General features: G+C 60.5%; 43 protein-coding genes and 1 riboswitch (1 of these 44 running past the window's edge). Of the genes, 19 read left to right on the top strand and 24 right to left on the bottom strand.

Annotated features, from left to right (window positions below; all coding sequences use genetic code 11):
• Positions 1-128: 128 nt before the first annotated feature.
• The 12 genes from LVD08_RS10795 to LVD08_RS10740 form a co-directional block, all read right to left on the bottom strand.
• Positions 129-434, bottom strand: coding sequence for a YkgJ family cysteine cluster protein (locus tag LVD08_RS10795; RefSeq protein WP_041072462.1), 306 nt, complete (start codon positions 432-434; stop codon positions 129-131).
• A 53-nt stretch (positions 435-487) separates the two neighbouring features.
• Positions 488-979 (bottom strand): DUF2878 domain-containing protein, encoded by a 492-nt coding sequence (locus LVD08_RS10790; protein WP_247268109.1) that lies wholly within the window; start codon positions 977-979, stop codon positions 488-490.
• Entirely contained in the window at positions 972-2,237 is a 1,266-nt protein-coding gene (locus tag LVD08_RS10785; protein WP_096797281.1) for an SAM-dependent methyltransferase, read from the bottom strand. The genes LVD08_RS10790 and LVD08_RS10785 overlap by 8 nt, the downstream gene beginning before the upstream one ends.
• Entirely contained in the window at positions 2,224-3,039 is an 816-nt protein-coding gene (locus LVD08_RS10780; protein ID WP_027612227.1) for a DUF1365 domain-containing protein, read from the bottom strand. The genes LVD08_RS10785 and LVD08_RS10780 overlap by 14 nt, the downstream gene beginning before the upstream one ends.
• Complete coding sequence (locus LVD08_RS10775; RefSeq protein ID WP_027612226.1) at positions 3,036-4,283, bottom strand: NAD(P)/FAD-dependent oxidoreductase; 1,248 nt, start codon at positions 4,281-4,283, stop codon at positions 3,036-3,038. Before LVD08_RS10775 ends, LVD08_RS10780 begins: the two co-directional genes overlap by 4 nt.
• Positions 4,280-5,062, bottom strand: a complete 783-nt coding sequence (locus LVD08_RS10770) for an SDR family NAD(P)-dependent oxidoreductase (RefSeq protein ID WP_027612225.1) — start codon at positions 5,060-5,062, stop codon at positions 4,280-4,282. The genes LVD08_RS10775 and LVD08_RS10770 overlap by 4 nt, the downstream gene beginning before the upstream one ends.
• On the bottom strand, positions 5,059-5,481 hold the full coding sequence (locus tag LVD08_RS10765) for a nuclear transport factor 2 family protein (protein WP_027612224.1): 423 nt from the start codon (positions 5,479-5,481) through the stop codon (positions 5,059-5,061). The genes LVD08_RS10770 and LVD08_RS10765 overlap by 4 nt, the downstream gene beginning before the upstream one ends.
• Entirely contained in the window at positions 5,474-6,919 is a 1,446-nt protein-coding gene (phrB, locus tag LVD08_RS10760; RefSeq protein ID WP_247268108.1) for a deoxyribodipyrimidine photo-lyase, read from the bottom strand. Before phrB ends, LVD08_RS10765 begins: the two co-directional genes overlap by 8 nt.
• Positions 6,920-6,930: 11 nt before the next feature.
• Positions 6,931-7,872 (bottom strand): MerR family transcriptional regulator, encoded by a 942-nt coding sequence (locus tag LVD08_RS10755; RefSeq protein ID WP_096797277.1) that lies wholly within the window; start codon positions 7,870-7,872, stop codon positions 6,931-6,933.
• Positions 7,872-8,834, bottom strand: coding sequence for a YbgA family protein (locus LVD08_RS10750; protein ID WP_247268107.1), 963 nt, complete (start codon positions 8,832-8,834; stop codon positions 7,872-7,874). The genes LVD08_RS10755 and LVD08_RS10750 overlap by 1 nt, the downstream gene beginning before the upstream one ends.
• Positions 8,835-9,022: 188 nt before the next feature.
• Positions 9,023-9,238 carry a TIGR02450 family Trp-rich protein gene (locus tag LVD08_RS10745; protein WP_027612220.1) on the bottom strand — a complete coding sequence of 72 codons (216 nt, stop codon included), beginning with the start codon at positions 9,236-9,238 and terminating at the stop codon, positions 9,023-9,025.
• Positions 9,235-10,221: an NAD(P)/FAD-dependent oxidoreductase gene (locus LVD08_RS10740; RefSeq protein WP_007967686.1), complete on the bottom strand. Its 987-nt coding sequence runs from the start codon at positions 10,219-10,221 to the stop codon at positions 9,235-9,237. Before LVD08_RS10740 ends, LVD08_RS10745 begins: the two co-directional genes overlap by 4 nt.
• A 197-nt stretch (positions 10,222-10,418) precedes the next feature.
• On the opposite strand from LVD08_RS10740, the gene LVD08_RS10735 reads away from it, so the two are divergent.
• Together LVD08_RS10735 and hemH are read left to right on the top strand one after the other, a co-directional pair.
• Entirely contained in the window at positions 10,419-11,321 is a 903-nt protein-coding gene (locus tag LVD08_RS10735) for a TIGR01777 family oxidoreductase (RefSeq protein ID WP_247268106.1), read from the top strand.
• Between the two features lie 13 nt (positions 11,322-11,334).
• Positions 11,335-12,360 (top strand): ferrochelatase, encoded by a 1,026-nt coding sequence (hemH, locus tag LVD08_RS10730; protein WP_096797274.1) that lies wholly within the window; start codon positions 11,335-11,337, stop codon positions 12,358-12,360.
• 118 nt (positions 12,361-12,478) lie between these two features.
• Here hemH and LVD08_RS10725 read toward each other — a convergent pair whose 3' ends face one another.
• Both LVD08_RS10725 and upp read right to left on the bottom strand, forming a co-directional pair.
• Positions 12,479-13,753: a uracil-xanthine permease family protein gene (locus tag LVD08_RS10725; RefSeq protein WP_003228120.1), complete on the bottom strand. Its 1,275-nt coding sequence runs from the start codon at positions 13,751-13,753 to the stop codon at positions 12,479-12,481.
• A gap of 2 nt (positions 13,754-13,755) precedes the next feature.
• On the bottom strand, positions 13,756-14,394 hold the full coding sequence (gene upp / locus LVD08_RS10720; RefSeq protein WP_003228118.1) for a uracil phosphoribosyltransferase: 639 nt from the start codon (positions 14,392-14,394) through the stop codon (positions 13,756-13,758).
• 161 nt (positions 14,395-14,555) lie between these two features.
• On the opposite strand from upp, the gene LVD08_RS10715 reads away from it, so the two are divergent.
• From LVD08_RS10715 to LVD08_RS10705, 3 genes are all read left to right on the top strand, one after another.
• Positions 14,556-15,113 carry a hypoxanthine-guanine phosphoribosyltransferase gene (locus LVD08_RS10715; protein WP_016987197.1) on the top strand — a complete coding sequence of 186 codons (558 nt, stop codon included), beginning with the start codon at positions 14,556-14,558 and terminating at the stop codon, positions 15,111-15,113.
• A 177-nt stretch (positions 15,114-15,290) separates the two neighbouring features.
• Positions 15,291-15,770, top strand: a complete 480-nt coding sequence (locus LVD08_RS10710; protein ID WP_247268105.1) for a hypothetical protein — start codon at positions 15,291-15,293, stop codon at positions 15,768-15,770.
• Positions 15,771-15,833: 63 nt separating this feature from the next.
• Positions 15,834-16,121, top strand: a complete 288-nt coding sequence (locus LVD08_RS10705; RefSeq protein ID WP_247268104.1) for a PA4642 family protein — start codon at positions 15,834-15,836, stop codon at positions 16,119-16,121.
• Between the two features lie 183 nt (positions 16,122-16,304).
• Here the strand turns inward: LVD08_RS10705 and mqo are convergent, their stop codons facing one another.
• Both mqo and LVD08_RS10695 read right to left on the bottom strand, forming a co-directional pair.
• Positions 16,305-17,813: a malate dehydrogenase (quinone) gene (gene mqo, locus LVD08_RS10700; protein ID WP_247268103.1), complete on the bottom strand. Its 1,509-nt coding sequence runs from the start codon at positions 17,811-17,813 to the stop codon at positions 16,305-16,307.
• Positions 17,814-18,522: 709 nt separating this feature from the next.
• Positions 18,523-18,756, bottom strand: coding sequence for a hypothetical protein (locus LVD08_RS10695; protein ID WP_007912834.1), 234 nt, complete (start codon positions 18,754-18,756; stop codon positions 18,523-18,525).
• Positions 18,757-18,961: 205 nt separating this feature from the next.
• On the opposite strand from LVD08_RS10695, the gene LVD08_RS10690 reads away from it, so the two are divergent.
• Entirely contained in the window at positions 18,962-19,546 is a 585-nt protein-coding gene (locus tag LVD08_RS10690) for a YajG family lipoprotein (protein ID WP_003228101.1), read from the top strand.
• A 192-nt stretch (positions 19,547-19,738) separates the two neighbouring features.
• On the opposite strand, the gene LVD08_RS10685 is transcribed toward LVD08_RS10690, so the two are convergent.
• Positions 19,739-19,945 carry a hypothetical protein gene (locus LVD08_RS10685; protein ID WP_027612213.1) on the bottom strand — a complete coding sequence of 69 codons (207 nt, stop codon included), beginning with the start codon at positions 19,943-19,945 and terminating at the stop codon, positions 19,739-19,741.
• A 194-nt stretch (positions 19,946-20,139) separates the two neighbouring features.
• Here LVD08_RS10685 and LVD08_RS10680 point away from each other — a divergent pair, with 194 nt between their 5' ends.
• Complete coding sequence (locus LVD08_RS10680) at positions 20,140-20,418, top strand: hypothetical protein (protein ID WP_247268102.1); 279 nt, start codon at positions 20,140-20,142, stop codon at positions 20,416-20,418.
• A gap of 143 nt (positions 20,419-20,561) precedes the next feature.
• On the opposite strand, the gene LVD08_RS10675 is transcribed toward LVD08_RS10680, so the two are convergent.
• Positions 20,562-21,725 (bottom strand): 1-acyl-sn-glycerol-3-phosphate acyltransferase, encoded by a 1,164-nt coding sequence (locus LVD08_RS10675; protein WP_247268101.1) that lies wholly within the window; start codon positions 21,723-21,725, stop codon positions 20,562-20,564.
• Positions 21,726-21,867: 142 nt separating this feature from the next.
• Between LVD08_RS10675 and LVD08_RS10670 the strand changes: the two genes are divergently transcribed.
• From LVD08_RS10670 to LVD08_RS10660, 3 genes are read left to right on the top strand one after another with little or no spacing between them, the layout of a single operon-like run.
• Positions 21,868-22,050 (top strand): CPXCG motif-containing cysteine-rich protein, encoded by a 183-nt coding sequence (locus LVD08_RS10670; RefSeq protein WP_096797159.1) that lies wholly within the window; start codon positions 21,868-21,870, stop codon positions 22,048-22,050.
• A gap of 9 nt (positions 22,051-22,059) precedes the next feature.
• Positions 22,060-22,320 (top strand): putative signal transducing protein, encoded by a 261-nt coding sequence (locus LVD08_RS10665; protein ID WP_003228093.1) that lies wholly within the window; start codon positions 22,060-22,062, stop codon positions 22,318-22,320.
• Between the two features lie 36 nt (positions 22,321-22,356).
• Positions 22,357-22,980, top strand: coding sequence for an SOS response-associated peptidase (locus LVD08_RS10660; protein ID WP_007967716.1), 624 nt, complete (start codon positions 22,357-22,359; stop codon positions 22,978-22,980).
• Positions 22,981-23,085: 105 nt separating this feature from the next.
• On the opposite strand, the gene LVD08_RS10655 is transcribed toward LVD08_RS10660, so the two are convergent.
• Entirely contained in the window at positions 23,086-25,227 is a 2,142-nt protein-coding gene (locus tag LVD08_RS10655) for a methyl-accepting chemotaxis protein (protein ID WP_247268100.1), read from the bottom strand.
• Positions 25,228-25,490: 263 nt separating this feature from the next.
• Here LVD08_RS10655 and LVD08_RS10650 point away from each other — a divergent pair, with 263 nt between their 5' ends.
• Positions 25,491-26,309 (top strand): M48 family metallopeptidase, encoded by an 819-nt coding sequence (locus LVD08_RS10650; protein WP_025109318.1) that lies wholly within the window; start codon positions 25,491-25,493, stop codon positions 26,307-26,309.
• A 123-nt stretch (positions 26,310-26,432) separates the two neighbouring features.
• On the opposite strand, the gene LVD08_RS10645 is transcribed toward LVD08_RS10650, so the two are convergent.
• From LVD08_RS10645 to LVD08_RS10635, 3 genes are all read right to left on the bottom strand, one after another.
• A complete protein-coding gene (locus tag LVD08_RS10645) occupies positions 26,433-27,017 on the bottom strand; it encodes a TMEM165/GDT1 family protein (protein ID WP_247268099.1) in 585 nt (194 codons plus the stop codon).
• A gap of 87 nt (positions 27,018-27,104) precedes the next feature.
• A riboswitch (yybP-ykoY riboswitch) is annotated at positions 27,105-27,229 on the bottom strand.
• Between the two features lie 39 nt (positions 27,230-27,268).
• Positions 27,269-28,267: a class I SAM-dependent methyltransferase gene (locus tag LVD08_RS10640; protein ID WP_027612205.1), complete on the bottom strand. Its 999-nt coding sequence runs from the start codon at positions 28,265-28,267 to the stop codon at positions 27,269-27,271.
• Between the two features lie 33 nt (positions 28,268-28,300).
• On the bottom strand, positions 28,301-29,266 hold the full coding sequence (locus LVD08_RS10635) for a 2-hydroxyacid dehydrogenase (RefSeq protein WP_247268098.1): 966 nt from the start codon (positions 29,264-29,266) through the stop codon (positions 28,301-28,303).
• A gap of 243 nt (positions 29,267-29,509) precedes the next feature.
• Between LVD08_RS10635 and LVD08_RS10630 the strand changes: the two genes are divergently transcribed.
• Positions 29,510-30,139, top strand: coding sequence for a LysE family translocator (locus tag LVD08_RS10630; protein ID WP_027612203.1), 630 nt, complete (start codon positions 29,510-29,512; stop codon positions 30,137-30,139).
• A 117-nt stretch (positions 30,140-30,256) separates the two neighbouring features.
• On the opposite strand, the gene LVD08_RS10625 is transcribed toward LVD08_RS10630, so the two are convergent.
• Positions 30,257-31,021 (bottom strand): AraC family transcriptional regulator, encoded by a 765-nt coding sequence (locus LVD08_RS10625; RefSeq protein ID WP_247268097.1) that lies wholly within the window; start codon positions 31,019-31,021, stop codon positions 30,257-30,259.
• A gap of 100 nt (positions 31,022-31,121) precedes the next feature.
• On the opposite strand from LVD08_RS10625, the gene LVD08_RS10620 reads away from it, so the two are divergent.
• The 5 genes from LVD08_RS10620 (at position 31,122) to LVD08_RS10600 (ending at position 40,690) form a co-directional block, all read left to right on the top strand.
• The gene (locus tag LVD08_RS10620; RefSeq protein WP_247268096.1) at positions 31,122-32,306 is read left to right on the top strand and encodes an MFS transporter; all 1,185 of its coding nucleotides are present in this window, start codon (positions 31,122-31,124) and stop codon (positions 32,304-32,306) included.
• A gap of 147 nt (positions 32,307-32,453) precedes the next feature.
• Complete coding sequence (locus LVD08_RS10615; RefSeq protein WP_097086226.1) at positions 32,454-34,136, top strand: fatty acid--CoA ligase; 1,683 nt, start codon at positions 32,454-32,456, stop codon at positions 34,134-34,136.
• A 337-nt stretch (positions 34,137-34,473) separates the two neighbouring features.
• Positions 34,474-36,363 carry a DUF1302 domain-containing protein gene (locus tag LVD08_RS10610; protein ID WP_247268095.1) on the top strand — a complete coding sequence of 630 codons (1,890 nt, stop codon included), beginning with the start codon at positions 34,474-34,476 and terminating at the stop codon, positions 36,361-36,363.
• Between the two features lie 28 nt (positions 36,364-36,391).
• The gene (locus LVD08_RS10605) at positions 36,392-37,756 is read left to right on the top strand and encodes a DUF1329 domain-containing protein (protein ID WP_027612198.1); all 1,365 of its coding nucleotides are present in this window, start codon (positions 36,392-36,394) and stop codon (positions 37,754-37,756) included.
• 201 nt (positions 37,757-37,957) lie between these two features.
• Entirely contained in the window at positions 37,958-40,690 is a 2,733-nt protein-coding gene (locus LVD08_RS10600; protein WP_247268094.1) for a LuxR C-terminal-related transcriptional regulator, read from the top strand.
• Positions 40,691-40,792: 102 nt separating this feature from the next.
• Here the strand turns inward: LVD08_RS10600 and LVD08_RS10595 are convergent, their stop codons facing one another.
• Positions 40,793-45,721 carry a matrixin family metalloprotease gene (locus LVD08_RS10595; RefSeq protein WP_247268093.1) on the bottom strand — a complete coding sequence of 1,643 codons (4,929 nt, stop codon included), beginning with the start codon at positions 45,719-45,721 and terminating at the stop codon, positions 40,793-40,795.
• A 203-nt stretch (positions 45,722-45,924) separates the two neighbouring features.
• Between LVD08_RS10595 and LVD08_RS10590 the strand changes: the two genes are divergently transcribed.
• Both LVD08_RS10590 and LVD08_RS10585 read left to right on the top strand, forming a co-directional pair.
• On the top strand, positions 45,925-46,569 hold the full coding sequence (locus LVD08_RS10590; RefSeq protein ID WP_247268092.1) for an MBL fold metallo-hydrolase: 645 nt from the start codon (positions 45,925-45,927) through the stop codon (positions 46,567-46,569).
• A gap of 117 nt (positions 46,570-46,686) precedes the next feature.
• Positions 46,687-47,222, top strand: the 5' portion of a protein-coding gene (locus LVD08_RS10585) for an OmpA family protein (protein ID WP_007961595.1). It continues 199 nt past the right edge of the window; 536 of the gene's 735 nt are visible here — the first part of the coding sequence; the start codon lies at positions 46,687-46,689; the stop codon falls past the right edge of the window.

The raw sequence follows: 47,222 nt of genomic DNA, 5'->3' as shown, positions 1-47,222 counted from the left end.
CACCCCAAACCCTGGGGGGGGGTGACCTGGCTCGCGATTGGGGGGGCCCACCCACTATTTGTTTGCCGGTCCCCCCCCAACCGCAAGCAGTCTCACTCCTACATTTGTTTCAGTAGTGTTTTTCGGAATCAACGGTAGGCAGTGGCAATCCCTTTGCGTTCTTCAATGCACTCCGGTGCACCCATCTCGAATTCGCGACAGATCAGCGGACGTCTTTCGTAGATCGTGCACATCATGCTGTCGCGATCCAGCGCCGCGCACCAGCCGTCGTCCAGACGCAGCATCACTTCACCACCCCACTCATCGGTATCGATAAAGCGTTCGGGCACGCCGGTGTCGGTGATCAGCATCACCTCGAGCTGGCAACAGCACGCTGCGCAGGTCGAACAGGTGACCGCTGGCTCGGTGATTTGCTGGTGGGGAATGGTTTTCATGCTGCGCAGTGTAAGGCAGCCACCGGTTGCTGTGTGAAAGGCCTGACAGACGCTCAGTGGGCCAGCCGCCGTGCCATGGCATGCAGCAGCGGAAACAGCAGCGCCCACAGCAGGCCGATGCCGATCAGGGTCGGCACTTCACCGTAGGGAAATTGCACGCCGGCCAGCTGTCCGCCGCCGTAATAGGACACGGCGCCGCCCACTGCACCGAGTCCGCTGGCCAGCCACCACGGGCGGTCGCTCCATTGCAGGCAGTGCCGCAACGTGGTCGCGAGCAAGGCCCAGAGCAGCATCAGCCACAGCGGAATCAGTGGCGACAAATCCTGGAATTCGAACACGCCGGCAACGCGCAACAGACTGTCTACGGCTGTACCGACAAGCACCACGCTGAGGATCAAACGGCCTTCCGCCGCCCAACTGCTGATCCAGCCCAGATGAATCACCAACACCGCCAGCGCCAGCAGCAGCCACAGACTGTCGCCGCCGAGCACGCAGGCCAGCCAGCCGACCTGGAACAGCACGGCATTGGTCAGCCGCTCAAGCATCGAAGCGTCCGAGCAACGGCGCCGGCATCGCGGCCGGTTTGGCCAGCAGCAGTTGCGCGGTGCCGATGGTGCGCTCCAGAAACCCGCCTTCGCAGTAGCACAGGTAAAACTCCCACAGCCGCAGGAAGTAATCGTCGTAACCCAATTCGCTCAAACGGCCATGGGCGCGGCGAAAGTTTTCGTGCCACAGGCGCAGGGTGCGGGCGTAGTGCAGGCCGAAGTCTTCCATGTGCAGCAGGTTCATGTCGGTCTCGCGGCTGACCACTTCGAGCATCTTCTGCACGCAGGGCAGGGCGCCGCCGGGGAAGATGTAGCGCTGGATGAAGTCGACGCCGCGCTTGGCCTGCTCGTAGCGCTGCTCGCGGATGGTGATTGCCTGCAACAGCATCAGGCCGTTGCTCTTGAGCAGGTGCGCGCATTGCTTGAAATAGGTGGGCAGGAAGCGGTGACCGACCGCTTCGATCATCTCGATCGACACCAGTTTGTCGTATTCGCCGGTGAGGTCGCGGTAGTCGGTGAGCAGCAGCGTTACCCGATCCTGCAACCCCAGTGCTTCAATGCGCCTGGCGGTAAACGCGTACTGCTCTTTCGACAGCGTCGTGGTGGTGACACGGCAGCCGTAGTGCTGCGCGGCGTAGAGCGCCATGCTGCCCCAACCGGTGCCGATCTCCAGCAGATGATCTTCGGGCTTGAGTGCGAGCTTCTGGCAGATCCGTTCCAGCTTGTTCAACTGAGCCTGTTCCAGGCTGTCGTCGGGGCTGAGGAACTGCGCCGCCGAATACATCATGGTCGGGTCGAGAAATTGTTCGAACAGATCGTTGCCGAGGTCATAGTGCGCCGCGATGTTTTTCTGCGACCCCTTGCGCGTGTTGCGGTTGAGCCAGTGCAGGCCTTGCACCAGGGGCCGGCTGAGGCGGGCCAGACCGCGCTCCATGGCGTCGAGTACGTCGAGGTTGCTGACGAACACGCGCACGACCGCCGTCAGGTCCGGCGAACTCCAGTAACCGTGGATAAACGCTTCGCCGGCACCAATCGATCCGTTGCCGGCGACCATGCCCCACACCGCTGCATCCTGCACATGGATTTCGCCGAGCAGGTGGCTGCCCGGCGTGCCGAACATCAGGCGTTCGCCATCCTCGACCACCAGCAATTGCCCGTGTTTGAGCTGACTGAGTTGCCGCAAAACGCCGCGACGCAGCAGCGAACCGGTCAAACCGTTGGTGCTGAAGCGACTGACCGACAGGCTAGAGGATTTCATGGCGGTGCTCCTTGGGAGGCACAGTGGCGATCTGAAAGCTGCCGTCGGCAGCCTGATGAGCAAAAATCGGGGCACGCTTGAGCAACAGGCGCACGGCTTGCCAATAAATCGCCAGGCAGGTTTTCGCGGTCATCCACGGAAAACGTCGCAAGTAGCGGTGCAGGCTGTGGCGGTCGAGGGGTTCGCGCTGCAGATTGAGCGTGGCGTCGAACAGCTTGTGCTCACCCTGCCAGTCGGCCATGTGCACGCCGAGCTTTTGCGCAGCCGGGCTGAAGCTCATGCGGTACTCGAGGTCACGCGGCAAAAACGGCGAGACATGAAAGGCCTTGGCCACGGCGAAGTGCTGGTGAAAGTCTTGCAGGTTGGTCGGTGTGCGGGCCGGCAGCACGTAGTGATAACGTTCGCGCCACGGCGTGTTGGTGACTTCGCAGAGAATCGCCGCCAGTTGCCCGTCGGCCTCGTGGCAATAAAAGAAGCTCACCGGATTGAACGCCAGACCCCAACTGCGCGGTTGGGTCAGCAGGCAGATCGAACCCTGCGGTTGATGGCCGATGGCGACGCCGACTTGCTGGCGCACCGCATCGATCAGGCGCATGCCGCTGCCGGTGAAGGTTTTCAGGTAGTCGGTTTCGCGAAACGAAAACGGTGCAAAGCGGCTGCGACTGGCAAACGGTGACAGGCCGAACACGGCGTCCTGTTCCGCCAGATCGAGGTACAACAGACCGATCCGGTAACGGAATTCGTGGCGTCTGGGCGAAAAGCGCCGATGACCAATCCAGCCGCTGTACAGGGCGCTGTTCATAAGCTTTCCCCGAACGCGGCGGCCACGCGCAACGCGCTGACCACGCCGTCCTCATGAAAGCCGTTGGCCCAGTAGGCGCCGCAATAATGGGTGTGCTGCTGACCGTCGAGTTCGGCCCAGCGGTTTTGCGCCGCCACAGCCGCGAGGCTGAATTGCGGGTGGGCGTAGGTGTATTTGGCGAGCACCTTGAACGGGCTGATCCCGGCGCTCTGATTGAGGCTGACGCAGAACGTGGTGTCGCTCTGAATGCCCTGCAGGATGTTCATGTCGTAAGTGACGGCCGCGTGGGTATGGCCGGCGCCGCTCAAGCGATAGTTCCAGCTGGCCCACGCCAGTTTGCGGGTCGGCAGCAGACGGGTATCGGTATGCAGCACGACTTCGTTATCGGCATAGGGCAGGGCGCCGAGGATCGAGCGTTCCGCCTGGCTTGGCGTGCCGAGCAATTGCAGGGCCTGGTCGCTGTGGCAGGCAAGCACGACTTTGTCGAAACGCTCGATGCCGGCCGGGCTGTGGATAACCACGCCGTGTTCATCGCGATCGATGCGCGTCACCGGGCAACTGAGGCGGATCTTGTCGTGGAACGCCGCAGTCAACGGCGCAATGTAGGCACTGGAGCCGCCCTCGATCACCTGCCATTGCGGGCGATCACTGACTGACAGCAGGCCATGATTCTTGAAGAAGCGCACAAAGAATTGCAGCGGGAAATTGAGCATCTCGGCCATCGGCATCGACCAGATCGCCGAGCCCATCGGCACGATGTAATGCAGGATGAAACGTTCGCCATAACCGCCAGCCTTGAGGTAATCGTCGAGCGTGGTATCGGCGGCAATGCGCTGTTCGGCGAGGTCGCGCTGAGCTTCTTTATTGAAGCGCAGAATGTCGCGCAACATGCCCCAGAACCCCGGGGACAGCAGGTTGCTGCGCTGGGCGAAGAGGCTGTTGAGGTTGTTGCCGTTGTATTCCAGACCGGTGTCCGGGTCGGTGACCGAGAAGCTCATTTCCGTCGGTTTGAACGACACACCGAGCTGGCCGAGCAATCGAATGAAGTTCGGATAGGTCCAGTCGTTGAACACGATGAACCCAGTGTCCACTGCATATTCGCGGCCATCGACGGTCACTTGCACGGTGTGCGTGTGACCGCCGACCCAGTCGCTGGCCTCGAACACCGTGATGTCGTGTCGGCGATTGAGCAGGTGGGCGCAGGTCAGGCCGGCGATTCCGCTGCCGACAATGGCAATCTTCATATCGGGTCTCGCAGCGGTGGGTTGCTGCGCACCATGCGCTTGCCGATCGCCAGTTGCAGGCGCGCCGGCAGCTTCGACAGTGGCCACAGCGCCGCCATGAACAGTGCGGGAAAGGCGATCTCCAGCGGACGATCCTTGAGTTTGGCGAAAATATGCCGCGCCGCTTTATCCACAGGCCAGCTCAACGGCATCGGGAAGTCATTCTTGGCGGTCAGCGGGGTTTCGACAAAACCCGGGCTGATGATGGTGACATCGATGCCCTCGACGGCCAGATCGATCCGCAGCGATTCGAACAGATAGCGCAGCCCGGCCTTCGACGCGCCATAGGCTTCGGCCCGAGGCAGCGGCAGGTAGGTGACTGAGCTGGCCATGCCGATCAGATGCGGCGCGGTGCCTTTGCGCAGCAACGGCAGGGCCGCTTCGATGCAGTAACTGCTGGCGAGCAGGTTGGTGCGCACCACATGTTCGATGATCGAGGCATCGAACTGTCGCGCATCGACGTACTCGCAGGTGCCGGCATTGAGAATCACGCTGTCGAGCGAGCCCCAGGCCTGTTCGATCTGCTGGCCGATTTCGCGCACGGTCTGACTGTTGGTCAGATCGCCGGCCACCACCAGCACTTGCCCCGGATAACGTTGCGACAGCACTTTGAGCGGTGCCACCTGACGCGAACTGACAGCCAGATGCGCGCCGCTTTTCAGAATCTCTTCAGCCAGTGCTGCGCCGATGCCACTGCTGGCACCGGTCAGCCAATAACGCCGTGGAGGTGTACGACTCATCCCATTCTCCTTTTCAACCAGGCGATCACCCGGCCCAATACGGGTAAATGTTCATACAGCATGGCCCCGGCATCGAAATAATCCCGGTGGCGATAAACCTTGTCGCGCCACAGCAGGTGCGAACACCCGGCGACGCGAATCAATTGACCACCGGCCAGACGCGGGTGGCGGTAACTCATGACCCAGCGCAGGTAACCTTCACCGTCAGCGATCTGGTCGAAGCCGTGGAAATCGAAGCGCAGTTCGCTGACGTTGGCGTACAGCTCGCTGAAGTAATGTCGCAGTTGCACCAGCCCCTGCACTTCATGCAGCGGGTCGGTGAAGTGAATGTCATCGCTGTACAGCTCGCCCAGACGTTGCAAGTTGTCTTTGTTCAACTCGGCGAACTGGCGGGCGAAGCGGCGCAGGAATTCACTCATGAACTTCTTCCATAGACGAGCGCGACGGCAGGTTCTTGAACGCCGCCAGCGCGCGTTCGCGCGAAGCCCCGAGATTGACGATCGGCGCCGGATAATCCGCCACGCCGAACAGTCCACCGGCGCTGGCCGGGTTGTGTACTTCCTTCTTGTTCAGGCCGGCCAGTTCAGGCAGCCAGTGCTTGATGAACAGGCCTTCGCTGTCGAATTTTTCCGATTGGCTCAGCGGATTGAAGATGCGGAAGTACGGCGCCGAATCGGTGCCGGTCGAAGAACTCCATTGCCAGCCACCGTTGTTCGCCGCCAGATCGCCGTCGATCAGGTGGCGCATGAAAAAGCGCTCGCCTTCACGCCAGTCGATCAGCAGATTCTTGGTCAGGAACATCGCCACAATCATCCGCAAGCGGTTATGCATCCAGCCGGTTTCCAGCAGTTGGCGCATGGCTGCATCGATGATCGGCAAACCGGTCCGCGCCTCTTGCCAGGCCGCCAGATCGTCCGGCGCATCACGCCAGGCCAGGGCTTCGGTTTCCGGGCGAAATGCGCGGTGGCGCGAAACCCGTGGGTAGCCCACCAGAATGTGCTTGTAGAACTCACGCCACAGCAGCTCGTTGATCCACGTCACCGCGCCGACCTTGCCGCTGTCGAACTCGCCCTGATTGCTTTGCAAGGCCGCATGCAGGCATTGGCGCGGCGAAATCACCCCGGCGGCGAGGTACGCGGAAAGTTGACTGGTGCCGGGTTTGGCCGGGAAGTCGCGTTCGCTCTGGTAGTAGTCAATCTGCGCGTCGGCGAAGGTGTCGAGACGGCGCCGGGCTTCCTGTTCGCCGGCCGGCCACAGTGTGCGCAAAGACTCGCTCGGCGTTGCAAAACCGGCGACGGATGCCGGCACCGGATCGCTGTCGATGTTCAGCTTTGCCTGTTTGCCGGGCGTCTTGACCAGCGCCGGCATCGAGCGGTGCAGGCGTTCATAGCAGACCTTGCGGAACTGGCTGAACACCTGAAAGTAGGTTTCGGTTTTGGTCAGTACCGTGCCGGGCTTGAACAGCAGTTGGTCAAGGTAGCTGTGGAAAGCGATGCCTTTGGTTTTCAGGGCCACCGCCACCGCGGCGTCGCGCTGGCTTTCGTGGACGCCATATTCTTCGTTGACGTGCACAGCTTGAATATTCAATTGCACACAAAGTTCGAGCAGCACCGCCGGGGCCTGATCCCAATGATTGGCGGAACGCAGCAGCAACGGGATGTTCAGCTCGCCGAGGCGACTGCTCAGCTCACGCAGGTTGCGCAGCCAGAAGTCGACCTTGCACGCGGCGTCGTCATGTTCCAGCCATTGCTGCGGGCTCAGCAGATACACGGCAACCGTCGGACCGCGCGCTGCGGCGGCCGCGAGGGCGGTGTTGTCATGTAGGCGCAGGTCGCTGCGCAGCCAGATCAATTGCATCGCGGTTTCCATTAAATCAGCCCACGCTGAACCAGTTCCTGATGTGCCGAGAGCGGGTCTTCGGCCAGGATCAGATCAGCGATCTCAGGGGTTCTTACGGACAACTCGGTCTGGTGGATGCATACCGTTGGTCCGACGAGCATTTTTGCAGTGCCGATGCCATTCAGCAGTTTTGGCAGCTGCGCCAGATTCATCGCCTTGCTGGAATACAGCAGCACTCCCCGCGCTTGCAGATGATCGACCGCGAGCGCCAGTTCTCCGGCCGGTAGCGGCCAGTCGAACACTTGCACCGGGCAGTCGGCGCTGCTGATCAGCCACGCGCATAGCCACAGGTGCGGTTCCAGTGCCAGGTCCGAGTGATTGATCAGCAGCAACGGCGCAGCGTGTAATTGCCGATTGTTATGGTAGATGCGCGCGCCGAATTTGCTGCGTAACCAGGAATAAAAGAACACCCGTTCCATCTGTGCGCCGAACTGGCCTTGCCAGCGCTGCTCGAGTTCGGCCAGCAGCGGCAGGAGCAATTGCTCGCACAGGGTGCGTGGCGGGTACAGGGCCATGGCCTGGTTGATGCTATCGTCGAGGTTGCGCTCATTGAGCTGGATGACGGCGCCGAGCAAGGACTGGCGCTGCCGTTGCCAGTCGTTTTCCACCGTCTCGGTAAAGGCTTGCGGAGCATCGAGCAACGGTTTGACCTGACTGACAGCCACGCCTCGATTAAGCCAGGTCAGGATGGTCAGGATTCGTTGCACATGTTCGCTGGAATACAGGCGATGGCCCTTGGGCGTGCGCTGCGGCACGATCAACCCGTAACGGCGCTCCCAGGCGCGCAGGGTGATGGCGTTGACCCCGGTCTGCCGCGCCACTTCGCGGATCGGCAGCCAGCCCTCGTCGAGGGCTTTCTTGAAGTCGGCACCCAGGTCTTCCTGGGCGCTGGTGTCGAGTTTGTCGTTCATCAAATGGCGTTTCGCAGGCTGAGGTTTTCCGGATGCGGCTGCAAGTAAACCTGCCGCGCAATGTACGGATCCGGGTGTTGGCGAAAGTGGTGTTTGAGCAGAGTCAATGGCACCACCAGCGGCACGATGCCGTGGCGGTACTGGCCGATGACATGCTGCATTTCCTGTTTGTCTTCCGGGCTGATCGCCTGTTTCAGGTAGCCGCTGATGTGTTGCAGCACGTTGCTGTGGGTGCGGCGGGTAGCGCATTTCTTCAACGCGCTCATCAACTCGCTGAAATAGCGCGGGCCGAGTTCGACCGGATCGGTCTTGGCCATGTTGCCCAGCAGTTTGCCCAAGGCTTTGTATTGCTCAGGGTTGTGTGCCATCAGCAGGTATTTGTAGCGTGAGTGGAATTCGGTCAGTGCGCGGCGGCTCAAGCCTTGTTCGAGCACCTGCTGCCAGGCGCTGTAGGCGAGCACGCGGGTGATGAAGTTTTCCCGCAACACCGGATCGTTCAGGCGTCCGGCTTCTTCCACCGGCAGGTCAGGGTGCTGCGCACAGAACGCCTGAGCGTAGATGCCACGGCCGCCGCCGTTCACCGGCGCGCCGTTGGCGTGATAGACCTTGACCCGCTCCAGACCGCACGAAGGCGACTGCTGCATGAAGATATAGCCGCAGATGTCATTGAGCTCGCCGGCCATTTTCTGCCCGTAGGCTGCCAGTGGTTCGGTGACATTGATTTGCGGATTGACCGTACCGATAGCTTCAGGAGTATCGGGATCGCCAACCAGGCGGATCGGTTCGCGCGGGATGCCCAGGCCAATCGCGACTTCCGGACATACCGGCACGAATTCGAAATACTCGGCAAGGGTGCGGCTGCACAACCGCGATTCCTTGTGCCCGCCGTTGTAGCGCACTTCGGCGCCCATCAGGCAGGCGCTGATGGCGATTTTGGGCCGGGAAGCAGAAAGATCGGACATGCACACCTCGAATCTATTCCTGTACAGATATTTATCTCTGTACAACTTTTCCTCAGCATAGATTCATGCGTGTACAAGTCAACTCATTTGTATAAGTTTTTCCAGGTTAACCACGATCGACTGTGGGAGGCAGCATTGATGTTGAATGATGCGACGCCATCGCGAGCAGGCTCACTCCTACAGGATCTTTATTGCCAGCCCAGTAACCAGTGATCGTTGTTCTTCAACGTCTGCCAATCGAGGCGTTCGGCGCGCTTGGTCAGCACCGCCTGCAACTCGATCTCCAGCACCGTGCCTTCCTCATCCCGGAACAGCTCGGTGACCAGAAAGTGTTTTTCGCGGTTTTGCGGGTGGGCTGCTGTCCACTTCGACAGCAGCAATTTTTGTGGATTGATGCGATTCATTGCAGGTGTTCGTGCAAGCGGCGTGCAGCTTCTTGGCCACTGAGCCAGGCCCCTTCGACACGCCCCGACAGGCACCAGTCGCCGCAGGCGTACAAGCCCAGATCGGCGTCGGCCAGCGTGCCCCATTCGTGGCCGGTCGCAGGGCGTGCGTAGAGCCAGCGGTGGGCGAGGCTGAAAGTCGGAGCGGGCATCGCGCTGTGCAGCAGTTCGGCGAATGCACCGTGCAGTTGCTCGATGACCGCTTCCTTGGACAGGTCGATGTGTTGCCGACTCCAGGCGCTGCTGGCGTGCAGCACCCAGGTGTCGCAGGTGGTATCGCGCCCCGGTTTACTGCGGTTGCGTGCCAGCCAGTCGATGGGGCTGTCCTGCACGAAGCAACCTTCGATCGGCGTATCCAGTGGCGTATCGAAGGCGAGGGCGACGGCCCAGGTCGGGTCCATTTTCACCCCGGCGGCGGCGCCAGCGAGTTTTGGTGCGGCAGCCAGCAACGCCGTGGCTTGCGGCGCTGGCGTTGCAATCACCACGTGACTGAAGGGACCGTGGGTGAAGCCTTCGGCGTCCTGCAGGTGCCAGTGTTCTTCACCGCGAAACACCTCGGTGATACGGCAGGCGAAGTGCACTTCCAGACCGTCGAGCAAACCCCGGGTGATCGCACTCATGCGTGGCGTGCCGACCCATCGGGTCTGCTCGTCCGGCGACAGGTTCAGTTGCCCGCCCTGAAAGGTGTAGAGCTGCGGCGTCCACTCGGCGACCCAGCCCAGACTTTGCCAGCGTTGCACTTCGGTGACGAAACGCCGGTCGCGGGCGGTGAAGTATTGCGCGCCCATGTCCAGCGAACCGGCGTCGCTGCGTTTGCTCGACATGCGTCCGCCACTGCCGCGGCTTTTGTCGAAGAGCTGGACGGTGTGTCCGGCCTCTGTCAGCGCCTGCGCGGCGGAGAGTCCGGCGATGCCGGTGCCGATGATTGCGATAGGTACAGTCATAGGGGCCTCGTTTACCTTTCTGTACAGACTACGCCGTCAATGAAACCTGTACAATTTTGTTTTTTGGTATAACTTCTAGCGTTCTCGTTCTGACAGCTTGGCCTATGGTTAAACAATAGAGCCTGCCCGATAGAAAAGATCCCTGCTTATAAAAATAGACTAGTGATCCGGGTAAAACGCCACGCGAGGAAGAAGTCATGCACATATTGCTGACCGGCGGTACTGGTTTGATAGGCCGTCAGCTCTGCCGACACTGGTCGGGGCAGGGCCATCAATTGACGGTGTGGAGTCGACGCCCGGAAAAGGTCGCGAAAATCTGTGGCGCGCAGGTGCGTGCAATTTCGCGTCTCGAAGACTTCGGCAACGAGCCGCTGGACGCGGTGGTCAACCTGGCCGGTGCACCGATCGCTGATCGGCCATGGACCCATCGGCGCAAGGCGTTGCTGTGGAGCAGCCGCATCACCCTCACCGAAACCCTGCTGGCCTGGCTGGAAACACGGCAGCAGAAACCGGCGTTGTTGATCTCCGGTTCTGCTGTCGGCTGGTATGGCGACGGCGGTGAGCGCGAGCTGACCGAAGAGTCGCCGCCAGTGATCGACGATTTTGCCAGTCAGTTGTGCATTGCCTGGGAGGAAACCGCCCAGCGTGCCGAAGGTCAGGGCATCCGCGTGGTGCTGGTGCGAACCGGGCTGGTGCTGTCGGCCGAGGGCGGCTTTTTGTCGCGGCTGTTGCTGCCGTTCAAACTCGGGTTGGGTGGGCCGCTGGGCAATGGTCGGCAGTGGATGCCGTGGATTCACATCGATGATCAAATCGCCCTGATTGATTTTCTTCTGCACCGCGATCAGGCGAGCGGTCCTTATAATGCCTGCGCACCGAAACCGGTGCGCAATCGCGAGTTTGCCAAGACGCTGGGCAGCGTGCTGCACCGTCCGGCGTTCATGCCGATGCCGGCCCTGGCGCTGAAGGTCGGGCTTGGCGAAATGTCATTGCTGTTGCTGGGTGGCCAACGGGCCGTGCCGGCACGCTTGCTGGAAGCGGGTTTCACTTTCCAGTTCACGGATTTGCGCGCGGCTTTGGATGATCTCTCCGGCCGCCTTTGAAATAGGACGATGCATGACCGATCACGCCTTGCTTCTGGTCAACCTGGGTTCCCCGGCCTCCACCTCGGTGGCCGATGTACGCAGCTACCTCAATCAATTTCTGATGGACCCGTATGTGATCGACCTGCCGTGGCCGGTGCGGCGGCTGCTGGTGTCGCTGATCCTGATCAAGCGCCCTGAGCAATCGGCCCATGCCTACGCTTCGATCTGGTGGGAGGAGGGCTCGCCGCTGGTGGTGCTCAGCCGTCGTCTGCAGCAGCAGATGACCACCCAGTGGACCCACGGCCCGGTGGAACTGGCCATGCGTTATGGCGAGCCGTCGATTGAAACCAAATTGCTGCAACTGGTGGCGGCGGGGCACAAGCGCATCACGCTGGCACCGCTGTATCCACAGTTCGCCGACAGCACCACGACCACGGTGATCGAAGAAGCCAAGCGAGTGATTCGCGAGAACAAACTCGATGTGCAGCTTTCAGTGTTGCAACCGTTTTACGATCAGCCTGAGTACATCGACGCGCTGGTCGCCAGCGCTACCCCGCATTTGCAGCAGGACTACGATCACTTGCTGCTGAGCTTCCATGGCTTGCCGGAGCGGCACCTGACGAAGCTCGATCCGACTGGCAATCACTGCTTGAAAAACGCGGATTGCTGCAAGAACGCTTCGCCGGCCGTGCTGGCCACCTGTTACCGCGCCCAGTGCATACGCACCGCCGCCGAGTTCGCCAGGCGCGCGGGCATTGCCGATGGCAAATGGTCGGTGTCGTTTCAGTCGCGTCTGGGGCGGGCGAAGTGGATCGAACCCTACACTGAAGCGCGGCTGGACGAGCTGGCGCAAAGCGGGGTGAAGAAGATTCTGGTGATGTGCCCGGCGTTTGTCGCCGATTGCATCGAGACGCTGGAAGAGATCGGTGATCGCGGCAAGGAACAGTTCCGCGAAGCGGGGGGCGAGGAGTTGGTGCTGGTGCCGTGCCTGAATGACGACCCGCAATGGGCGAAGGCGTTGGCAACCCTGTGCGAGAGAGCGCCGCTAGCGCTTTAAAGCCAAAAGCTTCGCGAGCAAGCCCGCTCCCACATTTGATCTTCGGTACGCTGAAGATCACCTGTGGGAGCGGGCTTGCTCGCGAAAGCTATCTGTCAGACAACAAGCATCCAGATCCTTAGATCAGCGGCTCATCCGCCTTCTTGTTCTTCCAGCCATCATTGCCCGGCAGAATCAGGTTCAGCGCAATCGCCACCACCGCGCACAGCGCGATGCCTTTGAGGCCGAAGTCGTCCGGGCCAGTGCCGGTGCCGACCAGCACACCGCCGATACCGAACACCAGGGTCACCGAAACGATCACCAGATTGCGTGCCTCACCGAGGTCGATCTTGTGACGGATCAAAGTGTTCATCCCCACTGCCGCGATCGAGCCGAACAGCAGGCAAAGAATCCCGCCCATCACCGGCACCGGAATGCTTTGCAGCAGCGCGCCGAACTTGCCGATGAACGCCAGGGTGATGGCGAAGATCGCCGCCCAGGTCATGATTTTCGGATTGTAGTTCTTGGTCAGCATCACCGCGCCGGTCACTTCGGCGTAGGTGGTATTCGGCGGGCCGCCAAACAGACCGGCCGCCGTGGTGGCGATGCCGTCACCGAGCAGGGTGCGATGCAGGCCCGGTTTCTTCAGGTAGTCACGACCGGTCACGCTACCCACCGCGATCACGCCGCCGATGTGCTCGATGGCCGGAGCCAGCGCCACCGGAACGATGAACAGGATCGCCTGCCAGTTGAACTCCGGCGCGGTGAAATGCGGCAGGGCGAACCATGGCGCCGCCGCAATCTTCGCGGTATCGACCACACCGAAATAGAACGACATGGCAAAGCCGACCAGTACCCCGGAAATGATCGGCACCAGGCGGAAGATGCCCTTACCGAACACCGCCACGATCAACGTGGTCAGCAGCGCCGGCATCGAGATCATCATCGCGGTCTGGTAGTGGATCAGCTCGGAACCGTCACCCGCCTTGCCCATCGCCATGTTCGCGGCAATCGGCGCCATGGCCAGACCGATGGAGATGATCACCGGGCCAATCACCACTGGCGGCAGCAGACGGTCAATGAAACCGGTGCCTTTGATTTTCACGGCGAGGCCGAGGAAGGTGTAGACGAAACCGGCTGCCATCACGCCGCCCATGGTCGCGGCGAGGCCGAACTGGCCCTTGGCGAGAATGATCGGGGTGATGAAGGCAAAGCTCGACGCCAGAAACACCGGCACCTGACGCCCGGTGACAATCTGGAACAGGATCGTCCCCAGACCCGCGGTAAACAGTGCCACGTTCGGGTCAAGCCCGGTGATCAGCGGCATCAGCACCAGGGCGCCGAAAGCCACGAACAGCATCTGGGCGCCGGACAGCACCGTGCGCCAGAGCGGATCGTTGAACTCTTGCTGCATGCTCACGCGTCCTTCTGCTTGGTACCGAAGATCTTGTCACCGGCATCGCCAAGCCCTGGGATGATGTAACCGTGTTCGTTCAGACGCTCATCGATGGAAGCGGTGTAGATGGTCACGTCCGGGTGAGCCTGTTCCACAGCAGCAATGCCTTCCGGCGCGGCCACCAGCACCATTGCGCGGATGTCCTTGCAACCGGCTTTCTTCAGCAGATCGATGGTCGCGACCATGGAGCTGCCGGTGGCGAGCATCGGGTCGATGATCATCGCCAGCCGTTCGTCGATTTCCGGAACCAGTTTTTCCAGATAAGTGTGCGCTTGCAGGGTTTCTTCATTGCGGGCAACGCCCACAGCGGAAACCTTGGCACCCGGGATCAGGCTCAGCACGCCTTCGAGCATGCCGATGCCGGCGCGCAGGATCGGCACGACGGTGATCTTCTTGCCGGCGATTTTCTCCACCGACACAGTGCCGCACCAACCGGCGATATCGTAGGATTCGAGCGGCAGATCTTTTGTAGCTTCATAGGTCAACAGGGCGCCGACTTCCTGAGCAAGCTCACGGAAATTCTTGGTGCTGATATCGGCGCGGCGCATCAGGCCGAGTTTATGGCGGATCAGCGGGTGGCGGATCTCGAGGATGGGCATGGAAAAACTCCGGCGGCGGGCAAAAAAACCGGCCTAGATTAATCTATCCGAGGGTGATGTCCTATAGGACATTGAGTACGTTAGTCCATTAAGGCTTGATTCGACCTCACGGGATGCGTACCTTTGCCCGCTTTTCCGAAAACATCCCCCTGGAGAGCGCCATGTCCGCTGATCTCGAGCATATCCGTCAAATCATGCGAGAGGCTGACTGCCTGTACACCGAATCTGAAGTCGAGGCCGCCATCGCCCGCGTCGGTGCACAAATCAACGAACAACTGGCCGATAGCAACCCGGTGGTGTTCTGCGTGATGAACGGCGGCCTGATCTTCTCCGGCAAACTGCTGACTCACCTGCAATTCCCGCTGGAAGCGTCCTACCTGCACGCGACCCGTTATCGCAACGAAACCAGCGGCGGCGACCTGTTCTGGAAAGCCAAGCCGGAAGTCTCGTTCATCGACCGCGACGTGCTGATCATCGACGACATCCTCGACGAAGGTCACACCCTGGGCGCGATCATCGACTTCTGCAAACACGCCGGCGCACGCAAAGTGCACACCGCCGTGCTGATCGACAAGGATCACGACCGCAAGGCGCGTCCTGATCTGAAGGCAGACTTCGTCGGCCTGCCGTGCATTGACCGCTACATCTTCGGTTACGGCATGGACTACAAAGGCTACTGGCGCAACGCCAACGGGATCTTTGCCGTTAAAGGCATGTAAGACCCCGCGCTATCCCTTGTGGGAGCGAGCCTGCTCGCGATAGCGGTCTGTCAGCAATGTTGATGTTGACTGATACGACGCTACCGCGAGCAGGCTCGCTCCCACAGTTGTTTTGTGTGTGCTGATCCATCCGCGTTCCCCATGCTAGAGTGCTCGGCCCCGCCCCCGGAGCCTGCCATGAGCCTCTTGATCCGCAGCCTTGCCGCCCTGTTGCTGATCCTCAGCCTGCCGCTGTCTGCGGCACCGATGCACAGTCAATTCCTGCCGCCGGACGACCTGACCCTGCGCGATGCTGAACCCGAGCAGCAACAACTGCTGCAGGTCACCGATTATTCGGTGGTGGTCGGTGCGCAACGCCAGTCCAATCAGCAGCCGATTCCGGTCACGTCGCCGCTGATGATTCGCCTCAAGGGTAAGTCGCTGAACAAGGGCGCAACCATCGCCCAGGTGCTGGTCAATTTCGATGGCGAAAGCAAAAGCCTGAAAAAACCGGCTTATGACGACAAGAGCAAAACCCTGACCCTGTTTTACCCGTTGGCCCAGTACCGGGTGGTGATCGATTTGCTGCGCAACGACACCGTGTATGTACAGTTCCTCAGTTACGCCAACGGCCACATCTGGGCCGATCTGCACACCGGGGCCGTTCGTTCGCGTTGAGCCGGGTGGCTGGGCAGGGGTAAACTGCCCGCCCCGTGTAATGTCTGCGAGCTGGAGTCGGCAATGCGTAAAGATAAGAAACAGGTGATTGGTGACGAGATCGGCGATGAGCAGATCAAGCTGTTCCTCGATTTTGAACCGGTCGACGCCACTTCGCCGTCGCTGCACAAACTGATCAAGGCCTACCGTGGCCTGCGCATCGACGATTTCGAGCGCTTCCTGACGTTCTTCGTGGCGGCCGGTTATGACGTGGATGGCGAGGATGAGCACGGCAAGACCTTCGTTGACCTGATCGCCGATCAGCGCAATGCCCCGGACTATATCGAACTGATCGAAAAATCCCGCGCCTAATACCATCCCTGTGGCGAGGGAGCTTGCTCCCGCCGGGCTGCGCAGCGGCCCCAAACTCTTGTGAGCGCTGCGCACTCAAGCGGGAGCAAGCTCCCTCGCCACAGAGGTCAGTGTTTCAAATACTGGCCATAAAAAAAACGCCCCGCACTCACCGAGTACGGGGCGTTTTTTTATGGCGCAAGATCAAGCGAAGCTTGGGGTCTCGCTGCTTTCTTCAACCAGTTCCAGGGCGATGTTGTTCTGCGTGTTGATCTTGCGATACAGCGCAGCATCGGTTTCCAGAACCTTCTCGCGGGCCGGGAAGATCTCCGCCAGTTTGGCCGCCCACTCACCCTTGGCCTTGGCCGGGAAGCATTTCTCGATCAGCTCGAGCATGATCGAAACGGTCACCGAAGCACCTGGCGAAGCGCCGAGCAGGGCGGCGAGGGAGCCGTCTTTCGCCGCAACCAGTTCGGTACCGAATTGCAGGATGCCGCCTTTTTTCGGGTCTTTCTTGATGATCTGTACCCGTTGGCCGGCCACTTCCAGGCGCCAGTCCTCGGCTTTCGCCTCCGGGTAGAAGCGGCGCAGGGATTCCAGACGCTGCTCCATCGATTGCATCACTTCGCTGACCAGATATTTGGTCAGGTCCATGTTGTTCTTCGCCACTGCCAGCATCGGGCCGATGTTGCCGGCGCGAACCGACAGCGGCAGGTCCATGAAGGAACCGTGCTTGAGGAACTTGGTGGTGAAACCGGCGTATGGCCCGAACAGCAGGGATTTCTTGCCATCGACCACACGGGTGTCCAGGTGCGGCACCGACATTGGTGGCGAACCGACTGCAGCCTGGCTGTAGACCTTGGCCTGGTGGTGCTTGACCACTTCCGGGTTGTCGCAACGCAGCCATTGCCCGCTGATCGGGAATCCGCCGAAGCCTTTGCTTTCTTCGATGCCCGAAGCCTGCAGCAATGGCAGAGCCGCGCCGCCAGCGCCGAGGAAGACGAACTTGGCGTCGACTTCACGGCTGGCGCCGCTGTTGACGTCCTTGATGCTGACGGTCCAGCCGGCGCCGTTACGCTTGAGGCCGGTGACGCGCTTGCAGTATTTGACCTGGGTGTCCGGTGCGCTGGTCAGGTGCTTGAGCAACTGATTGGTCAGGGCGCCGAAGTTGACGTCGGTGCCATTCATCACGCGGGTAGCGGCCAGGACTTCGTCCGGCGAGCGGCCCGGCATCATCAGCGGCATCCACTCGGCCATCCTGGCCTTGTCTTCGGTGTATTCCATGTCGGAGAAGGCGTGGTGCTTGTGCAGCACGTTGAAGCGTTCCTTGAGGAACGACACGCCTTTGTCACCCTGAACGAAGCTCAGGTGCGGCACCGGGCTGATGAAGGATTTGCACGAGCCGAAGGTGCCTTTCTTGGTCAGGTACGACCAGAACTGTTTGGACACTTCGAACTGGGTGTTGATGTGCACGGCTTTCTTGATGTCGACGCTGCCGTCGGCTGCCTGCGGCGTGTAGTTCAGCTCGCACAGGCCGGCGTGGCCGGTACCGGCGTTGTTCCACGGGTTGGAACTCTCCGCAGCACCGGAATCCATCAACTCGACGACTTCCAGCTTGATCGCCGGGTCGAGCTCTTTGAGCAGTACTGCCAGGGTGGCACTCATGATGCCGGCCCCTACCAGAACTACGTCGACTGCTTCGTTATGCGCCATTTAACGCGTCTCCAAAATCTGCAGCACCAAATTGTCGGCATGGCTGCCAGGGAGTGACGGGGCAGGTCAGTTGCGCCCCGGATACCCATGGTCAGGTTCGTCATGTCCGAATCTTCGCAATTTTTCGCAACTTCGACGGATGCATGCGGCCTGGCTTCAAGAGCTCCATGAACTCATTTCAGCACGCGGCTGGCAATTCGACTTATGGTCGAGACATCCGTTTTTGTGCAACCAAATCCGTAGCGGACAGGCTTCAGGCTCCGATGTTCGAGGTATACCCGGTCCTGTGTCGTTGGGCTGTTTCAGACGCTAATGGTGCATGTTCAGACGCAAAACTTTTCATTTGCTCGCCACACTCTTGTGAAGTTGTGAAAACCCGTTTTTTTCACGCTCTTTTGAAGACGTGAACCTCAAAAAAGGGCTGTCCAGGCCTGGCACCCTGCCCGCAAGGGCAAAACAACGCGGTGGCCGAGCGTCATGACAGCTCTGCAGATTCGCGAAAAGCGGGGTTTTTGCCGGAAGAACAGGCAAGCGCGCCAACTTCACTCGATCTGTGTGGGCGGCTCTCTGTGGGCGATTTGGGTGTCGATGCATGCGCATTGACGGTGTTGCGGGGCCCGATCAGGAGACGTCCTTATAATCGGGGGGAGATTGTATCGAAGAAATGCGGGCAGTTGCTCGTGTTTAATGACTTTTATTAGGCATCCGGTCAGATGCTCAACATCGCTTGCACGCGTGCGCGGGGCTGCGACGCTATGACGCGGGCGCTGGCGGGCAGTGGCTGGTGCAACCAGTTGAGGCGGATTTCTTCGATTTCCACCCAGCCATCGCCCATCGGTTGCAGGCTGCACTGCTTGAATGCCTGGCAATGACCGTTGCGATCGAGCAGGGCAAAACTGCGGTGCAGTGGGCGTGGGGCGAACAACGAGATCAGATAACGCATGGCCGAGTACCTTGTTGGAGGACTGGTTTGAAGCTTGCCTGGCGGCCGTGACGCCGAGGTGTATGGGCGGTGAACAATCTGTGACAGGAACCGCATTCCCACGGCTGGGTCAGACATTTGAGTATTCACTGTCGGGTGCTGGTGACCCGCAGTGGCCCACCGCTATACTGCCGGCCTGTTTGTGCCTGATTCTGGAGAAAAGAGCATGTTGCAACGCCTGTTGTTCGGTTTGATCACTGTGACCAGTTTGACCCTGGTTGGCTGCGCCCACAGCCCGCAACAACTGAGCCCGGAACCGAAGCTGACCACGCAGTTGGCCCCGGTCGGCCATGGCCAGCAAGTGGTGGTGCGTGTGGTTGACGGTCGTCCGTCGCCAACCCTCGGCACCCGCGGCGGCCTGTACCCGGAAACCAGCGCGATCACCGTGCAGCGCGAGCAGATCCTGCCCAAGTTGCAGGCGCAGGCTGAAGCCGCCGTACGTCTGCTCGGCTTCACCCCGACCAGCAACGGGATGAACGCGCCGCAACTGACCGTGACCCTGACCGAGCTGAAGTACCAGTCGCCGAAAGAAGGCATGTACGTGACCGAAGCCACCATCGGCGCGACCTTCCGCTCCGACGTGCAGAGCGGCAACCGTCGTTACAGCGGCCGCTACGGCGCTTCGCTGGACCAGCGTTTCGGCATGGCGCCGAACCAGGAAACCAACACCAAGCTGGTCAGCGACGTGTTGAGCGATGCGTTGACTCGCCTGTTCAAGGACCCGACCGTGGGTCAGATCCTCGCCGAGTAAGCTGTGCGGTTGATGTGAAAAAGCCCGGCGCCAGTGATGGCTCCGGGCTTTTTTGTGGCCACACAATTTATCTGAATACTCATGCAACTGTGGGAGGGGGCTTGCTCCCGAAAGCGGTGGATCAGTCAACTCAGAAGTCGACTGATACTCAGTCTTCGGGAGCAAGCCCCCTCCCACAGGGACAGGCGTGTGTCAGGCAGCCTGGGAGTAGAAGTCGAGGACACTCACACCGGTCAGCAGGTCAGTCTCCGGCAAATCCGCATGCTGATGCCCGCCGAGGGCGCAATACACCAGCCAGTGGCGATCCTGAACATTGAAGGCGAGGCTGCCGACGAGGCTTTGTTGTTCGTCGGTCGGGGTGATGAGGTACAGGCGATCCTGGTTTTCGGCGTGCAGCATGTCGCGTTCCATGTGTGTTTCGAGGCGCGCATGGTGGCCGATGTAAATTACGATGCCGTGACACAGGACAGCCATCGGTCGATTGTCAGGTTATTTGTCGCAAAGGCTAGGGCGGTGGCGGAGGGTTTCGGTAGAATCCGCGCCGCAGTCGTCGATCGGGCGCCTGCCACACCGATTCAGTTCCGAGGTCTGTGATGTCGCTGCACTTGATGACGCTGTTTACCGCCCATCCCGCCAAATTGATCAACCTGCTGGCGTTGGCTCTGGCCTTCCCGGGCAGTTGGCTGCTGCACGCGACCCGCCGTCGTGAACAACGCGCCATGGCCAGCATCGCCGCGCAACGCCTGGCCCAACCGAACGCCGAACCGATTCTGGATTGGGCGACATTGCGCATGAACCGCTTTTTCTACCGCTTCGGCTTCGCCTGCCTTGGCCTGGCCCTGATCGTTTCCTGGATCAGCACCCGCTTCTGAAGTGAATGCAAAACCTTGTGGCGAGGGGATTTATCCCCGATGGCCTGCGCAGCAGGCCCATGATTATTCAGGCAGAATCCTGGGGCCGCTTCGCGACCCATCGGGGATAAATCCCCTCGCCACAGGGGCTCCGCTATGCCTGTTTACAACGGTAACCCAGCCTTCACTCGGTACTGATTGCGCACCGGCGTTGCATATTGCAGCACCAGATAAGGACGGTGCTCCTCAGGGCAGGCGTCCAGGCGGCGCTGCCATTCTTCCTGCGCCTTGGCCAGTTCATCCGCCGGAAACACTTCGGCAGCCTTCGGCACGTTCAGTTGCGGATCGGCATCGGCCCACTGCGCGTACGCCAGGTAATGCACCGGGAACAGGCGATAACCGCCGAGAATCTGCTTGTCCATCTCGACCGCCAATTGCTTGGTGTCTTCGAACCGCTCGGTGATCGGCGCAGCGAAGTTCACGTGCACCCGGCCCTTGTAGCCGGTGATGCCCTTGGCAATGCTCACGTCATCCTCGCCCGGCGCCTTGGCGTAGGTGCCGGTGGTGGCGCGGATGTACAACTCGCGGGCCTTGGCCTGGTCGCACGGGTCGTATTCGTAGCTGATCGACACCGGGGTCAGGTTCAGCGACTGAATCACTTCGCCGAACGGCTCGTCCTTGCGGCTCATGTGGAACATCTTGAGGATCGCCGACTCGGTACGGTCGTCGCCATCCTTCGCCCGGCCTTCAGCCTGGGCGATCCAGATCGAGGCGCAATCGTTGCGGATCGAGTGGTTGATGTACGCCGACAGCAATTGATACGCGGCCATCTTCTCGCGACGCCCGGTGATCGAGCGATGCACGATGAAGCTCTTGTTCAGACGCATCAGATCGCTGACGAAGGGTTTCTGCAGCAAGTTGTCGCCGATCGCGATGCGCGGGGTCGGCAGGCCGGCGTGGTACACCGCGTAGTTGACGAAGGCCGGGTCCATCACGATGTCGCGGTGGTTGGCGATGAACAGGTAGGCGCTGCCGGACTTGAATTGCTCGACACCGGTGTAGGTCACGCCATCAGTGGCGCGCTCGATGGTGTGGTCGACGTAGAACTCGACTTTGTCCTGCAAAGTGGCCACGGAGGTCACGTCGGCAAACTCACGACGCAGCCGATGGGCTATAAGTGGTTTGAGCATCCAGCCGAAGGCACCGGCAAAACGCGGGAAGCGGAAGTGGGTGAGGATATCTAGAAACGCCTTGTCGCCGAGCAGTCTTGCCAGTACCGCAGGTACTTCGCTGTCGTCGTAAGGTCGGATGGCATCGAATTCGCCCATCATGCTCTCTTGTTGGAAACGGCTAGGGTAAGTAAAGGTTTTGATCGAAAACCAACGGGGCACGGTCTGAAAAGGTAGCCAGACAAAAATAGCCCTGCAAATAGACCGGCGATTATACGCACAAGTCACCTGGGAGACCGCGATGCTGGAAAGTGCACTGTATGAATGTCCGTATTGTGGTGAAGAGGTCGAGACGACGGTGGACCTGTCCGCAGGCGATCAGACCTACATCGAGGACTGTCAGGTGTGTTGTCGACCGATCACGTTTGTCTTGCAGGTGCATGGCGAGGATTGGTTTCTGGAAGTCTTCAGCGAAAACGAGTGAGGGGCGCGCATGCAGCGAATCTACGAGCCGGAAAACCTGATGGAGGGCGAGATGCTCAAGGGCATGCTCGCCAGCGAGGGCATCGAGGCGCATCTGGTGGGTCGCGATCTGCTCGGTGGCACCGGTGAATTGCCGATCTTCGGCCTGCTGGGACTGTCGGTCGAAAACGATCAGGCCGAATACGCCCGCGAACTGATCACCGCGTACAATGCCGCGCTGCCGCTGCCCGGCGATGAACCGGAGAGCTTCCCCGGGACGCTGGTCTGTTAGGCTGGTGTTCGTTTTATTTCTGAGTCGTGTTGCCCCATGTGTGGACGTTATGCCCTGTTTCGCTGGAACCGCGATTTCGCGGCCCTGCCCGGATTTCCCGCCGATCAGCAGGCACAGTGGAACATCTCTCCCAATGATTCGGTTTTGATGCTGCGTGCCGAGGCCGACGGCCAACGCACCCTGGCCCGCGCCCGTTGGGGGCTGACGCCACCGTGGCTGACCGATCTGTCGCGTACCCCGGCGCATGCCCGGGCCGAAACCGTCGCCGAGCAACCGATGTTCCGCGAGGCACTGCGCCTGCGCCGCTGTCTGCTGCCGGCCAACGGTTTCTACGAATGGCGCGGCAATCTGCGCAAGCGCCCGTACTGGCTGACGCCAGGGGAGGGTTCTTCGCTGTTTTTCGCGGCGATCTGGGAGGCCTATCCGGTGCAGGAGCAGGTGTGGCTGAGCACCGCCGTCATCACGCAGCCGGCGGCCAGTCAGCGCCGACCGTTGATTCTCGATGAGGCGGGGCAGGCGGCCTGGCTCGATCCCGCGACGCCGTTGCATGTGCTGCAGGGCTTGCTCGCCAGTGAGCCGGCGGCATTGCGCGAGCGGGTGTTGGCGAATCTGGTGAATGATCCGAAGCTCAATGGGCCGGAATGCCTGACCCCGGGTTGAGTTGATGCTGTGCCGCCCTCTTCGCGAGCAAGCCCGCTCCCACAGGTTTTGTGAACGCCGCAAAATTACTGTGGGAGCGGGCTTGCTCGCGAAGGGGCCTATGGATCAGACCTTGAACTGATTGATCAGCCGCCGCTGCTGCTCCGCCAATTTAGTCAGACCCGCACTGGCCGAACTCGACTCATCCGCACCGCCCGCCACTTCATTCGCCACCTGACCGATATTGATCACGTTACGGTTGATGTCATCGGCCACTGCGCTCTGTTCTTCCGCCGCACTGGCAATCTGCGTATTCATGTCGTTGATCACCGACACCGCCTGAGTAATCGTCTCCAGCGCTTCAGCCGCTTTCGCCGCGTGCTGCACGCTTTCGTCGGTGCGGTTCTGGCTGTCCTCCATGACCCGCACCACATCGCGGGTGCCCTGTTGCAGTTGCTGGATCATGCTCTGGATTTCTTCGGTGGCCTTCTGGGTCTTCTGCGCCAGATTGCGCACCTCGTCCGCCACCACCGCAAAGCCGCGCCCTTGTTCGCCGGCCCGCGCCGCTTCGATTGCTGCGTTCAGCGCCAGCAGGTTGGTCTGCTCGGCGATCCCGCGAATCGCGATGAGGATTGCGTTGATGTTTTCGCTGTCCTTGGCCAGCGTCTGCACCACCTCAACGGCCTTGCCGATCTCCACCGCCAGTACGCCAATCGAGCTCGAGGTATCACGAACGATCTGCAGGCCTTGGCCAGCGGCCTGATCCGCATGGCTGGCGGCTTGCGCCGCCTGAGTGGCGTTGCGGGCCACGTCTTGCGCGGTGGCGGTCATCTCCTGTACCGCGGTGGCGACCTGATCGATCTCGGCCATCTGTTTCTGAATGCCGATGTTGGTGCGAATCGCGATGTCGGCAGTGTGTTCCGAGGAATCGCTGACGCTCTGCACTGACGTCACCACCTGCGTGATCATCGCCTGCAACTTGGCGAGGAAGGTGTTGAAGCCCTTGGCAATCGAGCCGAGCTCATCGCTGCGATCACTGCTCAAGCGGCGGGTCAGGTCGCCTTCACCTTTGGCGATGTCATCGAGCATGGCGACCATTTGCTTCAGGGGCCGGGCGATGCCATGACCCACCAGCCAGATCACCAACAAACCGATGGCGGCGATGATCAGGCCGACCATGGCCATGCCGAAGGTGTCGGACTTGCGTTGTGCATCAAGGTCGGCCTGGAGTTTTTGCAGATCCGCCATCACCGCGTTCAACGGCAGTTGCAGCATCAAGGTCCAGCGCGCGTCGGTCTGGCCGATGCCGAACGGCAGGTACAGCTCGATGCGGCCCTTGTCCTTGTTGACCGAGTAGGTGACTTCGCCGCGTTTGAGATTGGCCATGTTGGCGATCTGCTCGGCGTCGAGAATGTCGCTGACCTTTTCACCGAATTTGCTGGTGTCCTTGGTGTAGGCAACGATCCGGCCGTTGCCGCCGATTAGAGCCATTTGCCCGGCGCCGCTGTACAACTTCTGGTTGGCGCCGAGGAGCATGTCCTGGATGAAGTTCACCGACAGGTCGGCGCCGACGATGCCCTGGAATGCGCCGTTGAGCATGATCGGTTCAATGAACGAGGCGAGCATCACGACCTTGTCGCCGACTTTGTACGGCGCCGGATCGATCACGCAGGGCTTTTTCGTTTCCTTGGAGCAGAGGTAGTACTCGCTGGCGCGTACCCCGGTGGACAGGGTTTTCTGATCGTCGACATCGGCCAGTTTGTCCACGCCCAGACTGCCGTCGGTATTGCGGAACCACCACGGCAGGAAGCGTCCGTTGGCGGGATCGATACCGGTCACGGCGCTGCCGACGTAGGCCGCGTCATTGTGGTCCAGGGCGTTTTTTTCCCAGCCGATGTAGGTGCCGAGAATCTTCGGGTTCTGCTCGACGTTCTCCTTGATCAGGCTGATCAGTTGCTCGCGGCTGACGCTCAGGCGCGGCTGGCCGTCGGCGCCCGGTGTGCCGAGCAGCGCGTTGACCCGCACCAGTCCGCCGGCAATCAGCAGCGGCGCTTCGAGTTCGCGCTGGATCTGGCTGACCTGGGTCTGCGCCAACGAGGTCAGGCGTTGTTCGATGACTTGTTCGAACTGCGCCTGAGTGCGCTGCTGCACCATGTCTTGAGTGCGGGCACCGGAAAACAGCGCGTACAGCACCAGCGCGGCAACCACGCTGAGGACGATGGCGCCGGCCAGGGCGGCGACGGAAAACTGGATCGACTTGAACTTCATGGGAGCTCCGCACGCAAGAGGACGTCTGCGCTGTTGTATCGGCAGCAGGCATGGCGCCATGAGCGTTGAGCGGAACAAAGGGCGGAGGATGTCGCAAATGGATCGGTGCGCGACGCAGCGGCAGCAGGCTTGCCGGTTGCTGTGAATTTTTTACGACAACAGCGGTGGGAAATTTCCGAAAGACGCTGCAACACGTCTGTTGTATCTGGCGCCGATACAATTCACCCCCTACGATACGCGGCAGGTTTTCAGGGAGCTTTTGAATGAACAAGACATTGGTTGTAAGTGCACTGAGCGCAGCGCTGTTGCTGGCCGGTTGTCAGTCGGTCAACACCACCAGCGGCGGAGCCGTTGGGGTGGAGCGCAAGCAGTACATGTTCAGCATGCTGTCCTCGCAAGAGGTCGACCAGATGTATGCCCAGTCCTATCAGAAGACCGTCGGCGAGGCGTCGAGCAAAGGCGTACTGGACAAGACCAGCCCGGAGGCCAAGCGGGTTCAGGCGATTGCCAACCGGCTGATCGCCCAGGCACCGAACTTCCGTCCGGACGCGGCGCAATGGCAGTGGGAAGTCAATCTGATCAAGAGCGACGAGCTCAACGCCAACTGCGGCCCTGGCGGCAAGATCATTTTTTACACCGGGCTGATCGACAGCCTGAAGCTGACCGACGATGAAATCGCGGCGGTCATGGGCCATGAAATCGCCCACGCCCTGCGCGAGCACGGTCGTGAGGCGATGTCCAAAGCCTATGGCATTGAAATGGCCAAGCAGGGTGCCGGTGCGTTGTTCGGTCTGGGTCAGGACAGTCTGGCGCTGGCCGACACCGTGGCCAACTACGGCATGACCTTGCCCAACAGCCGCGCCAACGAAAACGAAGCCGACCTGATCGGCCTCGAACTGGCCGCCCGCGCCGGGTACAACCCGAATGCGGCGATCACCTTGTGGAACAAGATGAGCAAGGCTTCGGAGGGCGCACCACCGGAGTTCATGAGCACTCACCCGGCTTCGTCCAGCCGGATCGCCTCGCTGCAGGCAGCGATTCCGAAGGTGATGCCGTTGTACGAGAAAGCCCCTAAATCCTGATGGTTTTGCCGCAAGGCTGATGGCCCCTTCGCGAGCAGGCTCGCTCCCACCTTTGGAATGCATTCCACTGTGGGAGCGAGCCTGCTCGCGAAGAACGATAACTCGGTCTACCGACTTACGGGGTTAAATCCAGCCACTGCTCTGCATTGCCTTGTACACCGCAACGATCGCAAGAATCAGGAACGCCGAAGCCGCCAGGCGACGGATCAAGGTCAGTGGCAATTTCTCTGCGGCAAAGTTACCCGCCAATACCACCGGCACGTTGGCAATCAGCATGCCGGCCGTGGTGCCGATGATCACCAGCCACAGCTCCGGATATTGCGCCGCCAGCATCACCGTGGCGATCTGCGTCTTGTCGCCGATTTCCGCGAGGAAAAACGCGATCAGCGTGGTCAGGAAGGGGCCGAACTTGCGTGCGGTGCTCGCTTCATCGTCGTCCATCTTGTCCGGGACCAGCGTCCAGAGCGCCGTGGCAGCGAAGCTTGCGGCAAGAATCCAGTGCAACACCGAATCGGAGAAAAAGCTGCCGAACCAGGCGCCTACCGCACCGGCTGCTGCGTGGTTGGCCAGGGTCGCAACGACGATACCGGCAATGATCGGCCAGGGTTTGCGAAAGCGAGCGGCGAGAATCAGCGCGAGCAGTTGCGTCTTGTCGCCGATTTCGGCCAAGGCAACGATTGCGGTGGGAACGAGTAACGAGTCCAGCATCAGGATTTCCTAAGGGGCGGGTCGACACGGCTATGACACGTACAGCCTTCCCGCCCCGGGTAAGGTGTGCGTGTCATAGGTCTTGTCAAACCCTGCGATCCGTCTGGTGCGGACGCTTGGGTCGCATACGCCATGATCTGAGGATCAAGTATGTTGACGTATGCCGGACGAGCTTGGCGCTCGTGGGAGACTACTCCCCTAGGACGGAGCGGATTCTGCCTTCGCAAAACCGATAGAGCAAGAACAAATTTTCAGCCACGCTTGGCCCGGTAAATCCGGAAACCATTGCCTTCAGCCTTGATTGCACACACGCCCAGATGCTCTTCGATCAGCGGCTGATACTTCAGGAAGCTGTTCGCAACCAGGCGCAGTTCGCCGCCGTTTTTCAGATGTTTGGCCGCTTTTCGCAGCAAGTTCTCGGTGGCGAAATAATCGGTGTGCACGCCGACATGGAACGGCGGGTTGCTCAGAATCGCGTTCAAACCCATCGGTGCAGCGTCGATACCGTCGCCGGTCAGCACTTCGGCGTCCAGACCGTTGGCCGCTAACGTCAGGCGACTGCTGGCGGCGGCGAAGGCATCGACGTCGAGCAAAGTCACCTGATTGTGCGGATAACGCCGTTTGACCGCCGCGCCCAACACCCCGGCGCCACAACCGAAATCCAGCAGATGACCGCTCGGCAGTTTGTCCAGATGCTCAAGCAGCAGGGCGCTGCCGCGGTCCAGTCGACCATGGCTGAACACGCCCGGCAGGCTGATGACTTTAAGCGGGCCTTCGGCCAGCGGCAGCTCATAAGTCTGCGCCAGGCTTTCCAGCGATTTTGCTTCAGGCGCGTTGGCCACGGTGACCTGCCACAGTTGGCAGTGACGGGCGCTGTCGAGTTTGCGCGGCTTGCCGAACGGGTTGAGTTGCTTGGACGCACCCTCGATGCCGCTGCGTTTTTCCCCGACCAGAAACACCTCGCGCCCGGGCAGACGTGCGGCCACCGCGTTGAGGATGTAATCGGTCAGGTCCTTGGACTTGGGCAAAAACACCACGGCGCTGTCGAACTCGCGCTCCGGCACGTTTACGCCGAAATGGCTGCGACCTTCGAAGCGCGCATCCAGTGCGGCCTGATCGCCGGCATGCCAGCACCAGCCGAACGCATTGGGCAGGCGCCCGAGCAGATCGTCGGCAGGCAAACCGGCCAACAACAGCGAACCCTGGAATAACTCGGCCTGACGAAGCAGTACTTCACTGCGCGGATCCATAACTGCTCCCTGGAAAAAAAGTGCCGCAGTTTATCAACTGACGACCCGCAGCGCTTTACCGCTGAAGAATGCCTGGGCGTTTTCGGTCAATTGGCCGACGATGCGTTGCCGCGCTTCGCGACTGCCCCAGGCGTTGTGCGGAGTGACGATCAGCCGTGGAATGTCGGCGGCCAGCAGCGGATTACCGTTGACTGGCGGTTCGACGCTGAGCACATCGGTGGCCGCGCCGCCGAGGTGACCATTGCGCAGGGCGTCGGCTAGGGCTTGCTCGTCGATCAAACCACCGCGAGCGGTGTTGACCACAAAGGCGCCGGGTTTCATCGCCGCCAGTTCGCGGGCACCGATGAAGTGTCGGGTGTGTTCGTTGAGTGGGCAGTGCAGGGTCAGGGCGTCGATCTGTGGCAGCAGTTCGTCCAGTGGCAGACGATCCGGGCGTGCCGGGCGGCCGGGAATCTGCCCGAGCAACACACGCATGCCAAACGCTTCGGCCAGTCGCGCGACCGCACCGCCGAGTTCGCCATGACCGAGCAGGCCGAGGGTTTTGCCCTCCAGTTCGACGATCGGATAGTCGAGCAGGCAGAACTGTCTGGCCTGCTGCCAGCGACCTTCGCCGACCGCTTTTTGATAATCCGCGAGGCGGGTGGCGAGGTTGAGCAGCAGCATGATCGTGTGCTGCGCCACCGACGGCGTGCCGTAACCCTGACAGTTGCACACGGTGATGCCGTGGGCGCGAGCCGCGTCCAGATCGACGTTGTTGGTGCCGGTGGCGGTGATCAGTATCAGTTGCAGATCCGGGTTGGCGGCCATCGCGGCGGCGTCGATGCGGATCTTGTTGGTGATCGCCACGCTGGCCCCGTGCAGGCGTTCGGCGACTTGATCAGGCGCAGTCTGGGCGAACAGTTGCAGGTCGCTGAAGCAGGCGCGCAACGGGCTGAGGTCGAGATCGCCGAGATCCAGTGACGGGTGATCGAGGAATACGGCGCGGCGCGGGTTCGTCATCAACTGTACCTTTTGTGCTTGGAACGGAAGGCGTAATCTGCCGAGCCTACCAGATGAAACAAAACGTTACGCAGTGCCCGAGGTGCTCACAAAACCTGTGGGAGCGGGCTTGCTCGCGAAGAGGGCGTGTCAGACCCATAAAGGTTGCCTGACACAACGCCATTCGCGAGCAAGCCCGCTCCCACAGGGGAAAAGCATTCAGGCGATGTGTTCAAGCTGATGATCACCCCCAGAGGAGCCCCCATGTACTGGACCGAGTTCTTGACCGTTGCACTGATCCACCTGTTGGCCGTGGCCAGCCCCGGCCCGGACTTTGCCGTGGTGGTGCGCGAGAGTGTGACCCATGGTCGTCGCGCCGGCACCTGGACCGCGCTGGGTGTGGGCACGGCGATTTTCCTGCATGTGGGTTATTCGCTGCTCGGCATCGGCCTGATCGTTTCGCAGTCGATCGTGCTGTTCAACGCCTTGAAATGGGCCGCCGCCGCGTACCTGCTGTACATCGGCTTCAAGGCCTTGCGCGCGCAGCCGGCGAAAACCGTTACCGATGATCTGCACAAAGAGGCCGGCGTGCGCACCGCGCGCGGCGCGTTCACCTCGGGCTTCGTGACCAATGGTCTGAATCCGAAAGCCACGCTGTTCTTCCTGTCGCTGTTCACCGTGGTGATCAACCCGCACACGCCACTGGCGGTGCAGGCCGGTTACGGGGTTTACCTGGCCGTTGCGACCGCTTTCTGGTTCTGCCTGGTGGCGATGCTGTTCAGTCAGCAACGTGTACGTGCCGGTTTTGCCCGCATGGGCCACTGGTTCGACCGCACCATGGGCGCGGTGCTGATCGCTCTCGGCGTGAAAATCGCGTTTACCGAGATGCATTGATCTCAGAACCGCGACTTAAAACTGTGGGAGCGAGCCTGCTCGCGAATGCGTTGGATCAGTCGACATTACTGGTGGCTGAAAGACCGCTTTCGCGAGCAGGCTCGCTCCCAAAGGGCCTTACACAAGCTCGCTGAGTTTGCTCAGATTATTCAGGTACTCCCGGGGATTGTCCCCGAGCAACCGGCGAAACATCGCGCTGAACGCCCGCGCGCTGCCGTACCCCAGATCCCGCGCCACGCGCTGCACGCTGTCCCCGGCGAGCAGGCGCGGTAGCGCTTCCATCAGGCGCAGTTGCTGGCGCCAGGCGTTGAAGCTCATCTTCAGTTGTCGCTGGAACAGCCGCGCCAGAGTGCGTGAGCTGGCGCCGACCTGCTGCGCCCAGTCTTCCAGGGTGTTGGGGTGATCCGGTGTGTGCAGCAACGCCAGACAGATGTTCTGCAGGCGTCGGTCGGTGGGCATTGGAATGTGCAGCGGCAGGTTGTCCAGGCTGGCGAGCTCTTCCAGCATCAACTGCTGGATCAGCGGATTATCCGCATGCGGCGGGCCTTGAACGGCGCGCAGGATCAGCTCGCGCAACAGCGGCGTCACCGCCAGCACGCAGCACTGTTGCAGGCTGGTCGGTGACAGCTCGGGGGCAATGAACAGCGAGCGCATCTGCACATCGCCGGACATGAATATCTCGTGCGCGACTTGCGGCGGAATCCACACTGCGCGGCTTGGCGGAATCACCCAGGCACCGAGGTCGGTGACCACCCGCATGATCCCTCGGACGGCATACAGCAACTGCGCCTCGCGATGCAGGTGCAGCGACTGGTGCGCGCCGTCCAGATAATCCCGGGGATAGGCACTCACCGGGCCGTGTTCGAAGTGGCTGATCAACATGTCGGATTCGATGACCTGGTTGGCAGGTATGCGCTTTTTCGCCAACTTAGCATAAAGCCGCTGACAACAATCCGCCCATAACAAACACAAGCGTGCCGCCATGAATCAATCTCGAAACGTCATTCGCTACGTCAACGCCGCCCATGTGATCGACCACATGTTCATGCTGATTTTTCCCGCCGCCGTGCTCGGCATGACCCAGGCCTTCGGCCTCGACTACGCCGCGCTGATCGGCCTTTCGCTGGGTGGGTTCATTGCCTTTGGCGCCTGTTCGTTACCGGCCGGCTGGCTGGGCGATCACTGGAATCGGCGGCAGATGATGCTGGTGTTTTTCTTCGGCATCGGCGCCTCGGCGATCTTCACCGGGCTGAGCACCAGCCCGACGATGCTGGTGATCGGGTTGACCCTGATCGGCATTTTCGCCGCGATCTACCACCCGGTGGGCACCGCGATGCTGGTGGCCTACGCGCAGAATCGCGGCCGGGAGATCGGCATCAATGGCATGTGGGGCAACCTCGGCGTGGCGTTCTCGGCGCTGATCACCGGGTTGCTGGTGGCGCAGTTCGGCTGGCGGTCGGCCTTTGTGTTACCGGGGGTAGTGGCGATCATGCTGGGAATCGGCTTTGCCGTGCAGGTGCGTGAAGAGCCGATCCCGCAGCGTCCACACACCGCACTGAAGGGCGCTGCCGGGCAGCGGATTTCGATGCTCATGGTATTCGGTGTGCTGGCACTGGCGACGGCCACCGGTGGCGTGGTGTTCAACGCCACGACCATGACCTACCCGAAGCTGTTTCAGGAACGTCTGCATGACTTGTTCGCCTCGCCGCAAACCCTCGGCGTGGTGGTCAGCCTGGCGTATGCCTTTGGTGCAGTGGCGCAGTTGAGCATTGGCCAGGTGCTGCACCGAGTCAGCTTGAAATGGCCGTTTATTGTGTTGACGCTGTTTCAGGCGCCGCTGTTGTACGCCATGGCGTATGTCGATGGCTGGGCAGTGATCGTGCTCGGTGCGGCGTTCATGTTCGTGGTGTTTGGTCAGGTGACGGTGAACGACTCGATGGTCGCCAATTTCGTCGCGCCGCAGTGGCAATCGCGGGTCTTCGCCTTGCGTTACTGCCTGTCGTTCGGCGCCAGTGCGACGGCGATTCCGCTGATTGCCTACATCGAACCGCGCCATGGTTTTGTCGGGCTTTACGTGATTCTGGCGGGTTTCGGCGCATTGACCTTCCTTGCTGCGCTGGTTTTCCCACGGACGCCTTCAGAAGCGGCTGTAGGGCAAACGGCCTGAACGGCGCTGAAATACCGACAAATGCTGGCGCAAAGCTAGCATTTGTACGGCTGTGCAAATCATTCCTTCGGCTGATTTGACTGGGGTATAACGGCTCTAGAGTAACGCTCTCTACGCCAACACCGTGCAGCCAGAAAAGGGATTCATATGTTGCAGACTCGCGTCATTCCCCCGGCCGATGGGGCCTACCAGTATCCATTGCTGATCAAACGGCTGCTGATGTCCGGCGCCCGTTACGAGAAAACCCGCGAGATCATCTACCGAGACCAGTTGCGCTACAGCTATCCGACCCTGATCGAGCGGGTGGCGCGGCTGGCCAACGTGTTGACGGCGGCCGGAGTGAAGGCGGGTGACACCGTGGCGGTGATGGACTGGGACAGCCATCGCTACCTCGAATGCATGTTTGCCATTCCGATGATCGGCGCGGTGATCCACACCATCAACGTGCGTCTGTCGCCGGAGCAGATCCTCTACACCATGAACCACGCCGAGGACCGCTTCGTGCTGGTCAACAGCGAGTTCGTCGGGCTGTACCAGGCCATCGCGCCGCACCTGACCACCGTCGAGAAAACCCTGCTGCTGACCGATCTGCCGGAAAAGACCGCCGAGCTGCCGAACCTGGTCGGCGAGTACGAGCAACTGCTGGCCGCCGCGAGTGCGCAATACGACTTTGAGGATTTCGACGAGAACTCGGTCGCTACCACCTTCTACACCACCGGTACCACCGGCAACCCGAAAGGTGTGTACTTCACCCATCGGCAACTGGTGCTGCACACCATGGGCGTGTCGACGATCATGGGCGCGATCGACAGCGTGCGCCTGCTCGGCACCAACGACGTGTACATGCCGATCACCCCGATGTTCCATGTGCATGCCTGGGGTTTGCCGTACGTGGCAACCATGCTCGGGCTCAAGCAGGTTTATCCGGGGCGTTACGACCCGGAATTCCTCGTCGAGCTGTGGCGCAAGGAGAAGGTCACGTTCTCCCACTGCGTGCCGACCATCCTGCAGATGCTGCTCAACGCCAAAGGCGCACAGGGCACCGATTTCGGCGGCTGGAAAATCGTCATCGGCGGTAGTGCGCTCAATCGCACGCTGTATGAAACCGCCAAGGCCCGGGGCATTCAGTTGACGGCGGCGTACGGCATGTCGGAGACCGGGCCGCTGGTTTCCTGTGCGCATTTGAACGACGAGTTGATGGCCGGCACCGAAGACGAACGCACCACTTACCGGATCAAGGCCGGTGTGCCGGGGCCGTTGGTGGAAGCGGCGATCGTCGACGCCGAGGGCAACTTCCTCCCCGCCGACGGCGAAACCCAGGGCGAACTGGTCCTGCGCGCGCCGTGGCTCACCGAAGGCTATTTCAATGAACCGCAGAAGGGCGCCGAGCTCTGGGCCGGTGGGTGGCTGCACACCGGCGATGTGGCAACGCTCGACAGCATGGGCGTGATCGACATCCGCGACCGCATCAAGGATGTGATCAAGACTGGCGGCGAATGGATTTCCTCGCTGGACCTCGAAGACCTGATCAGCCGTCATGTGGCGGTACGCGAAGTAGCAGTGGTGGGCATCGCCGATCCGCAATGGGGCGAGCGGCCGTTTGCACTGCTGGTGATCCGCGAAGGGCACGAGATCGGGGCGCGCGAGCTCAAGGAACACCTCAAGCCGTTCGTGGAACTGGGGCACTTGAGCAAGTGGGCGATTCCAAGCCAGATCGCCCTTGTTACGGAAATTCCCAAGACCAGTGTCGGCAAGCTCGACAAGAAGCGCATCCGCCTCGACATCACCGAATGGCAGGCCAACAACAGCACCTTCCTTTCGACACTTTGAGTGTCTGCTGGCGCGCCGAAACCGGCGCGCCAGACCCACCAAGCAAGCGCTTGGCTTGTTAAATCGAAAAATTCAGCCATCCTTGCCGTGCCGACATGTGTCGGACTGGCGAAAGGATTGTTCCAGAGTGGCCGGCAGCTGCAAATCACACTTTAGAGGGATCAAGCAGTACCCCCTGCTGGCTATAGTCCGCTCAAGGATTTTTAAGAACGGGGCACACGCACGAACAGGGGCGATGCAACTTTGGAGTGACGTCGGGTGGCTACTGGCTCCCGGTCTTCCAGGCGTTTTTAAAAGTACTCACTGCCATAACAATAATGCACATGGAGTAGCGTCGATGACATCAGTAAACCAGTTCTGGCGCCGGGCTAAACTGCCTCTGGCCGTCAGTCTTGCCTCTACGCTCGCCGGGCCCGCATTCGGCGTCAGTTTCAACGTCGGTGAAATCGAAGGTCAGTTCGACTCCTCGCTCTCCCTGGGCATGAGTATCTCGACCCAGCAGCCGAACAAGGACCTTATTGGTGTCAACAACGGCGGCAAGGGCCTGTCCCAGACCTCCGACAACGGCCACCTGAACTTCAAGAGCGGGCAAGCCTTCTCGAAGATCTTCAAGGGCATCCATGATCTGGAACTGAAATACGGCGACACCGGGGTCTTCGTCCGGGGCAAATACTGGTACGACTTCGCGCTGCAGAATCAGGACCTGGAATACAAGGACGTCAGCAACCACAACCGCGACGTCGCGGCGCGCTCTTCCGGCGGGCAGATCCTCGACGCCTTCGTCTACCACAACTACTCGATTGCCGATGAGCCAGGTTCGGTGCGTCTGGGCAAGCAGGTGGTGAACTGGGGCGAAAGTACCTTCATCGGCGGCGGCATCAACTCGATCAACCCGATCGACGTGTCCGCGTTCCGCCGTCCGGGTGCCGAGATCAAGGAAGGTCTGATCCCGGTCAACATGTTCTACGTATCCCAGAGCCTCACCGAAAACCTCTCGGCTGAAGGTTTCTACCAGATCGACTGGCAGAAGACCGTGACCGACAACTGCGGCACGTTCTTCTCGCAGCCGGACATCGTCACCACCGGTTGCGACGACAACCTGCGGGTACTGAACAAGCGTTCGACCATTCCGGGTATTGCGCTCGGGCCGTTGGCCAACGCTGGTGTCGACGTCAACGAAGAGGGCGTGCTGGTGCGCCGTTCGCCCAACCGCAACGCGCGTGACAGCGGGCAGTGGGGCGTTTCCGCCAAGTACATGTTCGACCCGCTGGCCACCGAGTTCGGCGCCTACTTCATGAACTACCACAGCCGTGCGCCGATCTTCAGCGCCACCGGCGCACCACAGTCGATCTATAACGGCGTGGCGGCATTGCCGGGGCCGTTCCAGGCGCTGGGGCCACTGGTAGTCGCAGGCAACTCGAACTACTTCATCGAATACCCTGAAGACATCCGCCTCTACGGTTTGAGCTTCTCCACCACCCTGCCCACCGGTACGGCGTGGAGCGGTGAGGTCAGCTATCGGCCGAATGCGCCGGTGCAGTTGAACTCCACCGACATTCTGTTCGCCGGCGTCCGTCCGCTGGGAGGCGCGTTGACCAACGCGTCGGTTCTCAACGGCGTGCCGGGCCAGGATCTGCACGGTTACAACCGTAAAGAAATCACCCAGCTGCAAACCACCCTGACGCACTTCTTCGATCAGGTGATGGGCGCCAACCGTCTGACCCTGGTGGGTGAAGTCGGCGTGACCCACGTCGGTGGTCTGGAAAGCAAATCCGAAGCCCGTTACGGCCGCGATCCGGTGTTCGGCCCGGGCGAACTGCCTGCCACGGGAGGTCTCAACACCTGCTCGCAGATCCTCAACACCTCCACCATCAACGGTGCCGGCCCGGGGGCTTCGCGCGATAACGTTTCCAGCAACTGCAACAATGACGGTTTCACCACGGCCACTTCGTGGGGCTATCGCGCTCGTGCCATCTGGGATTACAGCGACGTGTTTGCCGGTGTGAACCTCAAGCCGAACGTGGCCTGGTCGCACGACGTGAAAGGTTACTCGCCAGGCCCTGGCGGCAACTTCGAGGAAGGTCGCAAGGCCATCAGCCTCGGTCTCGATGCCGAATACCAGAACACCTACACGGCGAGCCTGGCCTACACCAACTTCTTTGGCGGCGACTACACGACCGTGGACGATCGTGACTTCGTGGCCTTGAGCGTCGGCGTGAACTTCTAAGCACAGTTTTTTCAGGACGAACACACATATGAAAATAACAAAGAGTCTGTTCCACGCGAGTGTTCTGGGTTTGTCGCTGCTGGCGACCAGCGTGATGGCGGCCGTTCCCGCCGCCGAAGCCGACAAGCTGGGCAAGAGCCTGACCCCGATGGGCGCCGAAATGGCCGGCAACGCCGACGGTTCGATCCCTGCCTGGAAACCGCTGGCGAAAAATGCCGGCACGGTCGACAGCAAGGGCTTCCTGTCCGATCCGTTCGGCAGTGAAAAACCGCTGTTCACCATCACCGCGCAGAACGTCGAGCAGTACAAGGACAAGCTTGCTCCGGGCCAGTACGCGATGTTCAAGCGCTACCCGGACACCTTCAAGATTCCGGTTTATCCGTCCCATCGTGGCTCGACCGTGCCGGATGACGTGTTCGCCGCGATCAAGAAAAACGCCACCACCACCAATCTGGTCGCAGGCGGTAACGGTCTGGAAAACTTCGATACCGCCGTGCCGTTCCCGATTCCGAAAAGCGGTCTGGAAGTGATCTGGAACCACATCACCCGCTATCGCGGTGGCAGCGTGACCCGTCTGGTGACCCAGGCGACTCCGCAAACCAACGGCTCGTTCAGCCTGGTGTACTTCCAGGACCAGTTCGTGTTCCGCGACAAGATGAAGGATTACGATCCGGCCAACCCGGGCAACATCCTGTTCTACTTCAAGCAGAAAGTGACCGCGCCGGCACGTCTGGCCGGTACCGTACTGCTGGTGCACGAAACCCTCGACCAGGTGAAGGAGCCGCGCAAGGCGTGGGTCTACGCCACTGGTCAGCGTCGTGTGCGTCAGGCACCGCAAGTATCGTATGACGGCCCGGGCACCGCCGCGGACGGCCTGCGTACTTCCGACAACCTCGACATGTACAACGGTGCACCGGATCGCTACGACTGGAAGCTCGAAGGCAAGAAAGAGATGTACATTGCCTCCAACAGCTACAAGATCGACTCGCCGACCCTCAAGTACGCCGACATCATCAAGGCCGGCCATATCAACCAGGACCTGACCCGTTACGAGCTGCGTCGTGTCTGGCACGTGGTCGCCACCCTGAAACCGGGTCAGCGCCATATCTATGCCAAACGTGACTTCTACATCGACGAAGACACCTGGCAGGCAGCGGTCATCGACCACTACGACGGTCGCGGTCAGCTGTGGCGTGTAGCCGAGGCGCATGCCGAGGACTACTACGACAAGCAAGTGCCGTGGTACGCACTGGAAGCCCTGTACGACCTGCAATCGGGTCGCTACCTGGCGCTGGGCATGAAGAACGAAGAAAAATCAGCGTATGACTTCGGTTTCTCTGCCACCAAGAGCGAATTCCAGCCGGGCAACCTGGGCCAGGACGGTATCCGCTAAGCTTTGACCCGAGGCCGCATCCTCGAAAAAACGCCCCGACTGGTTCGGGGCGTTTTTTTTGGCGTTGATTTTGTAGGAGCTGCCGGCTCTCGACAGTCTTTTTGTAGCCATTTGTAGCAGCAACCTTCATAACCGCTACGTTTAAGGCTAGGCTGCGGACATCTGCTACGCCGCCAACAGCCATTCGAACAAGAGCCGGCCATGACTGATCTGTCCCCACTTCCGGGTCCCGCAAGCGTTGCCGTCGCGGCACTGGACGGACGTTTTTTCCGTCCTCCGCTGCCGGACGGATACGTCTTGCGGCCACGTCTCTGCGAGCGCCTGCAAACCGGGCTCGGTGGACGTCTGTTACTGGTCTGCGCTCCGGCCGGGTTCGGCAAGAGTTCGCTGGCGGTGGAGTTCTGTCAGAGCCTGCCGGCGCACTGGCAAAGCCTTTGGCTGGGATTGAGCCCACGGGATAACGATCCGGGGCGGTTTCTCGAGCGATTGCTGGAGGGACTGCAGGACTACTTTCCGGATCTGGGCAGTCGTGCACTCGGCCTGTTGAAGATGCGCCAGCGCCATCAGCCGTTCGCCTTCGAAGAATGGCTCGACGGCTTGCTCGATGAACTGGCCCTGCAACTGCAACCGACGGCGCCGCTGTTGCTGGTGCTCGACGACTACCATCTCGCCCAAGGCCCGGTACTCGACCGTTGCCTGCAGTTTTTCCTCAATCATCTTCCCGATGGCTTGCTGGTCATGGTCACCAGTCGGCAGCGCCCGGACTGGCATCTGGCGCGTCTGCGCCTGTCGCGCCAGTTGCTCGAACTGCATGAGCAGGACTTGCGCCTGACCCACGATGAAGCCCTGACGCTGCTCGATCGACACAGCAGTTCATTGCGCGGCGAAGCGCTGGAAAACCTGATCCAGCGCAGCGAAGGCTGGGTGGCCGGACTGCGTTTCTGGTTGCTCGCGGTCTCCGAGGCTGGCAGCGGGGCTCCGTTGCCACCCGCGCTGAACGGCGGGGAAGGGCTGATCCGCGATTACCTGCTGGAAGAAGTGATCGATTGCCTGCCGGCCGAGGTGCAGGCGTTTCTCTACGACACCGCCCCTCAAGAGCGCTTTTGCAGCGAGCTGTGCGACGCGGTGCGCGAAGCCCACGACAGCGCCGAAATCCTGCGGTTTCTGTTGGCGCATCAGGTATTTCTGGTGCCGCTGGACGAACACGGTCACTGGTATCGCTATCACCATTTGTTTTCCGATCTGCTGCGCAGCCGTCCCGTGACCCAGACGCTGGTGCCGGCGGCGACCCTGCACCTGCGCGCCTGTCGCTGGTTCAATGCTCAAGGGCTGCTCGACGAAGCGGTGGAGCAGGCCTTGCGCGCCGGCCATCTGGATGTCGCAGCGAATCTGGTGCAGAACCTGTCCGAGGAACAACTGCTCGCCGAGCAGAACGTGGGCATGCTGCTGCGCTGGAAAATGGACTTGCCCGACAGCCTGCTGATCAGCACGCCACGCTTGATCGTGCTCTATAGCTGGGCGCTCGGGCTGGCCTGTCAGCTGGATGCCGCTGAAGAGCTGGCCAGTCATTTAAGTCATTTCCTGCCTGCGCCTTCGGCTTCGGCGCAGAAGTCGATGCTCGCGCAATGGCTGGCGCTCAGCGGCATCATCGCCCGCGGGCGAGGGCATCGTGAGCTGACCCAGCGCTATTGCAGCGAAGCACTGGAAAGCCTGCCGGTGAAACGTTACGGGCAACGCCTGATGTGCCTGTCGACTTTGTCCAATCTGGCGATTGCCGACGGTGACCTGTGGCGTGCGCGGGGCTTGAATCGAGAATCCCTCGAGCTGGCGCAGCGGGTCGGCAATCCGTTGTTCGAAGCCTTGGCGCATTACGACCGGGCGCGGGTCCTGCAATCGCGCGGGGAAATTCTGCGCGCCCTGGATGAGGTGCATCAGGGTCTTGATCGTCTGCGCGGGTTGTCGGCGCAACGTCTGTACGCGGTGCGTGCGCGATTGACGCTGTATGAAGGTTTTCTGCTGTCGATGCGCTTGCAACCGCAGCAGGCCCGGGCCCGATTGCTGAGCGGTCTGGCCGAAGCGCGGGCCTGCCGGGATATCAGCGTATTGATCGGTCACTGCGTGATCGCCCGTCTCGACGGCAGCGGCGGCGAGTTCGCCAAGGCCTTCGCCGAACTCGCTGAAGCCGAGCGTCTGATGCATATATGGGATGTGCCGCCGATCTACTATCTGGCGATGATCACCCTGGTCAAATGCGAACTGTGGCTGGCGCAAGGCCGCACTGATCTGGCCGAAGCCTGGCTGGCACGTCTGGGGCAGACCTACACCGGCGAACGTGCAGCCGCACCACCGGAATTTCATCCACAGCTGCCGCTGCATGTGGAATTGCAACAAGCGTTGCTCGACGTGATCAAGGGCCAGCCGATGCTCGCCGAAGGGCGGTTGAATGTGTTGCTGGAAAACGGTCAGCAAACCGGGCGCCAGTTGCTGTGTGTGATGGCGCTGGCGCAGAAATTGAATTTGCTGCTGAGCAGTGGCCGCGAATCCGAGGCACGCAAAGCATTGAACCAGGCGCTGGAAGCGGCGGCGGGCGGCGTGATACAGCCATTTGACGCCTTGATCAAAGCGCATCCGGACTGGCTGCGCAGCCAGCTGCAAAACTCGCCAGCACTGGCAGGACAGCAGTTGCTGACGCATTTTCCGCTGGTGGTTGCCCGTCCTGTCATTGAATGTGGATCTGCCGAACAACTCAGCAGTCGCGAGCTGGCGGTGCTGCGTTTGATTGCCCAGGGCTGTTCCAATCAGGAAATCAGCGAGCAACTGTTCATTTCGCTGCATACGGTGAAAACCCATGCCAGCCATATCAACAGCAAGCTGGGGGTTGAGCGGCGTACTCAGGCGGTGGCACGCGCCAAGGAACTGGGTGTGTTGAGCTGATCGCGATATCCGCCGGCCAATGAAAAACGCCCCGAACCAGTCGGGGCGTTTTGGGTTTATGTTCCAGGCCTGTGTTACCGGCCGGGTCATTGGGGGCGCGCGTCAGGCCACCAGATCGTTGGCGCTGAAACTGTTGACACCGACCAGCTGAATTTCGAAGTCCGCACCGGCGTTGCCACTGACGTTACCCGACAATATATGGTCGACAAAGCGCAACTGGCCTGCACCTGTGAAGTCGGCGCCACCGATGAAGGTGAAAGCATTGACCCCGGCGGTCAGCAGGTTGGCGTCGAATTTCGTCAGATCGATCTTGTCACCTTGCAGGCTGTTGAAGTCGGTGATGACGTCGCGGTTGGCGCCAATACCCATTTCGTTGACCGCGCGGAAAACGAAGGTGTCCGCTCCGGCATCGCCGAAGAGCACATCCGCACCGGCACCGCCGTCCAGGATGTTGTTGCCGGCATTGCCTCTGAGAATGTTGTTCAGCGAGTTGCCAGTGGCGTTGAGCGCGCTGCCGACCAGGTTGAGATTCTCGAGATTGGCGCCCAGCGTGTAATCGATGTACGAATAGACGGAGTCGACATCGCTGGCCGACGGGCCTTCTTCAATGACCACATCCCCGATGTTGTCGACCACGTAGCTGTCGTTGCCGGCCCCCCCGATCAGGGTGTCCGCGCCTGCACCACCGTTGAGGGTGTTGTCATCGCTGTTGCCGATCAGGGTATTGCTCAGCGCATTGCCATAGACGGTGAAACCGCCGGAGCCGGTCAACTGGACGTTCTCGACGTATTGCAGGTTGCCGAGATTCAGGTCGACGATATTGGTTTGTGCGGTGGCGTTGTAGCCGATCAACAGGGTGTCGTTACCTTCGTTGGCCTTTTCCTGAACGAGGGTCAATTCACCTGCCTGATCCAGGCCATAGGTGTCGTTGCCCTTGCCGCCGATCATGGTGTCCAGGCCGGCTTCGCCAATCAGGCGGTTGTCGTTGTCGTTACCCCTGAGGATGTTGTTGAGCGAGTTGCCGGTGGCGTTGAGGGCGCCGCCGACCAGGTTGAGGTTTTCGAGATTGGCACCCAGGGTGTAATCGATGTACGAGTAGACCGAGTCGATTTCGCTGGCCAAAGGGCCTTGTTCGATAACCACATCACCGATGTTGTCGACGACGTAGCTGTCGTTGCCGGCGCCGCCGATCATGATGTCCGCGCCTGCACCACCGTCGAGGGTATTGTCGCCGCTGTTGCCGGTTAGGGTGTTGTTCAATGCGTTGCCGTAGACGGTGAAACCACCGGAGCCGGTGATGGCAACGTCCTCAATGTTGAGCAGACTGGCCTGGTTCAGGTCGATGACATTGCTTCGTGCACTGGAGTCGTACTCGATCACCAGCAGATCAGTGCCTTCGTTGGCGAACTCCTGGATGAGGGCCAGTTCGCCGACCTGATCTATGCCGTAGGCGTCATTGCCCTTGCCGCCGATCATGGTGTCCAGGCCCGCGCCGCCGACCAGTTGGTTGTCGCCGTCGTTGCCGATGAGCACATTGTTCTGTTCGTTGCCAATGGCGTAAATATTGCCGTTACCGGTCAGGGTTAGATTTTCCACCCACTGGCCCAGGGTGTAATTTACCGACGCGCGTACCGTATCGGTGCCGTCCCAACGGTAGTTTTCAGTGACCACGTCGCCGATGTTATCGACAATGTAGGTATCGTCGCCTGCACCGCCGATCATGGTGTCGGCCCCCGCACCGCCGTCCAGTAAGTTGTTGCCGTCTGTACCTCTGAGAATGTTGTTCAGCGAGTTGCCGGTGGCCCTGATGGCACCGCCGACCAGATTGAGGTTCTCGAGGTTGGCGCCCAACGTGTAGTCGATGTAGGAGTAAACCGAATCGATTTCGGTGGCCGATGCACTGTCTTCGATCACTACGTCGCCGACGTTATCGACAACATAGCTGTCGTTGCCTGCTCCACCCTGCATGATGTCCGCACCAGCGCCACCGTTGAGGGTGTTGTCATTACTGTTGCCGACCAGCGTATTGTTCAGCGCATTGCCATAAACGGTGAAAAAGCCGGATCCGGTCAAGGCGACGTTTTCAATGTTTTGCAGGCTGGTACGGTTCAGGTCGATGGTGCTGCCCAGTACGCTGAATGCCTTGTATTCGATCACCAGCATATCTGTGCCTTCATTGGCCAGTTCCTGGACGAGATCCAGCTCACGCTCGTCATCGATACCATAGGCGTCATCGCCTTTACCGCCAATCAGAGTATCAACCCCGGCGCCGCCAACCAGTTGGTTGTTTCCGTCATTGCCGATGATGATGTTGTCCTGATCGTTGCCAATGCCGTAGATGTTGCCTGTTCCGGTCAGGGTGAGATTTTCCAGATTGGCACTAAGGCTGTAGTTGACCGAGGCGCGGACTGTGTCGATTCCACCTTGTAGGCGGTTGGCTTCACTGATGACGTCGCCCACATTGTCGACGATGTAGGTATCGTTGCCCAAACCGCCGATCATCAGGTCGGCCCCTGCGCCGCCGTCCAGCACGTTATTGCCGTCGGTTCCTCTGAGGATATTGTTCAGCGAGTTGCCAGTGGCGTTGAGCGCGCTGCCGACCAGGTTGAGATTCTCGAGATTGGCGCCCAGCGTGTAATCGATGTACGAATAGACGGAGTCGACATCGCTGGCCGACGGGCCTTCTTCAATGACCACATCCCCGATGTTGTCGACCACGTAGCTGTCGTTGCCGGCCCCCCCGATCAGGGTGTCCGCGCCTGCACCACCGTTGAGGGTGTTGTCATCGCTGTTGCCGATCAGGGTATTGCTCAGCGCATTGCCATAGACAGTGAAACCGCCGGAGCCGGTCAACTGGACGTTCTCGAAGTTTTGCAAGTTGCCGAGATTCAGGTCGACGATATTGGTTTGTGCGGCGGCGTTGTAGCCGATCAACAGAGTGTCGTTACCTTCGTTGGCCAGCTCTTGGACGAGGGCCAGCTCGCCTGCCTGATCCAGGCCATAGGTGTCGTTGCCCTTGCCGCCGATCATGGTGTCCAGGCCGGCTCCACCAATCAGACGGTTGTCGTTGTCGGTGCCCCTGAGGATGTTGTTGAGCGAGTTGCCGGTGGCGTTGAGGGCGCCGCCGACCAGGTTAAGGTTTTCGAGATTGGCACCCAGGGTGTAATCGATGTACGAGTAGACCGAGTCGATTTCGCTGGTCAAAGGGCCTTGTTCGATGACCACGTCACCGATGTTGTCGACGACGTAGCTGTCGTTGCCGGCGCCGCCGATCATAATGTCCGCGCCTGCACCGCCGTTGAGGGTGTTGTCGCCGCTGTTGCCGGTCAGGGTGTTGTTCAATGCGTTGCCGTAGACGGTGAAACCACCGGCGCCGGTGATGGCAACGTCCTCGATGTTGAGCAGGCTGACCTGGTTCAGGTCGATGGTGTTGTTTTGTGCGCTGGCGCTGTACTCGATCACCAGCAGATCAGTGCCTTCGTTGGCGAACTCCTGGATGAGGGCCAGTTCGCCGACCTGATCTATGCCGTAGGCGTCATTGCCCTTGCCGCCGATCATGGTGTCCAGGCCCGCGCCGCCGACCAGTTGGTTATTGCCGTCGTTGCCGACCAGCAGGTTGTTCTGGGCGTTACCGATACCGTAGATATTTCCGGTGCCGGTCAGGTAGAGATTCTCCAGGTTGGCACTGAGGGTGTAGTTCGCCGACGCCCGGACAGTGTCGATCTCGTTGACCAAGGTGCTGGTCTCAATAATGACATCGGCGCTGTTGTCGACAATGTAGGTATCGTTGCCCAGGCCACCGATCATGACGTCGGCTCCCGCGCCACCGTCCAGAACGTTATTGCCGTCGGTACCTCTGAGGGTGTTGTTCAGCGAGTTGCCGGTAGCGTTGACTGCATTGCCGACCAGATTGAGGTTCTCGAGATTGGCGCCCAGCGTGTAATCGATATACGAGTAGACCGAGTCGACATCGCCGGCGGCCGGACCCTCCTCAATGATCACATCCCCGACGTTGTCGATAACATAGCTGTCGTTGCCGGCACCGCCGATCAGGGTATCCGCGCCCGCACCACCATTGAGGGTGTTGTCCAGTGCATTGCCGATCAGCGTGTCATTGAACGCCGAGCCATAGGCGTTTTCGATCTTCGCGCCGTAGGCAATCGCCAGTCCCTGATTGAACGAGTTGCCTGCCTGATCGGTAAAGGCTTGGCCGATCTTGCTGTATTGGCCTTCGTTGAGGTTGATGCTGACGGCCGCCAGTTGGTTGCTGGCATCTATCGTATCGATACCTCCGGCATCCCAGATGGTTTCGAACACTGACTGTGTCGGGGCCCAGGAATAAACGTTGTCGCCAGTCATCCACTTCGTGTTTGCGCCATACAGGCTCTGGATGGCCAGGATGTCCAGCACCATGGGTGTGGTAGGCAGATACGAGTAGCTGTTGTTGTAGCTCATGACAGTGAAGGCGGCGTCATCGAGCGATGGGTCGAGCGTGATGCTGTTGTAGGCCGATGGCGCGAACGAGTGCTTGAGGCCTAGTGCATGACCGATTTCATGAACGAATGTCATGAAATCGTAAGTGCCTTTGTTCGGAGAAGGCTGACTGGTGTTCGGCCCGATCCAGACATCGCCGCCATTGGGTTTCAGGGAAGGAGTGTAGGCCCATGCAGCCGCATCGTTGTCGAGGAGCGCATAACCGCCGAAACGCAGATCACCTACGCTGGTCGAAGACTCGCCCGTCAACTGGAACGTGATATTGGCTACGGCTGACCAGCTATCCAACGCGCTCATCACCGCCCGTTGCTGGGCGTCGGTCAGTGCATAGGCTGCCTTCGGTTCGTTATCTGCGCTGTAATTCGCGGCAAACACCGATACGCCAGGGACAATGAAGCTGTACGTCAGACTGGTCACCGCACCCGGGTTGTACCATTGGGTGCTTTCCCATTTATAGCCGGAAATGAGGCTGTCGACAGGGGCGACCCCAGTCAGATTGGCGAATGTGGTGTATGTGTAACCAGTAGGGCGTGGCATGCGTGATTCCTGAGGTGGGCTGCGGCCCTTCCCGAAATGCGGCCGCTACAAGGTTGGATTTTGCACGAGAACAAGGTTGCTTGACATCATCTGGCCACTACTTTCTGATTAGTGGCGCCAATTAACTGACCCGGCAATCTGTATCGGCGAGTGCAGTAGAATCCTGAGGCGAACGTCAACCTTGTCAGTCCAGGATCCATTTCATGTCTGTTCCAAGTCCCGCGCTTATTCGCGAAACCTTCCCGGTCGGCCCGTTGCAGTGCAATTGCACGATCATCGGCGACCCCATCACGAAAAAAGCCATCGTCGTCGACCCGGGCGGCAATCCCGATCTGATCATGGCGCGCCTCGATGCGCTGGGTCTGAAAGTGGTCAGCATTATCCACACTCATGCGCACCTTGATCATTTCCTCGCCTCCGGGCAGATGAAGGAAAAGACTGGCGCAACCCTGCATCTGCACAAGGAAGACCAGTTCCTGTGGGACAACCTCGAAATGCAATGCCAGATGTTCGGTGTGCCCTACACGCCGGTGCCGTCGCCGGATCGCTGGTTGAGCGACGATGAAGAACTGGCCTGCGGCTGCGGCGTGGCGCTGCATACGCCGGGACATACGCCCGGTTCCATGAGCTTTTGGTTTTCCGAGGCTAAGCTGTTGATTGCCGGCGACACGCTGTTTCGTCGCGGAGTAGGGCGCACGGATTTGTGGGGCGGCGATCAGGCGACCATCGTGCGATCGATCAAGCAGCGGCTGTACACCCTCGACGAAGACGCAATCGTGGTTGCCGGGCATGGTCCGGACACGCGTCTCGGGGATGAAATGCGGGAAAACCCGTTCGTGCGCGCCTAAACATTTTGTCATGAGTGTGCGGCGGAATTTTTTGGCATTGTCATGATCCAACGCCCGCACAGGTCTATTGCCTAGGGCCGCTGCCACACAGAATGCGAAAAAAACCAGGAGCTCTTCATGTTCACCACGCCTCGTTTGATTATTGTTGCTACCGCTGTGGCCATGTTGGCCGGCTGCGCCTCGCCCAACCCGTATGACAATCAGGGGCAGGCCGACGGTGGCTCGCAAGGCATGAGCAAAACCGCCAAGTACGGCGGTCTCGGTGCGCTGGCCGGCGCCTTGGCAGGTGCCGCCATCGACCACAACAACCGTGGCAAGGGGGCCTTGATCGGCGCGGCGGTCGTTGGTGCCTCGGCGGCCGGTTACGGTTACTACGCCGACCAGCAAGAGAAAAAGCTGCGCGCCAGCATGGCCAACACCGGGGTTGAAGTGCAGCGCCAGGGCGATCAGATCAAGCTGATCATGCCAGGCAACATCACCTTCGCCACCGATTCGGCGAACATCGCGCCAAGCTTCTATCAGCCGCTGAACAACCTGGCGAACTCGTTGAAAGAGTTCAACCAGAACCAGATCGAAATCGTCGGCTACACCGACAGCACCGGCAGCCGCCAGCACAACATGGACCTGTCCCAGCGTCGTGCGCAGAGCGTGGC

It is taken from the genome of Pseudomonas sp. YL2 (genome assembly GCF_023063025.1).
Lineage (GTDB): Bacteria > Pseudomonadota > Gammaproteobacteria > Pseudomonadales > Pseudomonadaceae > Aquipseudomonas > Aquipseudomonas putida_A.
Note: the sequence above shows the minus strand (reverse complement) of the source record. Positions and strands in the feature narration are given on the sequence as shown.

Bases quoted from the DNA above. Each gene is read 5' to 3' on its own strand.
- LVD08_RS10795 (WP_041072462.1), bottom strand. From the start codon at position 434: ATGAAAACCATTCCCCACCAGCAAATCACCGAGCCAGCGGTCACCTGT.
- LVD08_RS10790 (WP_247268109.1), bottom strand. From the start codon at position 979: ATGCTTGAGCGGCTGACCAATGCCGTGCTGTTCCAGGTCGGCTGGCTG.
- LVD08_RS10785 (WP_096797281.1), bottom strand. From the start codon at position 2,237: ATGAAATCCTCTAGCCTGTCGGTCAGTCGCTTCAGCACCAACGGTTTG.
- LVD08_RS10780 (WP_027612227.1), bottom strand. From the start codon at position 3,039: ATGAACAGCGCCCTGTACAGCGGCTGGATTGGTCATCGGCGCTTTTCG.
- LVD08_RS10775 (WP_027612226.1), bottom strand. From the start codon at position 4,283: ATGAAGATTGCCATTGTCGGCAGCGGAATCGCCGGCCTGACCTGCGCC.
- LVD08_RS10770 (WP_027612225.1), bottom strand. From the start codon at position 5,062: ATGAGTCGTACACCTCCACGGCGTTATTGGCTGACCGGTGCCAGCAGT.
- LVD08_RS10765 (WP_027612224.1), bottom strand. From the start codon at position 5,481: ATGAGTGAATTCCTGCGCCGCTTCGCCCGCCAGTTCGCCGAGTTGAAC.
- phrB (WP_247268108.1), bottom strand. From the start codon at position 6,919: ATGCAATTGATCTGGCTGCGCAGCGACCTGCGCCTACATGACAACACC.
- LVD08_RS10755 (WP_096797277.1), bottom strand. From the start codon at position 7,872: ATGAACGACAAACTCGACACCAGCGCCCAGGAAGACCTGGGTGCCGAC.
- LVD08_RS10750 (WP_247268107.1), bottom strand. From the start codon at position 8,834: ATGTCCGATCTTTCTGCTTCCCGGCCCAAAATCGCCATCAGCGCCTGC.
- LVD08_RS10745 (WP_027612220.1), bottom strand. From the start codon at position 9,238: ATGAATCGCATCAATCCACAAAAATTGCTGCTGTCGAAGTGGACAGCA.
- LVD08_RS10740 (WP_007967686.1), bottom strand. From the start codon at position 10,221: ATGACTGTACCTATCGCAATCATCGGCACCGGCATCGCCGGACTCTCC.
- LVD08_RS10735 (WP_247268106.1), top strand. From the start codon at position 10,419: ATGCACATATTGCTGACCGGCGGTACTGGTTTGATAGGCCGTCAGCTC.
- hemH (WP_096797274.1), top strand. From the start codon at position 11,335: ATGACCGATCACGCCTTGCTTCTGGTCAACCTGGGTTCCCCGGCCTCC.
- LVD08_RS10725 (WP_003228120.1), bottom strand. From the start codon at position 13,753: ATGCAGCAAGAGTTCAACGATCCGCTCTGGCGCACGGTGCTGTCCGGC.
- upp (WP_003228118.1), bottom strand. From the start codon at position 14,394: ATGCCCATCCTCGAGATCCGCCACCCGCTGATCCGCCATAAACTCGGC.
- LVD08_RS10715 (WP_016987197.1), top strand. From the start codon at position 14,556: ATGTCCGCTGATCTCGAGCATATCCGTCAAATCATGCGAGAGGCTGAC.
- LVD08_RS10710 (WP_247268105.1), top strand. From the start codon at position 15,291: ATGAGCCTCTTGATCCGCAGCCTTGCCGCCCTGTTGCTGATCCTCAGC.
- LVD08_RS10705 (WP_247268104.1), top strand. From the start codon at position 15,834: ATGCGTAAAGATAAGAAACAGGTGATTGGTGACGAGATCGGCGATGAG.
- mqo (WP_247268103.1), bottom strand. From the start codon at position 17,813: ATGGCGCATAACGAAGCAGTCGACGTAGTTCTGGTAGGGGCCGGCATC.
- LVD08_RS10695 (WP_007912834.1), bottom strand. From the start codon at position 18,756: ATGCGTTATCTGATCTCGTTGTTCGCCCCACGCCCACTGCACCGCAGT.
- LVD08_RS10690 (WP_003228101.1), top strand. From the start codon at position 18,962: ATGTTGCAACGCCTGTTGTTCGGTTTGATCACTGTGACCAGTTTGACC.
- LVD08_RS10685 (WP_027612213.1), bottom strand. From the start codon at position 19,945: ATGCTGCACGCCGAAAACCAGGATCGCCTGTACCTCATCACCCCGACC.
- LVD08_RS10680 (WP_247268102.1), top strand. From the start codon at position 20,140: ATGTCGCTGCACTTGATGACGCTGTTTACCGCCCATCCCGCCAAATTG.
- LVD08_RS10675 (WP_247268101.1), bottom strand. From the start codon at position 21,725: ATGGGCGAATTCGATGCCATCCGACCTTACGACGACAGCGAAGTACCT.
- LVD08_RS10670 (WP_096797159.1), top strand. From the start codon at position 21,868: ATGCTGGAAAGTGCACTGTATGAATGTCCGTATTGTGGTGAAGAGGTC.
- LVD08_RS10665 (WP_003228093.1), top strand. From the start codon at position 22,060: ATGCAGCGAATCTACGAGCCGGAAAACCTGATGGAGGGCGAGATGCTC.
- LVD08_RS10660 (WP_007967716.1), top strand. From the start codon at position 22,357: ATGTGTGGACGTTATGCCCTGTTTCGCTGGAACCGCGATTTCGCGGCC.
- LVD08_RS10655 (WP_247268100.1), bottom strand. From the start codon at position 25,227: ATGAAGTTCAAGTCGATCCAGTTTTCCGTCGCCGCCCTGGCCGGCGCC.
- LVD08_RS10650 (WP_025109318.1), top strand. From the start codon at position 25,491: ATGAACAAGACATTGGTTGTAAGTGCACTGAGCGCAGCGCTGTTGCTG.
- LVD08_RS10645 (WP_247268099.1), bottom strand. From the start codon at position 27,017: ATGCTGGACTCGTTACTCGTTCCCACCGCAATCGTTGCCTTGGCCGAA.
- LVD08_RS10640 (WP_027612205.1), bottom strand. From the start codon at position 28,267: ATGGATCCGCGCAGTGAAGTACTGCTTCGTCAGGCCGAGTTATTCCAG.
- LVD08_RS10635 (WP_247268098.1), bottom strand. From the start codon at position 29,266: ATGACGAACCCGCGCCGCGCCGTATTCCTCGATCACCCGTCACTGGAT.
- LVD08_RS10630 (WP_027612203.1), top strand. From the start codon at position 29,510: ATGTACTGGACCGAGTTCTTGACCGTTGCACTGATCCACCTGTTGGCC.
- LVD08_RS10625 (WP_247268097.1), bottom strand. From the start codon at position 31,021: ATGTTGATCAGCCACTTCGAACACGGCCCGGTGAGTGCCTATCCCCGG.
- LVD08_RS10620 (WP_247268096.1), top strand. From the start codon at position 31,122: ATGAATCAATCTCGAAACGTCATTCGCTACGTCAACGCCGCCCATGTG.
- LVD08_RS10615 (WP_097086226.1), top strand. From the start codon at position 32,454: ATGTTGCAGACTCGCGTCATTCCCCCGGCCGATGGGGCCTACCAGTAT.
- LVD08_RS10610 (WP_247268095.1), top strand. From the start codon at position 34,474: ATGACATCAGTAAACCAGTTCTGGCGCCGGGCTAAACTGCCTCTGGCC.
- LVD08_RS10605 (WP_027612198.1), top strand. From the start codon at position 36,392: ATGAAAATAACAAAGAGTCTGTTCCACGCGAGTGTTCTGGGTTTGTCG.
- LVD08_RS10600 (WP_247268094.1), top strand. From the start codon at position 37,958: ATGACTGATCTGTCCCCACTTCCGGGTCCCGCAAGCGTTGCCGTCGCG.
- LVD08_RS10595 (WP_247268093.1), bottom strand. From the start codon at position 45,721: ATGCCACGCCCTACTGGTTACACATACACCACATTCGCCAATCTGACT.
- LVD08_RS10590 (WP_247268092.1), top strand. From the start codon at position 45,925: ATGTCTGTTCCAAGTCCCGCGCTTATTCGCGAAACCTTCCCGGTCGGC.